General features: G+C 64.2%; 65 protein-coding genes and 1 pseudogene (1 of these 66 cut by a window edge). 28 read left to right on the top strand and 38 right to left on the bottom strand.

The window, feature by feature from the left end; all coding sequences use genetic code 11:
* Positions 1-482: the 5' portion of a response regulator transcription factor gene (locus MTX35_RS15275; protein ID WP_243595800.1), read on the bottom strand. The gene continues 175 nt to the left of window position 1, outside the view; the window shows 482 of its 657 coding nt (coding positions 1-482); it begins with the start codon at positions 480-482; its stop codon lies beyond the left edge, outside the window.
* Entirely contained in the window at positions 473-1,747 is a 1,275-nt protein-coding gene (locus tag MTX35_RS15270; RefSeq protein WP_243595799.1) for a histidine kinase, read from the bottom strand. Before MTX35_RS15270 ends, MTX35_RS15275 begins: the two co-directional genes overlap by 10 nt.
* Before the next feature lie 135 nt (positions 1,748-1,882).
* Between MTX35_RS15270 and MTX35_RS15265 the strand changes: the two genes are divergently transcribed.
* Together MTX35_RS15265 and MTX35_RS15260 are read left to right on the top strand one after the other, a co-directional pair.
* Positions 1,883-2,515, top strand: coding sequence for a hypothetical protein (locus tag MTX35_RS15265; RefSeq protein WP_243595798.1), 633 nt, complete (start codon positions 1,883-1,885; stop codon positions 2,513-2,515).
* A 38-nt stretch (positions 2,516-2,553) separates the two neighbouring features.
* On the top strand, positions 2,554-2,736 hold the full coding sequence (locus MTX35_RS15260) for a hypothetical protein (RefSeq protein WP_032381941.1): 183 nt from the start codon (positions 2,554-2,556) through the stop codon (positions 2,734-2,736).
* On the opposite strand, the gene MTX35_RS15255 is transcribed toward MTX35_RS15260, so the two are convergent.
* The 4 genes from MTX35_RS15255 to MTX35_RS15240 all read right to left on the bottom strand — a co-directional run bounded on the left by MTX35_RS15255 (position 2,724) and on the right by MTX35_RS15240 (position 6,353).
* Positions 2,724-3,554: a MerR family transcriptional regulator gene (locus MTX35_RS15255; protein ID WP_243595797.1), complete on the bottom strand. Its 831-nt coding sequence runs from the start codon at positions 3,552-3,554 to the stop codon at positions 2,724-2,726. The genes MTX35_RS15260 and MTX35_RS15255 overlap by 13 nt on opposite strands.
* Positions 3,555-3,651: 97 nt before the next feature.
* Entirely contained in the window at positions 3,652-4,128 is a 477-nt protein-coding gene (locus MTX35_RS15250) for a GNAT family N-acetyltransferase (protein ID WP_243595796.1), read from the bottom strand.
* A 21-nt stretch (positions 4,129-4,149) separates the two neighbouring features.
* Positions 4,150-5,247 (bottom strand): SMP-30/gluconolactonase/LRE family protein, encoded by a 1,098-nt coding sequence (locus tag MTX35_RS15245; RefSeq protein WP_243595795.1) that lies wholly within the window; start codon positions 5,245-5,247, stop codon positions 4,150-4,152.
* Complete coding sequence (locus tag MTX35_RS15240) at positions 5,244-6,353, bottom strand: hypothetical protein (protein ID WP_243595794.1); 1,110 nt, start codon at positions 6,351-6,353, stop codon at positions 5,244-5,246. The genes MTX35_RS15245 and MTX35_RS15240 overlap by 4 nt, the downstream gene beginning before the upstream one ends.
* Positions 6,354-6,621: 268 nt before the next feature.
* Between MTX35_RS15240 and MTX35_RS15235 the strand changes: the two genes are divergently transcribed.
* Positions 6,622-7,272, top strand: coding sequence for a cutinase family protein (locus MTX35_RS15235; RefSeq protein WP_243595793.1), 651 nt, complete (start codon positions 6,622-6,624; stop codon positions 7,270-7,272).
* A gap of 7 nt (positions 7,273-7,279) precedes the next feature.
* On the opposite strand, the gene MTX35_RS15230 is transcribed toward MTX35_RS15235, so the two are convergent.
* The 5 genes from MTX35_RS15230 to MTX35_RS15210 are packed head-to-tail and all read right to left on the bottom strand — an operon-like array spanning position 7,280 to position 13,539.
* A complete protein-coding gene (locus MTX35_RS15230; protein ID WP_243595792.1) occupies positions 7,280-8,371 on the bottom strand; it encodes an ABC transporter ATP-binding protein in 1,092 nt (363 codons plus the stop codon).
* 21 nt (positions 8,372-8,392) lie between these two features.
* The gene (gene galK, locus MTX35_RS15225; RefSeq protein ID WP_243595791.1) at positions 8,393-9,559 is read right to left on the bottom strand and encodes a galactokinase; all 1,167 of its coding nucleotides are present in this window, start codon (positions 9,557-9,559) and stop codon (positions 8,393-8,395) included.
* The gene (galT, locus tag MTX35_RS15220; RefSeq protein ID WP_243595925.1) at positions 9,556-10,671 is read right to left on the bottom strand and encodes a galactose-1-phosphate uridylyltransferase; all 1,116 of its coding nucleotides are present in this window, start codon (positions 10,669-10,671) and stop codon (positions 9,556-9,558) included. Before galT ends, galK begins: the two co-directional genes overlap by 4 nt.
* Positions 10,672-10,687: 16 nt before the next feature.
* Entirely contained in the window at positions 10,688-11,506 is an 819-nt protein-coding gene (locus tag MTX35_RS15215) for a DeoR/GlpR family DNA-binding transcription regulator (RefSeq protein WP_243595790.1), read from the bottom strand.
* Complete coding sequence (locus MTX35_RS15210) at positions 11,506-13,539, bottom strand: beta-galactosidase (protein WP_243595789.1); 2,034 nt, start codon at positions 13,537-13,539, stop codon at positions 11,506-11,508. The genes MTX35_RS15215 and MTX35_RS15210 overlap by 1 nt, the downstream gene beginning before the upstream one ends.
* A 212-nt stretch (positions 13,540-13,751) precedes the next feature.
* Between MTX35_RS15210 and MTX35_RS15205 the strand changes: the two genes are divergently transcribed.
* Genes MTX35_RS15205 through MTX35_RS15190 form a run of 4 tightly spaced genes read left to right on the top strand, consistent with a single transcriptional unit; the run spans position 13,752 to position 19,060 of the window.
* Positions 13,752-15,050 carry an ABC transporter substrate-binding protein gene (locus MTX35_RS15205; RefSeq protein ID WP_243595788.1) on the top strand — a complete coding sequence of 433 codons (1,299 nt, stop codon included), beginning with the start codon at positions 13,752-13,754 and terminating at the stop codon, positions 15,048-15,050.
* 52 nt (positions 15,051-15,102) lie between these two features.
* Positions 15,103-16,002, top strand: a complete 900-nt coding sequence (locus tag MTX35_RS15200) for a carbohydrate ABC transporter permease (RefSeq protein ID WP_243595787.1) — start codon at positions 15,103-15,105, stop codon at positions 16,000-16,002.
* The gene (locus tag MTX35_RS15195) at positions 16,002-16,931 is read left to right on the top strand and encodes a carbohydrate ABC transporter permease (protein WP_243595786.1); all 930 of its coding nucleotides are present in this window, start codon (positions 16,002-16,004) and stop codon (positions 16,929-16,931) included. Before MTX35_RS15200 ends, MTX35_RS15195 begins: the two co-directional genes overlap by 1 nt.
* On the top strand, positions 16,928-19,060 hold the full coding sequence (locus MTX35_RS15190; RefSeq protein WP_243595785.1) for an alpha-galactosidase: 2,133 nt from the start codon (positions 16,928-16,930) through the stop codon (positions 19,058-19,060). Before MTX35_RS15195 ends, MTX35_RS15190 begins: the two co-directional genes overlap by 4 nt.
* 18 nt (positions 19,061-19,078) lie before the next feature.
* On the opposite strand, the gene MTX35_RS15185 is transcribed toward MTX35_RS15190, so the two are convergent.
* From MTX35_RS15185 to MTX35_RS15175, 3 genes are all read right to left on the bottom strand, one after another.
* The gene (locus MTX35_RS15185) at positions 19,079-19,354 is read right to left on the bottom strand and encodes a YrhK family protein (protein WP_243595784.1); all 276 of its coding nucleotides are present in this window, start codon (positions 19,352-19,354) and stop codon (positions 19,079-19,081) included.
* A gap of 50 nt (positions 19,355-19,404) precedes the next feature.
* Positions 19,405-20,664: a reverse transcriptase family protein gene (locus MTX35_RS15180; RefSeq protein WP_243595783.1), complete on the bottom strand. Its 1,260-nt coding sequence runs from the start codon at positions 20,662-20,664 to the stop codon at positions 19,405-19,407.
* Positions 20,665-20,901: 237 nt separating this feature from the next.
* Positions 20,902-21,480 carry a hypothetical protein gene (locus MTX35_RS15175; RefSeq protein ID WP_243595782.1) on the bottom strand — a complete coding sequence of 193 codons (579 nt, stop codon included), beginning with the start codon at positions 21,478-21,480 and terminating at the stop codon, positions 20,902-20,904.
* 142 nt (positions 21,481-21,622) lie between these two features.
* On the opposite strand from MTX35_RS15175, the gene MTX35_RS15170 reads away from it, so the two are divergent.
* Entirely contained in the window at positions 21,623-22,153 is a 531-nt protein-coding gene (locus MTX35_RS15170; RefSeq protein WP_243595781.1) for a DUF3558 family protein, read from the top strand.
* A gap of 28 nt (positions 22,154-22,181) precedes the next feature.
* On the top strand, positions 22,182-22,568 hold the full coding sequence (locus MTX35_RS15165) for a hypothetical protein (protein ID WP_243595780.1): 387 nt from the start codon (positions 22,182-22,184) through the stop codon (positions 22,566-22,568).
* Positions 22,569-22,677: 109 nt separating this feature from the next.
* Here the strand turns inward: MTX35_RS15165 and MTX35_RS15160 are convergent.
* Positions 22,678-22,870, bottom strand: a pseudogene (locus tag MTX35_RS15160) (ATP-binding cassette domain-containing protein); the annotation flags it as partial.
* 423 nt (positions 22,871-23,293) lie between these two features.
* On the opposite strand from MTX35_RS15160, the gene MTX35_RS15155 reads away from it, so the two are divergent.
* Positions 23,294-23,824 (top strand): DUF3558 family protein, encoded by a 531-nt coding sequence (locus MTX35_RS15155; protein ID WP_243595779.1) that lies wholly within the window; start codon positions 23,294-23,296, stop codon positions 23,822-23,824.
* Between the two features lie 28 nt (positions 23,825-23,852).
* A complete protein-coding gene (locus MTX35_RS15150) occupies positions 23,853-24,239 on the top strand; it encodes a hypothetical protein (RefSeq protein ID WP_243595778.1) in 387 nt (128 codons plus the stop codon).
* A gap of 242 nt (positions 24,240-24,481) precedes the next feature.
* On the opposite strand, the gene MTX35_RS15145 is transcribed toward MTX35_RS15150, so the two are convergent.
* A complete protein-coding gene (locus MTX35_RS15145; protein WP_243595777.1) occupies positions 24,482-25,039 on the bottom strand; it encodes a helix-turn-helix domain-containing protein in 558 nt (185 codons plus the stop codon).
* Positions 25,040-25,105: 66 nt separating this feature from the next.
* Here MTX35_RS15145 and MTX35_RS15140 point away from each other — a divergent pair, with 66 nt between their 5' ends.
* The 3 genes from MTX35_RS15140 (at position 25,106) to MTX35_RS15130 (ending at position 27,677) form a co-directional block, all read left to right on the top strand.
* On the top strand, positions 25,106-25,834 hold the full coding sequence (locus MTX35_RS15140; protein WP_243595776.1) for an AzlC family ABC transporter permease: 729 nt from the start codon (positions 25,106-25,108) through the stop codon (positions 25,832-25,834).
* Positions 25,831-26,142: an AzlD domain-containing protein gene (locus tag MTX35_RS15135; RefSeq protein ID WP_243595775.1), complete on the top strand. Its 312-nt coding sequence runs from the start codon at positions 25,831-25,833 to the stop codon at positions 26,140-26,142. Before MTX35_RS15140 ends, MTX35_RS15135 begins: the two co-directional genes overlap by 4 nt.
* A gap of 515 nt (positions 26,143-26,657) precedes the next feature.
* The gene (locus MTX35_RS15130) at positions 26,658-27,677 is read left to right on the top strand and encodes a DUF5914 domain-containing protein (RefSeq protein ID WP_243595774.1); all 1,020 of its coding nucleotides are present in this window, start codon (positions 26,658-26,660) and stop codon (positions 27,675-27,677) included.
* Position 27,678: 1 nt separating this feature from the next.
* Here the strand turns inward: MTX35_RS15130 and MTX35_RS15125 are convergent, their stop codons facing one another.
* From MTX35_RS15125 to MTX35_RS15115, 3 genes are read right to left on the bottom strand one after another with little or no spacing between them, the layout of a single operon-like run.
* Entirely contained in the window at positions 27,679-28,146 is a 468-nt protein-coding gene (locus tag MTX35_RS15125) for an SRPBCC family protein (protein WP_243595773.1), read from the bottom strand.
* Positions 28,143-28,484 carry a helix-turn-helix transcriptional regulator gene (locus MTX35_RS15120; protein WP_243595772.1) on the bottom strand — a complete coding sequence of 114 codons (342 nt, stop codon included), beginning with the start codon at positions 28,482-28,484 and terminating at the stop codon, positions 28,143-28,145. The genes MTX35_RS15125 and MTX35_RS15120 overlap by 4 nt, the downstream gene beginning before the upstream one ends.
* 1 nt (position 28,485) lies before the next feature.
* Positions 28,486-28,977, bottom strand: a complete 492-nt coding sequence (locus MTX35_RS15115; RefSeq protein ID WP_243595924.1) for an N-acetyltransferase — start codon at positions 28,975-28,977, stop codon at positions 28,486-28,488.
* A 230-nt stretch (positions 28,978-29,207) separates the two neighbouring features.
* Here MTX35_RS15115 and MTX35_RS15110 point away from each other — a divergent pair, with 230 nt between their 5' ends.
* Positions 29,208-29,657: an Hsp20/alpha crystallin family protein gene (locus tag MTX35_RS15110; protein WP_243595771.1), complete on the top strand. Its 450-nt coding sequence runs from the start codon at positions 29,208-29,210 to the stop codon at positions 29,655-29,657.
* Between the two features lie 39 nt (positions 29,658-29,696).
* Positions 29,697-29,870, top strand: a complete 174-nt coding sequence (locus MTX35_RS15105; protein WP_243595770.1) for a hypothetical protein — start codon at positions 29,697-29,699, stop codon at positions 29,868-29,870.
* Between the two features lie 51 nt (positions 29,871-29,921).
* On the opposite strand, the gene MTX35_RS15100 is transcribed toward MTX35_RS15105, so the two are convergent.
* The 7 genes from MTX35_RS15100 to MTX35_RS15070 are packed head-to-tail and all read right to left on the bottom strand — an operon-like array spanning position 29,922 to position 36,520.
* Positions 29,922-30,377 (bottom strand): GNAT family N-acetyltransferase, encoded by a 456-nt coding sequence (locus tag MTX35_RS15100; protein ID WP_243595769.1) that lies wholly within the window; start codon positions 30,375-30,377, stop codon positions 29,922-29,924.
* Positions 30,378-30,385: 8 nt separating this feature from the next.
* Positions 30,386-31,903 (bottom strand): NAD(P)/FAD-dependent oxidoreductase, encoded by a 1,518-nt coding sequence (locus tag MTX35_RS15095; protein WP_243595768.1) that lies wholly within the window; start codon positions 31,901-31,903, stop codon positions 30,386-30,388.
* On the bottom strand, positions 31,900-32,637 hold the full coding sequence (locus MTX35_RS15090) for a class I SAM-dependent methyltransferase (RefSeq protein WP_243595767.1): 738 nt from the start codon (positions 32,635-32,637) through the stop codon (positions 31,900-31,902). The genes MTX35_RS15095 and MTX35_RS15090 overlap by 4 nt, the downstream gene beginning before the upstream one ends.
* On the bottom strand, positions 32,634-32,867 hold the full coding sequence (locus tag MTX35_RS15085; RefSeq protein ID WP_032397061.1) for an RNA-binding S4 domain-containing protein: 234 nt from the start codon (positions 32,865-32,867) through the stop codon (positions 32,634-32,636). The genes MTX35_RS15090 and MTX35_RS15085 overlap by 4 nt, the downstream gene beginning before the upstream one ends.
* 43 nt (positions 32,868-32,910) lie before the next feature.
* A complete protein-coding gene (locus MTX35_RS15080; RefSeq protein WP_243595766.1) occupies positions 32,911-35,097 on the bottom strand; it encodes a cation-translocating P-type ATPase in 2,187 nt (728 codons plus the stop codon).
* Entirely contained in the window at positions 35,094-35,981 is an 888-nt protein-coding gene (locus MTX35_RS15075; RefSeq protein ID WP_243595765.1) for a hypothetical protein, read from the bottom strand. The genes MTX35_RS15080 and MTX35_RS15075 overlap by 4 nt, the downstream gene beginning before the upstream one ends.
* Before the next feature lie 26 nt (positions 35,982-36,007).
* Entirely contained in the window at positions 36,008-36,520 is a 513-nt protein-coding gene (locus MTX35_RS15070) for a GNAT family N-acetyltransferase (protein ID WP_243595764.1), read from the bottom strand.
* 104 nt (positions 36,521-36,624) lie between these two features.
* Between MTX35_RS15070 and MTX35_RS15065 the strand changes: the two genes are divergently transcribed.
* Positions 36,625-38,328: a cutinase family protein gene (locus MTX35_RS15065; RefSeq protein WP_374230303.1), complete on the top strand. Its 1,704-nt coding sequence runs from the start codon at positions 36,625-36,627 to the stop codon at positions 38,326-38,328.
* 102 nt (positions 38,329-38,430) lie between these two features.
* Here MTX35_RS15065 and MTX35_RS15060 read toward each other — a convergent pair whose 3' ends face one another.
* From MTX35_RS15060 to MTX35_RS15050, 3 genes are all read right to left on the bottom strand, one after another.
* The gene (locus MTX35_RS15060; protein ID WP_243595762.1) at positions 38,431-38,862 is read right to left on the bottom strand and encodes a hypothetical protein; all 432 of its coding nucleotides are present in this window, start codon (positions 38,860-38,862) and stop codon (positions 38,431-38,433) included.
* A gap of 68 nt (positions 38,863-38,930) precedes the next feature.
* The gene (locus tag MTX35_RS15055; RefSeq protein ID WP_243595761.1) at positions 38,931-40,157 is read right to left on the bottom strand and encodes a hypothetical protein; all 1,227 of its coding nucleotides are present in this window, start codon (positions 40,155-40,157) and stop codon (positions 38,931-38,933) included.
* Positions 40,158-40,173: 16 nt separating this feature from the next.
* Positions 40,174-41,709, bottom strand: a complete 1,536-nt coding sequence (locus MTX35_RS15050) for an aldehyde dehydrogenase family protein (RefSeq protein ID WP_243595760.1) — start codon at positions 41,707-41,709, stop codon at positions 40,174-40,176.
* 124 nt (positions 41,710-41,833) lie between these two features.
* Here MTX35_RS15050 and lat point away from each other — a divergent pair, with 124 nt between their 5' ends.
* Complete coding sequence (gene lat, locus MTX35_RS15045; RefSeq protein ID WP_243595759.1) at positions 41,834-43,162, top strand: L-lysine 6-transaminase; 1,329 nt, start codon at positions 41,834-41,836, stop codon at positions 43,160-43,162.
* Here lat and MTX35_RS15040 read toward each other — a convergent pair.
* Positions 43,159-43,485, bottom strand: coding sequence for a hypothetical protein (locus MTX35_RS15040; protein ID WP_243595758.1), 327 nt, complete (start codon positions 43,483-43,485; stop codon positions 43,159-43,161). The genes lat and MTX35_RS15040 overlap by 4 nt on opposite strands.
* 67 nt (positions 43,486-43,552) lie before the next feature.
* A complete protein-coding gene (locus tag MTX35_RS15035; protein ID WP_243595757.1) occupies positions 43,553-44,410 on the bottom strand; it encodes a LysR family transcriptional regulator ArgP in 858 nt (285 codons plus the stop codon).
* Positions 44,411-44,482: 72 nt separating this feature from the next.
* Here MTX35_RS15035 and MTX35_RS15030 point away from each other — a divergent pair, with 72 nt between their 5' ends.
* The 3 genes from MTX35_RS15030 to MTX35_RS15020 all read left to right on the top strand — a co-directional run bounded on the left by MTX35_RS15030 (position 44,483) and on the right by MTX35_RS15020 (position 46,182).
* Entirely contained in the window at positions 44,483-45,100 is a 618-nt protein-coding gene (locus MTX35_RS15030; protein ID WP_243595756.1) for a LysE/ArgO family amino acid transporter, read from the top strand.
* Positions 45,101-45,201: 101 nt separating this feature from the next.
* Positions 45,202-45,555 carry a PLD nuclease N-terminal domain-containing protein gene (locus tag MTX35_RS15025; RefSeq protein WP_243595755.1) on the top strand — a complete coding sequence of 118 codons (354 nt, stop codon included), beginning with the start codon at positions 45,202-45,204 and terminating at the stop codon, positions 45,553-45,555.
* Between the two features lie 102 nt (positions 45,556-45,657).
* Complete coding sequence (locus MTX35_RS15020) at positions 45,658-46,182, top strand: DUF664 domain-containing protein (protein ID WP_243595754.1); 525 nt, start codon at positions 45,658-45,660, stop codon at positions 46,180-46,182.
* Positions 46,183-46,186: 4 nt separating this feature from the next.
* Here MTX35_RS15020 and MTX35_RS15015 read toward each other — a convergent pair whose 3' ends face one another.
* The gene (locus tag MTX35_RS15015) at positions 46,187-46,612 is read right to left on the bottom strand and encodes a VOC family protein (protein ID WP_279395978.1); all 426 of its coding nucleotides are present in this window, start codon (positions 46,610-46,612) and stop codon (positions 46,187-46,189) included.
* Positions 46,593-46,970: a VOC family protein gene (locus MTX35_RS15010; RefSeq protein WP_243595752.1), complete on the bottom strand. Its 378-nt coding sequence runs from the start codon at positions 46,968-46,970 to the stop codon at positions 46,593-46,595. Before MTX35_RS15010 ends, MTX35_RS15015 begins: the two co-directional genes overlap by 20 nt.
* Positions 46,971-47,020: 50 nt before the next feature.
* Here MTX35_RS15010 and MTX35_RS15005 point away from each other — a divergent pair, with 50 nt between their 5' ends.
* The 3 genes from MTX35_RS15005 to MTX35_RS14995 all read left to right on the top strand — a co-directional run bounded on the left by MTX35_RS15005 (position 47,021) and on the right by MTX35_RS14995 (position 49,260).
* A complete protein-coding gene (locus tag MTX35_RS15005) occupies positions 47,021-47,845 on the top strand; it encodes a helix-turn-helix transcriptional regulator (protein WP_243595751.1) in 825 nt (274 codons plus the stop codon).
* A gap of 115 nt (positions 47,846-47,960) precedes the next feature.
* The gene (mraY, locus tag MTX35_RS15000; protein WP_243595750.1) at positions 47,961-49,031 is read left to right on the top strand and encodes a phospho-N-acetylmuramoyl-pentapeptide-transferase; all 1,071 of its coding nucleotides are present in this window, start codon (positions 47,961-47,963) and stop codon (positions 49,029-49,031) included.
* Between the two features lie 16 nt (positions 49,032-49,047).
* Positions 49,048-49,260, top strand: coding sequence for an oxidoreductase (locus MTX35_RS14995; protein WP_243595749.1), 213 nt, complete (start codon positions 49,048-49,050; stop codon positions 49,258-49,260).
* Between the two features lie 8 nt (positions 49,261-49,268).
* On the opposite strand, the gene MTX35_RS14990 is transcribed toward MTX35_RS14995, so the two are convergent.
* Complete coding sequence (locus tag MTX35_RS14990; protein WP_243595748.1) at positions 49,269-49,703, bottom strand: hypothetical protein; 435 nt, start codon at positions 49,701-49,703, stop codon at positions 49,269-49,271.
* Positions 49,704-49,757: 54 nt separating this feature from the next.
* Between MTX35_RS14990 and MTX35_RS14985 the strand changes: the two genes are divergently transcribed.
* The gene (locus tag MTX35_RS14985; RefSeq protein WP_243595747.1) at positions 49,758-50,207 is read left to right on the top strand and encodes a MarR family winged helix-turn-helix transcriptional regulator; all 450 of its coding nucleotides are present in this window, start codon (positions 49,758-49,760) and stop codon (positions 50,205-50,207) included.
* Positions 50,208-50,366: 159 nt separating this feature from the next.
* Here the strand turns inward: MTX35_RS14985 and MTX35_RS14980 are convergent, their stop codons facing one another.
* The 3 genes from MTX35_RS14980 to MTX35_RS14970 form a co-directional block, all read right to left on the bottom strand.
* A complete protein-coding gene (locus MTX35_RS14980) occupies positions 50,367-50,609 on the bottom strand; it encodes a hypothetical protein (RefSeq protein ID WP_243595746.1) in 243 nt (80 codons plus the stop codon).
* A complete protein-coding gene (locus tag MTX35_RS14975) occupies positions 50,602-50,769 on the bottom strand; it encodes a hypothetical protein (protein ID WP_243595745.1) in 168 nt (55 codons plus the stop codon). The genes MTX35_RS14980 and MTX35_RS14975 overlap by 8 nt, the downstream gene beginning before the upstream one ends.
* Positions 50,770-50,838: 69 nt before the next feature.
* Entirely contained in the window at positions 50,839-51,327 is a 489-nt protein-coding gene (locus MTX35_RS14970; RefSeq protein WP_243595744.1) for an HAD hydrolase-like protein, read from the bottom strand.
* A gap of 312 nt (positions 51,328-51,639) precedes the next feature.
* Between MTX35_RS14970 and MTX35_RS14965 the strand changes: the two genes are divergently transcribed.
* Together MTX35_RS14965 and MTX35_RS14960 are read left to right on the top strand one after the other, a co-directional pair.
* Positions 51,640-51,963: a cupin domain-containing protein gene (locus MTX35_RS14965; protein WP_243595923.1), complete on the top strand. Its 324-nt coding sequence runs from the start codon at positions 51,640-51,642 to the stop codon at positions 51,961-51,963.
* On the top strand, positions 51,960-52,439 hold the full coding sequence (locus tag MTX35_RS14960) for a GNAT family N-acetyltransferase (RefSeq protein WP_243595743.1): 480 nt from the start codon (positions 51,960-51,962) through the stop codon (positions 52,437-52,439). Before MTX35_RS14965 ends, MTX35_RS14960 begins: the two co-directional genes overlap by 4 nt.
* Positions 52,440-52,496: 57 nt before the next feature.
* On the opposite strand, the gene MTX35_RS14955 is transcribed toward MTX35_RS14960, so the two are convergent.
* A complete protein-coding gene (locus MTX35_RS14955) occupies positions 52,497-52,907 on the bottom strand; it encodes an aldo/keto reductase (protein ID WP_243595742.1) in 411 nt (136 codons plus the stop codon).
* Positions 52,908-53,133: 226 nt separating this feature from the next.
* Here MTX35_RS14955 and MTX35_RS14950 point away from each other — a divergent pair, with 226 nt between their 5' ends.
* Positions 53,134-54,003 carry a helix-turn-helix domain-containing protein gene (locus MTX35_RS14950; protein WP_243595741.1) on the top strand — a complete coding sequence of 290 codons (870 nt, stop codon included), beginning with the start codon at positions 53,134-53,136 and terminating at the stop codon, positions 54,001-54,003.
* The last annotated feature ends 175 nt before the right edge of the window (positions 54,004-54,178 follow it).

Raw genomic sequence — 54,178 nt, 5'->3', positions numbered from 1 at the left:
AGCACTTCTCGCTCCCGCGGGGTCAACGAATCGAGTGGATCCGACCGCGGAGCACGGGCCAGAATCTGCTGCACCACTTCGGGATCGATGACGGTTCCACCGGTGGCAACGGTCCGCACGGCATCGGCGAACTCGTCCACGTCGGCCACCCGGTCCTTCAACAGGTATCCGACGCCGTCCGTGCTCTGCCGGATGAGCTCGGCTGCGTACCGCTCCTCCACGTACTGAGAGAGCACGAGAACACCGACGGCGGGCCACCGTTGGCGAATGACCAGAGCCGCGCGCAGGCCTTCGTCCAGGAAGGTCGGCGGCATGCGTACGTCGATCACGCAGACATCCGGAAGCGGATCGGCAGCGGACATGGCCGCGAGCAGCTCCGACGCGTCGCCCACTTTGCCTGTCACGTCCGCTCCACCGTCGATCAGCAGTCGAGCGACGCCCTCTCGCAACAGAACCGAGTCGTCGGCGATGATCACTCGCACGGGATGCTCACCTCGAGCCGCGTCGGGCCGCCGGACGGCGACGTGATGGACAAGGTTCCGTCGATCCCGCTCAGCCTGTCCCCGAGCCCGGCCAAGCCACCGCCCGGGGCGGAATATGCTCCGCCGCAACCATCGTCGACCACCGTCACCCGCACAGCCGAATCGGCTCTCGAGACAGCGACTCGGACGGTGTCGGCCTTCGCGTGCTTGCTCACGTTGGTCAGAGCCTCGGAGACGACGAAGTAGACGGTCGACTCGACGGTGGCGTCCGGGCGCCGATCACCGGAGAGGTCCGGGTCGATGTCGATGGTCACCGGAATCGCACACAGCGCCGCGACGGACGAGAGTGCGGCATCGAGACCGCGGTCGGTCAGGATCGGCGGATGGAGACCACGGGTGAGGGTGCGGATCTCACCGATTGCGTTCTTGGCCTCCCGATGGGCGTCGTCGAGCAGTTCCTTCAGTACCGCATCGTCGGTCGCCGCGACGCGTGACTTCGCCTGTCCCAGTGACATTGCCACCGAGACCAACCGCTGCTGGGCCCCGTCGTGCAGATCGCGTTCGATGCGACGGCGTTCGGCGTCGGCAGCGTCGACGACGCGAGCTCGACTCACCGTCAGCTCGTCCACTCTTCTACTGGATTCGGATCGGCCGAGAAGGGCTGTAGCACTCCACCAGTCGAGTCTTGCCAAGGCGGTGAGCAGCAGCGGCACCCCGGCAACAAAAGTGACCAGGGAGGCGAAGCCGACCAACGCGACGAACGGATAGCCCACCCGTTCGCCTATTTCGAGCCCATTGGCGACCGGGTTCGTCACGATCCACGCGACCGGTGCCGCCGCGAGAACCGGTAGGGCCACGAACAGCGCCGGCAGCAGGAAGAGCAGCACGGCCGATACCGGGATGCGAACGAGCCAGTAGCACAGCGACTTCCACAGCCCGATGTCGCGGAGGCACCAGACGAACGTGCGCCAACTGGTGGGGTACACGGTCACTTCGGGACCCTCGATGAGAAGTCCACCGGTGAAACCGATTCCGGCGCGCGCTGCACGGTCCATCCATCGAAGCGCCACTATCGTCAGCGCGAAGACGAGCACGCCGCTGAGCGCAAACGGCAATGCGCACACCGCCAGTACCAGCAGTCCCAGGATCATCCAGCCGCCCAGCCCGGCAAGAGTCGACGCCAGCAACGACGCCACCGCCAGCCACCACTGCGGCGATATCCATGCCCTGAGCGGATTCAGGGGAATCGGTAGTGCCTCGTTCATGCGGATCAGCCTAAGTGCGCCGTAGTGGACCTGTCCCCACGGTGAACCCACCGTTGTGGGTAGGGCCAGCCCTACCGTCGATCCGTGGGTCGATCGTGGTGTTTTCCGCGGTACGGACGACCAGATTCGTCAGGTATGAACCTCAACATCCTCGACGTGGACCGGTTGCCGTCCGTTCCCGTGTGGGTCGTCTTCACGATCGTGTTCGTACTGCTGGCATTCGAGTCCGCAACGCTGCTCGGTCTCTTCACGCCGGGCAACAGCGTCCCGATCACCCTCGGGGTACTGACCTCTATCGGCGTCGTGCCGTGGCTACCTGCCGTCGTCACTGCGGCGGTGGCGTCGAGCATGGGTGCGCAGTGGGCGTTCTGGCACAGTCGCCGCACAGCCACGGTGTCGGGTCTCGGACGAGTGGAGTCCGCGCTGCCGGCCGCGGTGATGAGGGTCGTCCTCGGGCTGACCACTCAGGCGCGATCGCGGCCACGCGCTGTCGCCACTGCCGGACACCTCATCGGGGGTATCCGCACTGTCACTCCCCGACTCGTAGCGACCTCCTCACTGCGGCACCGCGAATACGCGCTGCTCAGCCTGCTGGCTGCAGTCGTGTGGGCGGCTGTCTTGGTATCGGCCGGAGCATGGCTGGGCGACCGAACGATCATCAGAACCGCCCTGGGATACGCCTGGATTCCGGCTCTGACGGTGATGGCTGTTACCCAGCTCAGGCGTCGAACACGCTCGTCTTCTCCCGAACTTGTCGGAGCCCGGTGATATCAAGGATGTAGAGGAAACGACAGAAAGGGATTCGCATGTCCGCACGCTTCGATACCTGCAACGGCACACTCGTGATCCACGCGGTCGGCGGTGCGGAGTGCACGGAGCCGGACTGCGTGGACCTCGAGTACGTGCGCCACTTCCTGGTGCTCGAGTGCGAAGAGGTCACCGGCGGCTGCCAGTGCACCGCACTCGTCGAGCTCGCTCAGGCGTCCTGACGTCGAACCACCGGCTGCTGCAGTTCGGTCACCCAATTCTCCTGCGGCTGCGGCTCCGATACCAGGTAGTACTCGCGGCATATCCCGGAGAGCTCGTAGCCGTTGGCCTCGATCCACGCCGTGAACTGTTCCCAGGTCTCACCGATCGTTGCCATCGAACCGTGGTGAACGGTGGTCACCGCCAGCTCGACGGGCGGAAGCTCACGAACCTCGTACCCCTCACCGGACACGACCTCCGGCCCCACCTCGAATGCGGCATGCACGGTGATGCCGGTGCCGTCCCCGTCGTCGACGGCCTCGTACATGGCAATGGACGACGGCCCGAACGCCACGCCGTGCCCGGCGAGGGTCTGCGCGAGTCGGGCATACATCGGGCCGATGACCGGGCCGATGTTCTGGGGCCCGAACCCGGCAGCGGTCTCGGTGACGACGGCAATGCGGGTGCTCGGCAATGCGTTGGTGTCCACGGTGATCATCGAAATCCCTTCGGTGTCGGAGAGCCGCGCATCGATGCGACGCAAGCGAGCGGCGTCGAGATCGAGTCGACGAGCGACGTCATCGCGCTTGGCGGCGAGCATCTCGCGTAGCCGGTCGACGCCGACCTGGCCGTGCACGATCTGCGTCACCTCGTCGAGCCTGAACCCGAGGTCCTTGAACATGAGAATCCGTCCCAGAACCTCGAACTGCGAACCGTCGTACGAGCGATAGCCCGTGAACGGATCCACCCGTGCCGGCGTCAACAACCCGATCTCGTCGTAGTGCCGAAGCATACGAACCGAGACCCGGCCGATCGATGCGAACTCTCCAATGCTGAACATGACCCTCCGAGAATCTCGTCTCACACAGTGTGAGGGTCAAGCGCGCACAATCGGGTGCACTGGACCGCGCTGAGCGCGGTCAGTTGCACCCGATTCTTCACGGCACAGGAATCCAGACGCGAACCACCGACCCCCGGCGGCCGACTTGCTTGCCTCCGGCACGCTCCAGGGTCGCGATCGAAGCCGCGTTGTCCACCGCGCATACCGCTGTAATCCGGGTCATGCCCAGGTCTGCGGCGAGCATCAGCATCTCGCGCACTGCCCACGTGGCAACTCCCCGACCTCGTTCGGACGGGCGAACGCCGTAGCCGATGTGACCGCGGCGGCCCACAGATTTGTTGCTGTCGTGTCTGAGTGCGATCCCGCCCAATACTCGTTCGTCCTCCGCGATCCAGCGGTACGTGCACTCGGCGTCGACCCGAAGCCGCTCGACCCAGTCCGAAAAGCCCTGCGCGGACTCGACTTCGTCGTCGGCCGTCAACCCGAAACCGTCCTCGTGGAACCCAGGGCCCCATTCGGCGTGAGCCTTCCGCCACGCAGCGGCGAGATCATCCGAGGGAACGACGAGGTCCACCGGCAGACGGTAGCACCGGCCTCAGGCCAGACCTTTCGGATAGTGCAGCGGTAGTCCCGTCTCTCCTACACCGAGTTCCAGGATTGCCCATTGATGTGGATCGATGGCCAGCAGTCCGTGGTTGGAGACGATCAGCGACGTCCCGCGAAATGCGACAGACGCGGGTGTCGAGTACGGGATGGACCGAGTGATGCTCTCGACGGGTGTGGGCAACGACGCCACTACCGTGCGGGTGTCGGGATCGACCACCTCGACGGCGTTGTACAGCGGATTAGCAATCGGCAGGTAGATGCGCCCGCTGGATCCGATGGTCAAGCCGTCACCCTGGCTCGCGACCGCCACTGTCTCGAGAGCACCTGGCATACCGTCGGGCATCATCGAAAGTCGATGGACGACACCGCGCCCGAACGATTCGACACGCGGCACCAGCGACACCGTCACGACGAAGTTCAGCCGACCGGCAGCGTCGAACTGCATGCCGTTGACGCCGTAGATAGAGGCGAAATCGGAGTTCTGATACCAGATTTCGGCGTTGCCGCCGCCCGCGGGCACCTTCCAGATGGTGGCCTGATTCAGGTCGCTGACGTACATGGTTCCGTCGGGCGCGAACGTGGCCCAGTTCGGCCAGGCAGGGCGGTCGATGGGCGACGGCTCGCACGCGATGTCCGCCGCGCCGGAACAGGTCGGCAGATTCGCAAAGGTCGCGTAGACCGATTGCGAACCGGTCGCTGGATCGATCCGCACTGCTCGCGCCCCCGAATAGTCGAGGGCATACACCCGACCGTCGCCGTCCAACACAATGCCGTTGACGCCGTGTTCGGCGGGTACGCGATTCGCCAAAGAGTACGTCGTCAGCAGACGACCGTCGGCGTCCCAATGCCACACGTCCGCAGACGAATTGGGCCGGTTCGAGCCCGACCAGATGCTGCCGTCCTCAGGATCGACTGCTATTCCCTCGGGCTGGCCGGGCAACGGCACCACGGCGATGTCCCTGGTCTGCCCGTAGTCGAGGGAACCGGCCAGCGGTTCGGCCGCTACCCCGGGCGCGGTCACGACCGCTCCCGAGATGCAGCTTGCCATCACCGTCAGAACGAGAACCCCGATCCGACGTCCGTTCATCGAGGGGTGATGGAACCGAGGAACGAGGTGGTCCAGATTGCCGAATTGGCAGATCCTGCAGCGTCGTTCGTCGGAACGAGACCGTTGAGCGTCACCTGGCCACCGGTCAGACCGAGAGCGGGCTGCGGCGGCAGGGTGAACCCGCAGGACTGCTGCACGGTGCCCGGCCCGATCGGCAGATCGGTACGACGGCACTGCCCGGTGGAGGTGGCAGTCAGCGCAGGCGTGACGCCGTAACTCGTGATGCTCAGCGATGCACCGAAGTCCGGGGACGACGGATTCTGGTAACAGATCGACGCCGTGGCTGCGACGTCCGCGGAGGGCTCGGTCGAAGCCGCACCGGTAGCGGCGTCCACGGATACGGCATGGATCTCGGTCGTGCGGACTCCACCAGGGCATGAGGGCGTCGAGCCCGTCGAAAACGAGTTGACCTCGCGTCCGACGCTGTACTTGACCGAACCGGTCGGTTGCGGGGTGCCTGCCACTGGCTCCGGCACGGGAGCAGTGCCGTCACCGAGGGTGTACAGGGTCCACAGGGAGCCGGTCCGACCGTCCGGCAGGCGAAGAGGGTTGGCGATCGAGTTGCTGGTTGCGACACCGTCGGTGACCCCGGAATCGTTGGGGTTCACTCGCAGAACACAATCGACGGCGGCGCGTCCGGGCGAACCGATCATGAACTCCAATCCGCACGGCCCGTACATCGAGAGCTCACCGAGGCCAGGAGCCGTGAGCGCACCCCACTGGTCGAGGAACGCCTGACCGTCCACGATCGGTCCGTCGCAGACGTAGATCGGCCCGACGTTCTGGGCGGTGGGGTTCTGCAGGAAGCCCGTCGATGGGTCGTTGGTGAAGGTGTACATCCGCGCGTCGAGCCGCTCGACCACCGTCAGCGAGCGCGGAGAGCCGAAGTAGTCGTTGCACGCGGCATTGTCTGCGTCGGTGGGGCGCTGGCCGCTGTCGACCGTGCGGTAGACGCTGAAGCTACCGGGGCCGTCGTCGATCGAACCGAGCATCGTCGCCGGAGCCGGTGTGGGGCCGGGCGCGGCGTTCGCCGAGATCGTCGGACACATGGCCACGATCGCCGCCGCCATGACAGCGACCTTCACTCCACGACTCTTCACTTCGTATCCCCCGAATAATTCGAACCAGGCCCTGCGCCCGGTCTCCGGCAACCCCAGCGGTCACCGTAGCGCAACAGGCGTTGAGAAACCACCCATGAATTCGCTATCGATCGGATTGCGGGGCACTCACCCGAGGCGGCCGGAATATCCGCCCGAGTGCCGGTAATCAAATTTTCGACGACCCTATCGACGAATAGTTACAGCAGCTATCGTTCGGTGCTGTACTCCCTCCCCAACCCCAGAAGGGCACGTCATGACCAGACGTTGGCTGGCATATTCCATTGCGACACTGGCGCTTTCCGCATCTGCGGTAGCACTTCCCGCAGGTGTGGCCTCCGCTGCACCATGTTCGGACGTCGATGTCTCCTTCGCCCGCGGCACCGGCGAGTTGCCCGGACTGGGCATCACCGGCACTCCGTTCGTCAACAGCCTGAAATCTCAGCTGTCCGACCGCTCGGTGAGCACGTACGCCGTCGACTACGCCGCAGACTTCACCCAGGCAAGCGCAGGACCCGGGTCCCGCGACCTCGTCGGCCACCTGAATTCCGTTGCGGCATCGTGCCCTTCGACGACATTCGTGATCGCGGGATATTCGCAGGGAGCCACCGTCGTGACCAACGCCCTCGGCCTGCGCACCCCCAGCAGTTTCACCGGTGCCGTCATTCCGGCCGCCATCGCCGACCGGGTCGAGGCCGTTGTGGTGTTCGGTAACCCGCTCGGGCTCCGCGGCAGCAAGATCGAGACGGCCAGCGCCACGTACGGGCCGCGCACCCGGAGCTTTTGCAACTTCGGTGATCCGGTGTGCCAGATCGGCGGCTTCAACGCCTTCGCGCACCTTCAGTACGGTACGAACGGCTCCACCACTCAGGGCGCACAGTTCGCCGCCGCACAAGTTCGTAGCTGACCGAGAGTCAGGGACGCAGATTCAATCCCGTCTTCGTCGAGAAGTAGTGCACCGTCTCGGCCCGCGGGGCGATTCGGATGACATCGCCCTGCGACGGGGCCGCGATGTCCGGGATGCGGGCGACGATCTGCGCCCCGACGGTTCCGAGATTCGACGCGTCCTCGGCGGTGCGGCCGTAGATGTAGGAGTCCGCACCGAGTTCCTCGACGACGTCGACGACGATGTCGGTACCGGAATCCGAGAGCGTCCACGCTTCCGGTCGGACGCCCATCGTGACCCGGCTGCCGTCGATCCGGTCCGCGATGGTGCGCTCGATGGGCACCGACAGCGAGCCGAGCTTCGCAGCGCCGGCGACGACGTCCACGTCGAACAGGTTCATGGCCGGTGATCCGATGAACCCGGCGACGAAGGCGTTGACCGGCCGCTCGTAGAGCTCCTTGGGGCTCGCACACTGTTGCAGCACACCGGCTTTCATGATCGCCACGCGATCACCCATCGTCATCGCCTCCACCTGGTCGTGGGTGACGTAGACGGTGGTGGTGCCGAGCCTGCGCTGAAGCAGCGAGATCTGCGTCCGAGTCTGCACGCGGAGTTTGGCGTCGAGGTTGGACAGCGGCTCGTCCATGAGGAACACCTGCGGGTTCCGGACGATGGCGCGTCCCATCGCCACGCGCTGACGCTGACCTCCGGAGAGCGCCTTGGGTTTACGGCCCAGGTAGTCGGTGAGATCGAGGATCTTCGCGGCTTCCTCGACGCGTCGGCCCACCTCGGCCTTGTCCATACCGGCGATCTGCAGCGCGAAGCCCATGTTCTTGGCGACGGTCATGTGCGGGTACAGCGCATAGTTCTGGAACACCATCGCGATGTCGCGTTCCTTGGGTGCCAGCGACGTGACGTCTCGGTCACCGATCTTGATGGTGCCGTAGTCGACGTCCTCGAGACCGGCGAGCATGCGCAGGGAGGTGGACTTTCCGCAACCGGAAGGCCCGACGAGAACAAGGAATTCACCGTCCTCGATGGCGAGGTCCAACGACTCGACCGCTGCGACATCCGATCCCGGGTAGAGCTTGGTCGCTCCTTCGTACGTGACCTGTGCCATGGGAATGCTCCTTTGTAGAGGTTAGAAGAATCGATGAGCGGAGCCGGCGGGCTCCGCGGTGAGAAACGTGGGTGGTGGCAGTTCGTATCGTGCTGCGCTGGAGACGATCTCGTCTGCCACGGCCCGGACCAGATTCGAGGGAACCAGGGCGATGGCGGAGCCGCCGAAACCACCGCCGGTCATCCGAGCTCCGTATGCGCCTGCGCGCCTCGCCGCGTCGACGGCGCTGTCGAGCTCGGGTGAACTGACCTCGTAGTCGTCCCGCAGGGACACGTGCGAGGCCGTCATCAGCTCACCGAGCTCAGCTCCTGCGGCACCGCGGTCGAGAAGCTCTGCCGCCTGCTCCACTCGGCCGATCTCACTGACCACGTGGCGAACTCGGCGGATCAAAGTGTCGTCGACGAGGCCCGAGACGGCCGTGTCGAGATCCAACCCGCGCAGTGTCGTGACACCCAATTCGGCATACGCGATGTCGAGCGCCTCCCGACGCGCGCCGTACTGACCGTCGACCAGGCGGTGCGGCGCATTGGTGTCGATCACCAGCAACCGCGAGCCGGACCCGGCCAGATCGAGAGGAATCTGACGCGTCGAACCGTCGAGGCAGTCCAGCAGAAGTGCGTGTCCTGCTTCGGCCGACATCGCGATGTTCTGATCCATGCCGCCCGTCGACGCGCCTGCGATCGCGTTCTCGGCGCGAATACTGGCCTCGATCAGCAGCTTTCGGTCGAGCCGAAGATCGAACAGGTCGTCGAGCGCGAGGGCGAACGAGCATTCGAGGGCGGCCGAGCTCGACAGCCCCGAACCCACCGGCACCGAAGAGTGCACGGCCAGGTCGACTCCGCCGACGCCGTGCTGCTGAAGTGCCCAGGACACCCCGGCCACGTAGGCAGCCCAGCCCGACGGATTCCCCGGGCCGATCTCGCCGAGCTCACCGGTCCACGTCTTGTTCGTGTGCGTCGATACGGCCCGCATTGTCGTGTCCTCGCGGCGGCGCACGGCCACCGCAGTGGCGTACGGCAGCGCGAACGGCAACACCAGTCCGCCTGCGTAATCGATATGCTCACCGATGAGATTGACGCGGCCCGGGGCGATCCAGACGCCGTCGGGATCACCGCCGAATGCGTTGCGGAACAGCGCGGCCGCACCGTCGGCGAGATCCTCCTCGGCGATCACATCGAGCCAGTTCACGCCAGTACCTCACGCAGCCGGTCTGCGATCCGCTCAGGAGTGGTGTCGTTGATCCAGGCTCCCATCGCAGATTCGGAACCGGCGAGGAACTTCATCCGGCCGGGTGAGCGCATCATCGAGAACAGTTGCAGGTGCAGACGTCCCAGTTCACGATCGACTCCGACGGGCGCCTGATGCCAGGCAGCGATGTACGGCACCTCGTCGACGCCCTCGAAGAACGCGTCGACCGCGCGCAACAGATCCCGGTATACACCGGCCAGTTCGTCCCGCTCGGGACCGCTCAACTCGGCGAGATCTGCAACGTCGCGACGCGGCGCGAGGTGCACCTCGACAGGCCAGCGCGATGCTGCAGGCACGTACGCTACCCAGTGCTCGGCGTCGACGACCACGCGTCGACCCGATCGCAGCTCGGCCGCGAGCACATCGGCCAACAACACCCGGCCCGTTCGCTCGACGTGTTTGCGAGACTGCCGTATCAGAGCATCGGTACGCGGCGGGAGGTAGGGGTAGGCGTAGATCTGACCGTGCGGGTGGGTCAGGGTGACGCCGATTTCCTTGCCCCGGTTCTCGAAACAGAAAACCTGTTGAACTCCGGGGATCGCCGAGAGAGCAGTGGTGCGGTCGGCCCAGACGTCGATGATGGTGCGCACGCGGGAGAGTTCCAGCGACACGAAAGACGCATCGGGGTCACTGGCGAAGCAGATCACCTCGCACCGCCCGGTGCCGGGTGCAAGCGGCCACAGTGCCTCGCCGTCCACCTCGCTCGGAAGTGATTGCTGCGCCGCAGTTTCGGACAGAGACGGAAAGCGGTTCTCGAACACCACCACGTCGTAGTCGGCTGCCGGAATCTCGGTGGCCGGGCGGTCCGGTCGGCTCGGTGCCAGCGGCGACGCGTCGGCCGGCGGCAGGAACGTGCGATCCATCCGCTGTGCGGCGATGACGATCCATTCACCGGTGAGGACGTCGAATCGCATCTGCGACTCCGACATCGACGGAGACAGGGCTCGTGTGTCGACCAGATCGCGAGTGGCGTCGCCGGAAACATAGGGCTCGGTGTCGTCGTAGTAGATCAGCTCACGACCGTCGGCCAGCGTGGTCGACGTCTTGCGCATCGAGTGCGTGGTGGCGTCATGCGCGGTCATCGAGTACTCGTTCCTCGTTCGTGTCGGGGGATTGCTCTCCGGCGATCACCACGTCGTCGACCGTCTCGGACAACGCGTCGTGAACGCCGGGGTCGAGTCCGGCATCGGTGACGAACACGTCGACGCGCGAGAGCGGGATGGTGTTGGCGAGCGCGCGGACACCCCACTTGGTGTGGTCGGCGAGCACGATGACGCGTCGAGACGACGCGACAAGTGCCTGATTGGTCTGTGCTTCCATCAGATTGGGGCAGGTCAGTCCGGATTCGATGTCGACACCGTGTGTCCCGAGGAACAGCATGTCCAAGTGGATACTCTGCAGTGCACTGACCGTCAGCGGTCCGACGAGCGCGTAGGACGGCGTCCGCTGCCCGCCGGTGAGCAACACGGTCTGATCCGTCCGGCCACCGGTGTGGAAGACCTCCGCAACCGGCAGTGAGTTCGTCACGACGGTGATGTCCGGAACATCGAGTAGTTCCTGTGCCAGGGCGTGCGTCGTGGTGCCACCGGAGATGCCGATGGAGGTCCCTGGTCGCACGAATCGCGCAGCGGCGCGGGCGATGGCAGCCTTGGCATCTCGATCGAGTTCGGACTTGGCCGAGAAGCCGGGCTCGAACACGCTGGCCGACCGCGGCAACGTCACACCGCCGTGGACGCGCTCGACCAGACCTCGGGCGACGAGTTCGTTGACGTCGCGTCGAATGGTCATGTCCGACACCGACAGTGCGGCTCCCAGATCCGCGACCTTGACAGCGCCCTGGGCCGTCACCTGGTCCAGGATCTTCTGCTGACGCTGGTGGGCAAGCATCAGCGTGCTTCGGCAATCACGGCGCTCGCACCGGCAGCCAGGATCAGTTCGCCGTCGATCTGCGCGCCGCTGACCAGATCGGTACCCGAGGCAGGCACGCTGACCTTGTCGGTTCCGTGGTTGAGGACGAACAGCCAGGACTGCTCCCCTGCCGACCGTCGAACGATCTCCACATCCGATCCGAGATCGCGTCGGGTCTCGATTTCAGCTGCAGCGCAGAGCTTGTCGGCCAGCGTGGCCCAGCCCGCCGCGTCGGGAACGGTGGCCGCGTACCAGGCGGCGCCGTTGCCGGCGGTGCGCTTGGTCAGTGCGGGGACGCCCCGCAGATGTCCCTCGGTGTGCCGCGCCAGCACATCGACGTCCTCCGACGCGGTGAGATATTCGCTCCAGATCTCGCCGACGGTCTCGTCTTCGAGGACGAGGGATTCCCCGTCGGCGAGCGGGAAGAACTCTTCGACGCGCACGCCGAGCAGCTCGCGGAATGCGCCCGGGTAGCCGCCGAGGCGCACGTGGTCGTCCTCGTCGGCGATTCCCGAGAATGCGGTGACGAGTACCTGCGCACCGCCATCGGCCGCGTCGGCTATCCGCGCGGCAGTCTCGTCGCTGCACAGATACAGGGCAGGTACGACGACGATGTCGTAGTCACTCAGGTCCGTCGACGATGGGACGACATCGCAGGTCACGCCCGCGGAGGTGAATCCGTGATGTGCGCGTCGAGCAATCTCCATGGGCTGCATGGCCATCGACGGATGACCCTCCTGCTCGCACGCCCATTGTGAGGCCCAGTCGAAGAGCACGGCCACGCGAGCGTCGACGGTGCTACCTGCCACCGGAGCCATGCGACGCAGAGCCGCGCCGAGCTCGACGACCTCACGCCAGCGGGCGGAGTCCTCGCCTGCGTGCGGTACCAGTGCGGAATGGAACTTCTCCGCCCCTGCCTTGGACGCACGGAACTGGAAGTAGGCGATGCCGTCTGCTCCACGGGCCATGTGTGCCAGCGAGTTTCGCATCATTTCGCCGGGGACCTTGGCGCGGTTGATGTGCTGCCAATTGACGGCGCTGGTGGAATGCTCCATCAACAACCAGGGTCGACGGCCGGCAACGCCGCGGGTGAGGTCGGCCGAGAACGAGAGCTTGTGATGCGCTGCGCCGTCGCCGGTCTCGGGGCCGACAAGGTAGTGGTCGGTGGAGACGATGTCCTGTTCCGGGGCCCAGGAGGCGTAGTCCATGTTGCCGGCGAGCGCGGGGCCCTGGCCCATGCCCACCATGAAGTTCGTGGTGACCGGCACGTCCGGGGTGATCCGGTTCAGCACGGCCTTCTCGGCGCGGTACTGCTCGAGGAGGGCGTCGGAGCAGAAGCGGCGCCAGTCGAGCTGGTGCGTCGGGTTGCCGAACGTGGTGCTCACCGACGGCGGAACGATCTCGTCCCAGTCGCTGTAGCGCTGGCTCCAGAAGTCGGTGCCCCAGGCAGTATTGAGGGTCTCGAGGTCGATGTATCTGGCGCTGAGCCATTCTCGGAACGCGTGCGCGCTGTCGTCGGAATAGCACAGCGCATTGTGGCAGCCGAGTTCGTTGGAGACGTGCCACATCGCCAGCGCAGGGTGCTCGCCGTAGCGGTGCGCCATCTTCTCGACCAGCGCGAGTGAATGTTCGCGGTACACAGCGGAACTCGGGCTCCACGTCTGACGGCTGCCGATCGCGTACCGGTAGCCGCGATCGTCGACCGGGCGCATCTGCGGGTACGCAGTGGCCAACCACGGCGGGGGCGACGCGGTCGCCGTGGCCAGGTCGACGCGAATGTCGCCCTCGTGCATCAGATCCATGACGCGGTCGAGCCATTCGAAGTCCCACGTCGACGCGGTCGGCTGCAGGCGCGCCCAGGAGAAGACACCGACGGTCACGAAGTCGACGCCTGCCTCGTGCATCAGCTCGACGTCGCGCCGCCAGACGTCCTCGGGCCACTGCTCGGGGTTGTAGTCGCCGCCGAAGGAGATTCCCTGGGTCGGCCAGGTGCTGCGTCGCGCTGTGTCCATGCTCACAATATGAACGAGGCGTTCTCAGATGTCAACATGAATGAACATTTTCTTACTGACGCAGGTGAGCGGGCTATCTAAGGCTTGACAGACGCCCAGCCGTCGTGTTTCTGTAACCTGCATCACCCCGAATGGTCGGATGAACACCTCGGAACGCACAGCTGCGATGTTCACTTCTGATCGTTATCGATACTTTTCGTCGAAGGACTTCCATGAACCCACACGAGTGGCCGCGTACGTGGCAGCCGTCCCGACGCGACTTCCTGCGGTCCGCACTCGTCGCTGCGGGTGCGATCACCGCCGGTGGCGCGCTGTCGGCATGCTCGAACAGCGTCGACCCGAACGTCACCACGCTCGGGTCACGCCTGTCCGACCCCAACTCCAAGCTGGGTGTCGAGGACTTCGTCGCGATGTACCGACAGCAGACCGGGCGCGAGTTGGCCGTCAACACCGTCGACTCGACGTCCTTCCAGGAGAACGTCAACAACTACCTCCAGGGCACCCCCGACGACGTCATCACCTGGATGGGTGGGTACCGGGTGAAGTACTTCGCCGAGAAGGGTCTGGTGGAGGACCTGTCGCCGATCTGGGCCAACCACGGCGGCGGCTTCAACGAGAGCTTCCGCGACAACTCGACCGGTATGGACGGCAAGCAGTACCTGATCCCGTTCTTCTACTACCCGTGGGCGGTGTTCTACCGGCCGAGCCTGTGGGCCGAGCGAGGGTACGAGCCCCCGGCGACCTACGACCAGTGGGTGGCGCTGAGCAAGCAGATGCAGGCCGACGGCCTCACCCCACTCGGCTTCGGTGCCCGCGACGGGTGGCCGCCGTTCGGAACGTTCGACTACCTGAACCTGCGACTCAACGGCGTCGAGTTCCACCGAACCCTGCTCGCCGGTGACGTGAGCTGGACGGACAATCGCGTGCGCTCCGTGTTCGACACCTGGCGTGAACTGTTGCCGTTCCACCAGCCACAGCCACTGGGCCGCAAGATCGCCGATGCGCAGATGGCACTGCTGAACAAGAGCGTCGGCTCCCTGGTCGCCGGCATGTTCGTCGCGCAGAGCTTCCCCGCCGGTGCCGAACGCGACGATCTGGACTTCTTCACCTTCCCCGAACTCGACTCCGCCGTCGGAACATCCACGGTCGAGGCACCGATGGACGGGTTCATGATGCGCACCGACCCACGCAACCGCCCGGGGGCCGAGGACTTCCTCACCTACATGACCGGACCCGACCCTGCCGTCGCCTACGCGAAGCAGGATCCGCAGGCCATTCCCGCTCACCGAGATGCCGACCTGTCGAGTTTCCCTGCGCTGGTTCGCAAATCGGCGGACCTCGTGCAGAACGCGGAGGAGATCACCCAGTTCTTCGACCGCGATACCCGTCCCGATTTCGCATCCATCGTCATGATCCCGGCCCTGCAGCAGTTCATCGGCAACCCCAACGATGTCGACGGCCTGGTCCGCAGTATCGAACGCCAGAAGTCGGCGGTGTTCGGAACGACATGAGCCGCAACGACGTCACTCTCCCATCCCGCCGACCTCGAGATCAGGTACAGCCATGACCACCACCGAACGGGTTGCGTCCCCGAAGGTTCGGCGCAGTGTCCGCGAGAAGTGGACCATCGCTCTCATGCTCGGGCTTCCCGCGCTGATCGTCATCGGCCTCGTCTGGATTCCGACGATCTTCACGGTGATCCTGTCCTTCGCCCGTTGGGACGGCATCGGCGGCACGTCGAGCATCGAGTGGATCGGCACTCAGAACTATGTCGACGCGGTGCAGGCCTACCCCCCGTTCCAGCAGGCTCTGCACAACAACGTGCTCTGGCTCGTGTTCCTGTTCCTGGTTCCCACCGTCATCGGCATTCTGCTGGCGATCCTGCTGGACAAGAACCTCAAGGGATCTCGGCTCTACCAGAGCATCTTCTACATTCCCGTGGTGCTGTCGATGGCCCTCATCGGCTTCATCTGGCAGCTCATCTACTCCACCGAAGGCGGCGTCCTCAACAGCCTGCTGGGCACCGACGTCGACTGGCTCGGAGACCCGGACATCAACATCTGGGCCGTGATGGTCGCGGCCGGGTGGCGTCATACCGGCTACATCATGCTGTTGTACTTGGCCGGCCTCAAGGCCATCGATCCGTCCGTCCGCGAAGCTGCGGTGATGGACGGCGCGGGGCCGATCCGCACGTTCTTCAGCGTCATCTTCCCGCTGATGAAGAACACCAATCTGCTCATCGTCGTCATCACCGTCATCGAGGCGCTGCGTGCCTTCGACCTGGTCTGGGTGATCAACAGGGGCAGAAACGGATTGGAACTGATATCGGCGTTGGTCACGGCCAACGTCGTCGGTGAAGCAGGCCGCATCGGCTTCGGCTCGGCCCTCGCGACCGTCATGCTTCTCATCTCTCTCGTCTTCATCGCCCTGTACCTCGCCATCGTTCTTCGGAGCAAAGACTGATGACCACTTCACTCACCCGCACAGCGCCTCCCGAGCGTGATCCGCTGACCCGCAACCGCGCCGCCGTCGCCAACCGTCGGCGCGCAGGCACCGCCCAGATCGCGATGTACGTGCTGCTGACCGTCATGGCGATCGTCTGGCTCTTTCCGCTCGTGTGGGCGGTGTACAACTCGTTCCGCGATTACGACTACGTACTGCTCAACGGCTATCTCTCCGTGGGTGGTTACACGCTGAGCAACTACATAGATTCGTGGCAGATCGGCGGGATCCCGCACTACTTCTTCAACTCGCTGATCATCACCGTGCCGTCGGTGTTGCTCATCCTGTTCTTCGGCTCGATGGCGGCGTTCATCCTGGCGCGCTTCAGTTGGAAGTTCAACATCTTCATGCTCGCGGTGTTCATCGCCGGTAACCTGCTGCCCCAGCAGACACTGCTCACGCCACTGTTCCGTCTGTACAACGCAATTCCCGTTCCGTACTGGATGAGCTCCTCCGGTTCGCTGTACGACAGCTACTGGGGCCTGATCATCGTGCACGTCGCCTTCCAGACCGGATTCTGCGTGTTCGTGCTGAGCAACTACATGAAAACCGTTCCGCACGAACTGCTCGAGGCCGCCACCGTCGACGGAGCGAGCCTGTTCCGCCAGTACTGGCAGGTGGTGATGCCGCTGTGCCGGCCTGCCCTCGCCGCCCTTGCCACGCTGATGGTGACGTGGATCTACAACGACTTCTTCTGGGCACTGGCTCTGATGGTCAGCGGAGACAAGCTCCCGGTGACGACGGCGCTGCAGAACCTGCAGGGTAGCTTCTTCACCGACACCAACTTGCTCGCCGCCGGCTCTGTCATGGTGGCTCTGCCGACAGTGTTGGTATTCGTTGCGCTGCAACGCCATTTCGTGTCCGGTCTGACGATGGGTGCCAACAAGTGAGTTTTTCCGTCCTTCGCCGTGACGGTGTCATGGTGATCCTCGGGCCGTCGTCCACCGCCGTTCCGGCCGTGTTGCACTGGGGTTCCGATCTGGGCGAGCTGTCCGAGAACGACCTCACCGAGCTGCGCAGGGCCGCGATCCCCGCTGTCCCGCATTCGAGCGTGGACGTGCCACGGTGGCTCACCCTCGCGCCCGGTGGCGACGACGCCTGGCAGGGAACACCGGCTCTGGCATTGCACCGCTCCGGCACCGTGCAGTACCCACGCTGGGCGGACGTGCAGATTGCCGCTACCGAATTCGGTTGTGTTGTGGACGCTTCCGATGACAAGTTGGGAATCTCGTGGTCGATCGAGTTGTCGCTCGAGGTCGGTGGATCACTGCGAGTTCGGCAGAGTGTCCGGAACGTCTCCGGTGGGCCCTTGACCGTCGACGGCGTCGTGACCCTGATGCCGTTGCCGGACACTGCAACCGAACTTCTCGACCTGACGGGACGGCACTGCCGTGAGCGCACCCCTCAGCGTCGACGGTTCGACCACGGCTCGACCGTGCGCGCGTCGCGTCGCGGAAGAACCGGGCACGACGCCACCCTGGTCCTCACCGCCGGCAGCGAAGGCTTCGGCTTTCGCAGCGGCGAGGTGTGGGGTGCTCACGTCGCGTGGAGCGGCGATCACCTGCATCTGGCCGAGCGCCTGCCAGAACGTGCCGGCCAGGCCTCCGGCGTGCTCGGTGGCGGAGAGCTGCTCGCTCCCGGCGAGGTCGTGCTGCCGAGCGGTGACACCTACACGACGCCGTGGGTGCACTTCGTGTATTCCGCTGCCGGGCTCGATGGTTCGGCGCATTCGCTGCACCGATGGATGCGGTCCCGACCCGCGCATCCCACCTCGCCGCGACCGGTGGTGTTGAACGTGTGGGAAGGCGTCTACTTCGATCACGATCTCGCCCGGCTCCGCAGGATCGCCGACGTCGCCGCGCACGTGGGCGTCGAACGATTCGTGCTCGACGACGGTTGGTTCCGGCACCGACGTGACGACCGGGCCGGACTGGGTGATTGGCAGGTGGACGAGGGAGTCTGGCCCGACGGGCTGGCACCCCTCTTCGATCACGTCCGCGGGCTCGGTATGAGTCCAGGGCTGTGGTTCGAACCCGAGATGGTGAACCTCGACTCCGATATTGCTCGGGCGCATCCGGATTGGCTGCTCACGGCACCCGGGCGGATCCCACTCGAATGGCGTCACCAGCACGTGCTCGACCTGACTCGCGACGAGGTGTTCGACTACCTGCTCTCGTCGATCGATTCGGTGCTGACGACCGAGCGGCCGGACTACGTGAAGTGGGATCACAACCGGGACCTGATGCTGGCCGTCGATTCCGACGGACGGGCCGCGGTGCATGCTCAGACCTCGGCGTTCTACCGGTTGCTGGACGAGCTTCGGTCCCGACATCCGAACGTCGAGTTCGAATCCTGCGCTTCCGGTGGTGCGCGCATCGACCTCGAGGTACTCGAACACACCGACCGGGTCTGGGCGTCGGACACCAACGATCCGCTCGAACGTCAACGCTTGCAACGGTGGACGACGCAGTTGCTGCCGCCGGAGCTGATCGGCTCGCACGTCGGGCCCCAGATAGCGCACACGTCCGGTCGATGGTCGACTCTTCAGTTCCGTTGCTTGACATCGCTGTTCGGCCATGCCGGGCTGGAGATGGATGTCACCGAGCTCTCGTCCGAGGATCACGAGTACCTGAGGTCGTGGACTGCGCTGTACAAGGACCTACGCGGGCTGTTGCACGCCGGCGACGTGGTACGCGCAGACCATCCCGACCCGAGTGTGTGGGTGCACGGCGTCGTAGCAGCGGACTTCTCGGAGGCTGCGTATGCGGTTGTGCGGATGGACACCTCGCCCGAGGATCGCACCGATCGGGTTCGGCTTCCCGGTCTCGATCCCTCCGTCAGGTACCGGGTCGAATTCGTGCGTGAGCTCAGCGACCTGGGCAACGGCATCGAACTACCGCCATGGATCGCCGACGGTGGCGTCGTCGAACTGACGGGTTCGATGCTGGCGCGGGCAGGCGTGGCACTACCGGTGCTGTTCCCGCAGACGGGGGTGTTGCTGCGAGTCACTGCACCGTGAGCCGGGTCGGGCCACCGGTCAGTAGTCCTCGTCGCTGTCCGAGGCCGACCGGCCGCGCCCGATCCTCGTCAGGTGCACGCGTCGGGCGAGGCGAATCAGCGGCCGTATGAGCAGTTCGATACTTCCGAGGAGGAACAACCACGTGCCGGCCACAGTGGTGCTCTCGTGGAAGAACAGGATGCTGCCGATGATGAACCAGACGGCAACGAGAATGTCGTTGATGATGCTGACGACTTCCCATCGCTGCCGGATCACCAGTTCCTCGTGTCCGATGGTGAAGGTCAGGTCGTTCATAGCGGCTCCTGGGGAAGATGAGTATGTTGAATTCGCCTACCCCAATTCAGCTACTCGAACCACTGGACCTGCGTTGCCATGTTCAGCAGCTTCGCCCGACGGGTCTCGTTCGTCTCGCCGATTCGGGCAATTCGCCCGTAGACATGCGCTCGAAAGTCGTTGCGATCCTGGAGATTCTGCTCGACGGGACCGGTGGTGATGCAGTTGTGCAGCAGGGCCCTGAGATCGTCGTATTCCTGTCGGGGTACTGCCGGCCACGAGTTGACGACGAGTCCGGTGAGCTGTTGCCGCTGATGTGCGCGCCTGACCCGGGTCTTGTCGGGGTGAATCGTGAAGCCTTCGTCGTGGGCGATCTGGGAAATCAGCCACAGCAGTCGGTCGACATCGATGTCTGCACCACCGGAGAACGCCAGATCGTCGGCGTATCGGCTGTAGCGGGCACCGACGGACCGGGCCAAGCCCGTTGCTCGGATATCGAGTTGTCGCGCAGCCAGATTCGCCAGGGCAGGTGATGTGGGCGCGCCCTGCGGCAGATGTGTGGCACGAAGCCTCGCTGCGGTGGGACGGTCCATCCCGATCAACTCGCCCGCCGGGGTGACCGTCGTGCACAGTGCCGCGAGTGTGGCTGCGACCGTTCGCGGGTAGCCCACGGCCTCGAAGATTGCGACCACTCGATCGAACCCGATGGACGGGAAGAAGCGTCGAAGATCCACCGAGATCACCACGTCGCGTTCGGAATGTGGCATTGCGAAGGTACGCGGACTGCGCGCCTTGCGAAAGCCGTGCGCGGCCGGGTGGGCGGGAATTCGATCGAGTATGCGGCGCAGTATCTTTCGTTGAATCTCACGCAGACGCGGTTTCGGCACCTCCAGCAAGCGGACGCCCTGACGCTTGTCGAGTCGCGCAGATCGATAGTGCTGCAACGGGAACGGTGCGGTGCGCAGCCTGCCCTGCAGATCGGCGAACCATTCGATTTCCGAGATCGTCAGATCCAGCGATCGCGCGAGCTGGCCGGTGGTCTCGTACCGCGGTACCTCGAATCGCCAGGGCTTGTCACTGTTGCGAGTCGGTCTCTGTGACGATACCGACGGCTCCGGAATGAACGGAAGGTCGCGCAGCAGAACGAAAATCGACGCCTCGTCGAACGGCGGACTCGGATACAGATTGACGACCCGATCCGCCAACCACGACGCCTTGGCCGGGACGAGTGGCTCGAACGCCTCCTCGAGTCCGGACCGTGTCCATTCGGCATCGGCAGCCAGGCGCGCCAGTGTCGCTGCTGCTCGCGGGGTGAATTCCCGCTCGGTCACGGATGTCTACCGATCGGGTGCAGTGCTGTGACATGCAACGGCGCGGGGCGACCGAAATCTTTCGTCCTCGGAGCTGCCAAGCACGCGGAGCGTGCGGACCAGCTTCGGACGCAGTGCTCGATTTTCATGATGTACCCAGGGGTTACCCCTGAGACCGGTCTCGTGGACCAACTCTCGCCCACGCGCCGCTGCATACCTCCACCATGCCAAAGGGAGGTAGATCTGTCAGCGGGACCGTCAGGGAAAAATCGATTCGACTGCGCCCATGACAATCGTCGTCAACGACAGTCCGCCGGTTCCGAATGCCGCAGCCACGACGATGCCGATCAGAGCATCCTCACGGGACGGTGTCGGCGGTTCGATCGTCCTGTTCACCATCGTGAACGGAAGCGACCACAGTACTTCGACACCTCCGCCGTGGACGCGCGTCAACACCCCGAACTCGTTGTCGCCCCGATCCGACGACCCGTCCAGCAGCACGCTGTCTTCGAGGTTCTTCGCGCCCAACGTCAGAGTGCGCCCGCCGTACTGGATACCGACGCGGTAGGACCGTTTGAACAGCCTCGCGCGCCCGGGGGCGAGAAGGATATCTCGGCCATCGATATCGGCCCGCAGGTTCGCGGCGGTGCGCGTCCCGATCGGCACCTTGTCCGAGGTCCGAGGCCCCGTTCGAGAAATCGTGACGGTCACGGGTACCCCCTCGCGATACGAACCGGAAATTTCTTCGTCCCGATACGTCAGTTCGGCTTCCCCGTAGATGCCCGTCTCGACCACTACAACAACGGAGTCCGAGGAGTCATCGTCGCGATCCTGCATCTGCGCCACCCTGTCATAGATCCTGATCGTCTGGAATCGGGCCAGGTTCGGGAACCGACAGGCGTCGCGCTGCGTCCAAGGACGTAGACGTTCGTGAGAAATTGGTGAGGCAATGCTTTGGGCACGACGATGGATGCCGGCGATGGCAGTACTTCTGCTGCTGTCGGGATGCGCGAACACCACCGATGGTGATGCCCGTGCCGACGCGACATCGAGTGCGGCGGCTATTACGACCGCCTCCGCGCCGACGCCATGGGACCCATGCACCATCCCCGACGAGGCCATCGAGCGGGCGGGACTGAACGTGGAGACGAAGGAATCGGGGGTGTTCGGAAGAGATCAGAACGGATTCAAGATCTGTGGATGGGAGGACCGCCCGCCGAACAACAAGTACTACGTGCGCATCTTTGCCGGGCTCGAAGGCATCGACTACATCGATGACCCAGGGTACTTCGACCGGCTTCAGCCTGTTCGGATCGGCTTTCGCGACGCCATCCAGTATCAGCAAATCGCTGCGGACGCGACTCTGCACTGCGGCGTTGCCTTCTCCGCCGGAGCTGAACTGATAATGGCGACGCTCAACACAGATTCGCTGGTCCGCACCCCGCCGTACGACCCGTGTACCGAACTGAACTCGGTGGTCGCAGCACTTGATTCCGAACTTCCCGCCTAAGAATTATCGCCCGAAGGATGCATCAACCATGACCGATGCCCAGCCGAACCTCATCGCACACTGGCAAGACCTGAACGCCCAAGCTGACGCCGGCACCATCACCATTCCAGCTGGCGTCGCCAAACAATGCGACGCAGCGTGCGCGACCTACATCGAACACCTCGAACAGATGAAGCGCGACGCACTTGCATTGAAAACGACAAAATCGTGGGGCGACCTCAAGTCTGCCCAGGATTTGCAAGCCAAGTTCCTCGCGAAAGCCACCGGCACCGATCGCTCTCTCGACATCATTCTTCAGCAGCACATCGATGTCATCGAATCGATGCGGATGCTGTTTCGTCGCTACTTCGACGAGACCATGGCTGCCGACGACCAGACAGCTGCGAACATCACCGCGCTCACTCCGAAGAACTGAGAGACCGCCGCTGTCGCCGGACCCCCGCTATCCCGCCCGCACCTAAGCACCCATCGAGTCACAGCCACGGTGGCCACCAGCGCGAGAGCCGAACACCCCGCGACCACCCATCGGGGTGGGTAATCAGTGCGCGCGCAAGGGCGATCCGTTGCTGCTGACCGCCCGACATCTCAGCAGGACGATGCGCCGCACGATCCCCGAGCCCGACATCGGCCAAGGCTGCCGGCAAATCGCACGCGGAGTTCGACGTTCTGCGCCGCGGTCAGTGAGCCCACCAGATTGAACGCCTGAAACACTCCCCCGCTCGAAGTCCATTGTCACCCCGTCGAGAGCCGTCACCGCACGCGAGCCCTCACCATGCACCTTCCGAACATCGTGGAGCCGAACCGCAACTACATCCTGTCGAATCATGAAGTCATTGAATCTGTTTCATGGACACGGCACAGCGACGCACGCACTACACAATATTCGGGTGCCAGCCATACCAACTGCGGCGTGCGCTGTGTCTACGATGGCCGACCCCTCGATCCACGCCCTGGATCGTCAAGTACACCCCGTCGAGGAGGTGTCGATCCCCACGACCGGCGTGAATCCAGCGCAAGGCACGTAAGCGGGCACCTGACCCGTCCCGGGAACCGTTGCCCGCCGGCGTGCGTCCAAGCACTTAGGTGTTCTCCGAGGAACGGACAAGCAAAATGAGCAGGGCACAACGATGGACGCCGGCGATGGCAGCACTTCTGCTGCTCGCGGGCTGCGCGAACACCACCGACGGTGACGCCCTCGCCACAGCGACATCGAGTGCGGCGGCTAGTACGACCGCCTCCACGCCGACACCCTGGGACCCATGCACCATCCCCGACGAGGCCATCGAGCGAGCAGGATTGAACGTCGACACCAAGGAGTCAGGCATCTTCGGACGGGATCAATACGGATTCAAGATCTGCGGATGGGAAGATCAACCGCCGAACAACAAGTACTACTTCTCGATATTCGTCGGACTCGAAGGCATCGACTACATCGACGATCCCGCTACCTTCGATCGTCTTCAGCCCGTGCGAGTGGGTACCCGCGACTCAACCCAGTATCAACAGGTCGGAGCCGACGCTTCTCTGAACTGCGGCGTTGCTTTCACCCAGGGCGTCCAATTGATCAGGGCAACAATTATCACTGATGCTACGGTCCGCAACCCTCCTTACGATCCGTGTACTGAGCTCAACACAGTGGTCGCCTCCCTGGATTCCGAGCTTCCGCGCTAGTCATTACCGCCCGAAGGGTGCCGAATTCGTGACAGGTCCACAGCCGAACCTCATCGCACACTGGCAAGAACTCAACGCCCAAGCCGACGCCGGCACAATCACTATTCCCGCCGAAGTCGCTGCCAAGTGCGATGCAGCCTGCGTTGCCTACATCGCACATCTCAACGACATGAAACGCAAGGCTATTCGGCTGGGCGAATTCCAAGACTGGGGAGACTTGAAGTCCGCCCAGGACCTGCGCGACAGATTCCTCAAGAAGGCCACCGGCACCGATCGGTCGCTCGACGTGATCCTTCAGCAGCACATCGACGTCATCGAATCGATGCGGATGCTCTTTCGTCGCTACTTCGACGAGACGGAGGCTACCGACAACCAGACGTCTGCGAATATCACCGCACTCACTCCGGGAAACTGAGTTTGCATTCAACGCCTCGCGACGCGCTTTTCACACCCTCCGCACGCAGAAAGGGCTGGTTTCACAGCACCTGAGCGTTCGTGAGCGCTCAGTTCCACGAAAAATAAGGGACGACGTCCGCTGCAAACGCCTCTCGGCGAGTGGTCGCTCGAAGCGACAAATGGGGTGAGGCCCGGGGCTTGCCAAGCGAACGCCGTCGAAAGAGTCCAACGAGGCATCTCCTCCGACTATTCCCACCCACGTCAGCTGTGTTCGGTGATCATCACTGCCATGGTGTTCGGCTCGAGCGCCTCGAAGATGTGCGGCCCATCGCCGGGATAGGCGACGTAGTCACCCGGAGCCAGTTCGACGGCCTCACCCATCGGCCCCACCATCGCCCGACCGGCACTGAGCACAACATGTTCGACAACTCCCGGCGAATGCGGGTCCGAGCGCCTCGGTTCACCGACGTTCGCGCTGATCAGATAGATGTCCCGTCGAGCGTTCGGTGGAGACGACGCCAGCAGCGTCGCCGAGTAGTCCGCCCTGTCCGACGCGAATCTCGGCCCCTCCCCCGCACGGATCAGACGGACAGACTGCTTCGCGGGTTCGACCAGTCTTGAGAACGGAACGTCCAGAGTGACGCTGAGCGCCCAGAGGGTCTCGAGACTCGGGTTTCCGGTACCCGATTCCAGTTGTGACAGAGTCGATTTGGCAATACCTGCTCGACGAGCCACTTCCGCGAGAGACAGGCCGACCCGTCGTCGTTCCTGCTGGAGAGCGGCAGCAATGGCCGCAATCGGTGGTCCGGTGTCCGCCATTCGTTCACTCCATCGGTACGCGCGTTTGATTTGACGAACAGCCTAACATCGTCCACTATAACGACCATGCGTTCGACATGGCGAACCCCAGGCGGTTCGAGAAACTGGCTCACGAGCTTCGGCGGGGTCAACATCCGCGACATAGCGCTCGTTTGTCTGGCCGACGCGCTCGTCGGAGCATCGTTCGGTGCCATCTCGGTGGCCGCTGGCCTGCCCCTGTGGCTGCCGGTCGTGATGTCGCTGGTGGTCTTCGCGGGCTCCTCCCAGTTCATTTTCGTCGGCATTCTGGCGGCAGGCGGCAATCCCGTTGCCGCCGTCGCGAGCGCGTTGCTCGCCAACACCCGACTGGTTCCGCTCGGCTTCTCCATCGGCGAGGTCTTCCAGAACCTGTCGCCGATCAAGCGGCTGCTCGGAACTCACCTCATCACGGACGAGGCGGTGGCCTTCAGTGCGTCCGAAAAGGACGAGGGCAGTCGTCGAACAGCGTTCTGGCTGTGCGGCATCGGTCTGTTCGTCACCTGGAACATCGGCGTCGTGATCGGCACCCTCGGCGGAGGAGCGATCACAGACACTGCCGCACTCGGTCTCGATGCCGCATTCCCGGCGATTCTGCTGGGACTGATCATGCCTGCCCTGCGAGACAAGGCCACCCGCACTGCAGCCCTTCTCGGAGCGGGTGTCGCTCTCGTCGCGTCGATGTTCTTGCCGAGCGGGCTGCCCGTGCTCCTGGCACTGGTCGCTGTCGTCCCGGCCATGCTGTCCTCTGCTCCTGTTGCACCGAAGGAATCCGCATGAACCTCACGATTCCCCTGATCGCGCTGATCATCGGCACCTATGCGCTCCGCATCGCAGGACCGGCACTCCGAACCCGAGTCACCATCTCGCCTCGCATCGACAAGGTGATGACCACTGCCGTCGCCGTCATCTTCGTGGCACTGATCGCCACATCGACCCTCCTCGTGGATCGGGACTTCGCGGGATTCGCACTCCCTGCAGGCGTCGCCGTTGCCGCCGTACTGGCCTGGCGCAAAGCGCCCTTCGTCGTCATCGTGATCGCGGCGGCAGCGACCACTGCCGTCCTCCGCTGGATCGGCGTCGACTGACTCCGCAGCGGTCAGTTGGTCCACTCGATGTGACATTGACCCCCGAAAAGGCCACCAGATGTCACATTGAGTACCAAGGCACGGGAGCAATGACAACCCCGCCGCCGGACCCTTCGCGCACTACCGACACGGCAATCGCCCGATTCGCCGTACTGGCGATCTCGGCTCGCAAATCCATCGACACGCGGCATCCCGGGAGATCGATACCCGAACCTACTCAACTGAGCGTCCACTATTGCTCTGCAACCACCGAATCCCGCTCCTCGAGCCAAATTGTGGACACTGACAGCAGTCGATTCGAGCAGCCCCGAGACCGCCGACGCATGCGCGGACCCACCCGTCCCATGCGGTCACCATCTCCGTACCGTCCCCTCCCTCCCCGCTCACTGACTCCCCAAGTCCACTCGATGTGACATTGACCCCCGAAAAGGCCACCAGATGTCACATTGAGTACCTGGGAACGGGAACAATGGGGAAGGAACACGGGAAATCGACTGTCGACTTTGGGAGCAGCAATGACCGCGCTGGATGCAGTACGACGACGGTGGCCGAAGACGATGCCGTTGCAGCCGTTGCCGTCGGAGTCGTGGGCCAAGCAGGAGCCCACCTGGAAGGGTGCGAATCCGCAGGTCATCGAGTCCGCATTGAAGCGTGCGAAGACTCGGACCTCCGGTAATTGGTTCGTGTTCGCCGCCAGTCGCGACATCAAGGCCGACAAGCCGTTCGGTCGCTATGTCGGCACCACCGAACTCGTGGCCTGGCGTGACTCCGCAGGCAAGGTGCACATCGGCCCCGGCGCATGTCCGCATCTCGGTGCGGCGCTGGATACCGCGAAGATCGAGTGCGACACGTTGGTCTGTCGCTGGCACGGTCTTGCGCTCGGGCCGAAGGGCAAGCCCGGTTGGCGTCCTGTTCCGGCATTCGACGACGGGGTTCTGGTGTGGGTGCGGCTCGACGAGCTCGGCGGTGAGGAGCCGACGCCCGTCCCCGTGGTTCCGATCCGTCCGCCGTCCTCGACTGCCATCGCCGGGGTGGTGACTCTCGTCGGCAAGTGCGAGCCCGACGACATCATCGCCAATCGTCTCGACCCCTGGCACGGCGCGTGGTTTCACCCATATTCGTTCGCACGGCTGAAGGTGGTCAGTGCGCCGACCGAGATCGACGTACCCGAGGAAGACGATCGCTTCCTCGTCGACGTGACCTTCCGCGTCAGCCGGGGCATCGGCGTTCCGGTGCGGGCCGAGTTCGTCTGCCCAGGTCCTCGTACCATCGTGATGCGCATCCTCGACGGTGAAGGAGCGGGAAGCGTCGTCGAAACGCACGCGACGCCACTTGCCCCCGCAGCCGACGGCACCCCGCGCACCGCCGTCATCGAGGCCACGATCGCCAGCTCGGATCGTCCGGGATTCCAGATGGCGCGAAAGGCAGCGGGGCTCCTGCGTCCGGCGATGAACTTCACCGCTGCACGGTTGTGGAAGGACGATCTCGACTACGCCGAGCGACGCTACGAGTTGCGTTCGCAGGGCCGGGCCTGACCTAGCCTTCGACGAACTCGGCGAGTTGTGCGATGACGGTCCCCCAGCCGTCGTGGAAGCCGTACTCCTCGTGCATCTTTCGGTCCTCTTCGTTGCGGTGCATCACGTGGGCGTGGTAGTTGGTTCCGTCGGGGTGGTCGGAGAGGGTGATCACCGCGGTCATGAACAGCTGCGGTGCCGGCCGCCACCCTTCGACGAGCGAGTTGGTGAACACGATGCGCTCACCGTCGTCGACGGCCAGGAAGCAACCGTCGATGTGCGGCGCGAAGTCGCCACCGGATTCGCTGATCAGCGTTCGGAAGGCACCACCGGGCTGAGGATCCCAGGCGTCGACGCGGCACAACGCGGGCGCGGGGATCCACCACTTCTCGAATTTCGACGGGTCCGTCCACGCACTCCAGACTGCAGCGCGTGGCGCCTTGATGACGCGGGAGATGGTCAGGTCCAATGCAGAATCAATGAACGTCATCGCGCTTCACTTTCTTTCGAGGAGCCGGTGACGAACTGTTCGAGGCGATCCGTCCGGGATTCCCAGACGGCCCGTTGGTCTTCCAGCCAGTGTCCGGCCACGTCCAAGTTGGCTCGCTCGATCGAGCACGCACGGACGCGGCCGACCTTGCGCGTACCGATCCAGCCACTGCGTTCGAGCAGACGAATGTGCTTCATGAACGACGGCAACGTCATATCGAACGGTTCGGCGAGCTTCCCCACAGTTGCCGGTCCCGACCCGAGCCGACCCAGAACCGCGCGCCGCGTCGGATCGGCCAAGGCCTGGAAAACGTCGTCGAGAACTTCCGACCCGACCACGCTACGTACCGTCGGCAAGATCCTTGAAGTACCGAGCAACAGGCCATCGCTGAAAACCGTTCGCCTCATAGGCTGCTCGCGCTGGCGCGTGGCCGGGATCATCACCGGTCTCTACCATGATCATCCGCAGTCCGGCTGCCTTCACCCTTTCGAACGATCCATTCATGAGCGCTCGTCCGATGCCGTCTCGTTGCCGGGCTGGATCGACCACGAGGACATACACCTCACCCATGTTGTCGTCGGGGTGCAGTCGGGTGCAGACCCAGCCGATCGGACTGTCACCGTCCAGAGCAACGTCCACGTTCTCGGGTTCGTCGTCGACGACGGCCGCCAGATCGTCGTACTGACGCGCTCTCCACCCCGCCGGATAGAAACAGTCGTACACGAACGGAGGGACGGACTCCTGCACGAGCGGAAACACCGGTTCCCATGCGCGAAGTGACAGCGCAAGCACCTCGGCTCGGTACTGCTCGTCGTACGGCACGATGGTCATCACCAGCGTGAGTGTAAGCGGTGATGGAGCCCGCGACCGATCATTGTCAGCCAGTCGGGCCGCGAGCCCGACCCCTGCTGCGCCGCAGCACTATTGGTGCTGAAAATTTTCTGAGAAAGTAGCAGAACACTCTTGGCACTCACCACAGGAGAGTGCTAATTTTTGTTCTGCACAGTTCAGGAGCGACTCACCACAGGGGTGAGCGCATCTGCGTACAGGAGGTGGTTGCTGTGCTTCGATTCGATCCGTTCCGTGACGTCGATTCACTGGCCTCGGCGATGCTGGGTGTCTCTTCCGGTTCGGACCGCGCGCCACGTTTCATGCCGATGGATCTGTACAAGGTCGATGATCACTACGTACTCAGCGCCGATCTGCCCGGCATCGACCCGGGATCCATCGACGTCGACGTCGATCGCGGCACCTTGACGCTCACCGCGCATCGTTCGGCACCGGAAAGCTCGGGTGTGCAGTGGATTTCCTCGGAGCGCTTCGCCGGAACCTATCGTCGCCAGGTCTCACTCGGTGACGGTGTCGACACCGAACGCATCGCTGCGTCCTACGACAACGGCGTTCTGTCGGTGACGATTCCACTCGCCGAGCGTGCGAAACCTCGAAAGATCGACATCACTCGCGCCGAGTCGCCCAGCGAGCAGAAGTCCATCGAACACGAGCCGGCCTGAACCGAACCGACCACGACACGGCAATGGGGGTGATGCACTATGCAATCCGAGGCAGTGGTGTGGACGGAATCGACCGACCGTGAGCAGTGGTGGCGCACGGTGGTAGGTGTCGAGACGGGCTTGCGCGAGTGCTCGACGGCGGATCTGCTCGATCAATGTCGAGTAGAACCTCTCGACGACGATCTCTATCCGCATTCACAGCAGGCAGCCTGACGAGAAGGGCCGGCACCGAACACTCGGTGCCGGCCCTTCTCATCGGAACATCTACAGGGACAACGAAAAGAACGCACTCGATGGATCCACCACGTAGTCCGCGAACGGCGGGCACTCGGCGAATCCATGCCGCGCATACAACCTGCGGGCGGCGGCGAAATAGTCCTGAGTTCCCGTCTCCAGGCTCACCCGCCCGTACCCGCGTCGGCGCGCGTCGTCGAGAACATGAACGAGCAGACTCGACGCCACACCGCGGCCCCGCGCCGCCCCCGTAGTCCGCATCGACTTCAGCTCACCGTGATCGGGTGAAAGCTCCTTCAAAGCAACGATTCCCAGCAGTACGTCCGCCTCCCAAGCAGTCCACACAATGACGTCCGATCCGCGCAGACCCGACAGATCGAGGGCGTGCACACTCTCGGCAGGCGAGGTGGCGTGCATGTCCGCGAGATGCTCGGTGAGCAGCGCATGCACGTGCGGACGCGACAGATCGTCGATCTCGATCCGCATGCCGGAACTCACCTGTTCATGAGCCTCTCGATGGCGTCGAACATCTTGAATCGTCCACTCGTGGGCACTGTTTCGATGTCGTGACCGGTGATACCCCAACTCGCCAGAAGCGTGTTGGCAGCGTGCAGACCGGTGGTGGCCGCACGTTCCATCAGTGCCACCGGCAGGTCGATGCGGATGCCGTCACCCGCGAGTACCAGTGCGGGTTCGGGGGTGCGGACGGTCGGGCGTTCGGCGAACGCGCCGAGGCCGAACATGGGGCAGTCGTCGCGCCACTCGGATCGCTCTGCGACGACCTCTGCAGCAGCGGTTTCCGGATAGATCTCGTGCATCCGATCCATCAGCTGCTGCCGGGTGACCTCCTCGGATTCCTCGGCGGCGTAGGCGTGCAGTTCGACGACGGAGCCGCCGGTGCGGGCAGCCCACTGCGCCGCCTCGTTCTCGAATCGTTCGAGCACACTGATGTTGTCGATCGGGGGCATACCACCGGTGCCGATGAAGGCGGGACGATCAGCGTTGACGGCCTTGCTCAACCAGACTCGGTGCACCAGGAACGGCGGCGTGTTCTGCAGGGCCGCAATCTGTTCGCGCCACTCCGGCGTCCCGAGCTCCGTGGACTGCTCGAGCACTCGCTGCAGTCCGGCGATGTCGGTGGCGAGTACCACCGCGTCGGCGTCGATGATGCCGCCTGCGTCGACGCGAAACTTGCGCAAACCGCCGCGGGTGATCTCGCCGCACGGTGTGGAGGTTCTGATGTCGACGCCCAGACCGGTGAGGTAGTCCCCCAACGGGTTCCACAGCGCCTGCGGGTACGGGTCACGGGGAACGTCGAAGATCAACCCCTCGGAGGAGCCGAGGAAGTAGATGTGGAACATCATCGCCAGCTCGGCGGCGGACATCTTCTCGGGGTCGGCGAAGAAGCTTCGGGAGAACACTCCGAACGCCAGGTGCCGTGCTGCCTCGGGGAAGTTGATGTTGCGCAGAAATTCTGCGGCAGGAGTGGTGTCCAGCTCGTCGAAGGTCTTGGGCACACTCACCGTCATCAGCGGCAGCGCGGCAATGCCGTTGAGGTCGGTGAGATCCTTCCACCGGAACGTCGGACTGCGCTTGACGAACGCGAAGGCGTTGAGCGGCGGCGTCTCCGGCAGCCCCTTGAATCCGTCGATTCGGCCGTCGCCATCGATCAGCGGGTAGTCGTCGACCGGACGCAACCGGGCCAGCCCCGGATCGGTGCGCCGCAGCAGGTTTCTGAGGTTGTAGTACTGCCGGAAGAACGCATGGAAGCCGCGGCTCATCGTCGCGGGCGAGCCGTCGTCGAGCGTCGTATCCCACCCGCCGACGCGACCACCGAGGTAGCTCTCGCGCTCGACCACGTGCACTTTCACCCCGCGCTCGGCCAGTGCGGTCGCAGCACTCAAACCTGCGATACCACCACCGACCACCACCACGTGCGGTATGTCCGCCAATTGACCGGCACTGGAATAGCCCTGCGCGGCAGCATGGGTGACCTTTTTCGAATCGGTCAACGCTCTTCCTCCGCGGGACGAGAACCGAGGAACGTGTGCACCACATCGTTCTGCCAACCGGTCATGGTTTCTCTGGCGACACCGGTGTAGCCGGCACGCTGCATCCGCCGCATGAAGGCCGATGCGCCGTCGAAGGTCACCACGCTGCGCCACAGATGCCGGTACAGGGTCGCATCACGCGTCGCCAGCCAGCCGAGCGGAATGATGATGCCCCAGCTCACCACGTTCCAGGAGATCCTGGCCCGCAGCGAATCATGCACGGAGTACTCGTGGAATGCGATGGTCGAGCCCGGACGCAGCAGCGACAGAAGCGATTTCAGCTCCGTGTCCGGATCGTCGACGTTCCTGATGAGGTACGCAGCGAGAATGGCGTCGAACGGGCCGTCGACCCCGTTCATCGCCAGATCCTCGACGCGTGAGTGCACGAACGTCACGTTCGACGGCCACTCCTTGCTCCGCGCGACGTCGAGCATCTCGGCCGACGCGTCGGCGGCGACGATCTCCGCATGCGGCGCGGCTTCGAGCAGCGCTGCGGTGGATGCGCCGGTGCCACAACCGATGTCGAGCAGACGGAGGCCTGCCCCCAGGTTCGGGATCCGCAGCCGCTTGGCCGACTTGAGCAGGTGTTCGTGGTAACCGGGGTTCGCTCCGACGAGTCGGTCGTACGCCTTCGCTCCAACGTCGAATGCCCCGGGAACTTCGTTGCGCGGCAGTCCGCTCTTACCGACCTTCACAGTGCCTCTTCCTTGCTCACGCGGGCAGAGGGCCCACCCTGGACCGATACGACATCACCGTGCTGCAACTGCCGTCCGCGCCGCACGTCCACATCCCCGTTGACGCTGACCAAACCGTCGGCGATCACACCCTTCGCCTCGGCACCGGATTCGATGAGGTTGGCGAGCTTGAGGAACTGACCCAGTCTGATCGATTCGTCGCGGATGGGGACATCGTGTGCGTCGGACATGGCTCCATCCTGTACTAGCAAGCCGTTCGCTGCTACCAACCGGTCACATCGAGGAGCGGAAGCGGCGCAACCGCAGGCTGTTGCTCACCACGAACACCGAGGACAGCGCCATCGCAGCGCCCGCGAGCATCGGGTTGAGCAGGCCCGCCGCGGCCAGCGGGATCGCCGCGACGTTGTAGGCGAAGGCCCAGAACAGGTTGCCCTTGATGGTGCTCAGCGTGCGCCGGGAGAGCCTGATGGCGTCGCCGACGGCCCGGAGATCACCACGCACCAACGTCAGGTCGCTGGCCTCGATCGCCACATCGGTACCGGTACCCATCGCGAGACCCAGGTCGGCCGTGGCCAGCGCGGCCGCGTCGTTGATGCCGTCGCCCACCATCGCCACGACCTTGCCCGACGCCTGCAGGTCGGTGACGGCATCGACCTTGCCCGTCGGCAGGACACCGGCGATGACCTGGTCGATTCCCACCTCGGCGGCGATCGTGCGCGCGGCGGCCTCGTTGTCGCCGGTCAGCATGACAGGAGTCAGGCCGAGTGCGCGGAGTTCCGCGACGGCCTGCTTCGAGGTCGGCTTCACCGCATCCGAGACCACCAGCACGCCGCGGGCCCTTCCGTCCCAGCCGAGGGCGACGGCGGTGCGGCCCTCGTTTTCGGCCGTCTCGAAGGCGTCGGCCAATTCCGCCGGTAGAGGCATCGACCAGTCGGCCAACAACGAGCGGCGCCCGATGACCGCGGCCCGGCCATCGACGACGCCCTGCACCCCGAGGCCGTCGAGGTTCGTGAATTCCTCGACGGTCATGGCCTGGGTCGAATCCGCGATGGCGCGGGCGATGGGGTGCTCCGAACCCGATTCCAACGCCGCTGCCACGGCACGGACCACGTTCTCGTCCTCGCCGTCGGCCACATGCACCGACTGCAGTGTCATCTCACCGGTGGTGACGGTTCCTGTCTTGTCGAGCACGACAGTATCGATGCGTCGCGTGGATTCGAGAATTTCCGGACCCTTGATCAGGATGCCGAGTTGCGCCGCCCGACCGGTGCCGACCATCAGTGCCGTGGGTGTGGCCAGTCCGAGCGCGCACGGGCACGCGATGATGAGCACTGCAACCGCAGCGGTGAACGCACCGGCTGCGGAACTGCCTGCGCCGAGCCAGAATCCGAGCGTCGCGACAGAGATCGCGATGACGATCGGTACGAAGATCCCGGAGATGCGATCGGCCAATCGCTGCGCCTGCGCCTTGCCGGTCTGCGCGTCCTCGACGGCCTTCGCCATCTGGGCGAGTTGAGTATCGGAACCGATTCGCTGCGCCCGCACGGTGATTCGGCCACCCACGTTCAGCGTCGCGCCGACCACGGTGTCGCCGACGCCGACTTCCACGGGCACGGATTCGCCCGTCAGCATCGATCGGTCGACGGCCGAGGATCCGCTCTCGACGGTGCCGTCGGTGGCTACCTTCTCGCCCGGACGAACGACGAACAGGTCGCCGACGGCCAACTGCTCGATCGGAATCTGTTGTTCCCTATCGTCTTTCAGTACGGCAACCGTCTTTGCACCGAGGTCCATGAGGGCACGCAGCGCCGCCCCGGCCTGACGCTTGGACCGGCTCTCGAACCATCGCCCGGCCAGGATGAAGGTGGTCACACCCGCCGCGGCCTCGAGGTAGATGTTGCTCGCCCCATCCGTCCGCGCGATCGTGAACTCGAACGGATGCGTCATGCCTGGTGTGCCTGCGGTGCCGAAGAACAGTGCGTAGAGCGACCACCCCAACGCCGCGAGGGTGCCCATGCTGACGAGGGTGTCCATGGTCGAGGTGCCGTGCCGAAGGTTGGTCCATGCCGCGCGGTGAAACGGCAGTGCGCCCCACACGACCACGGGCGCGGCGAGAGTCAACGACAACCACTGCCAGTTGGTGAACTGCAACGCCGGAATCATCGCCATCGCGATCACCGGCACGCTGAGCACCGCCGAGACGATCAGGCGCTGCTTCAGCGGATCGGTGGGGAGTTCGTCGGCTGGTTCGGCCGCGGGAAGAGTGGCGGTGTAGCCGGCGGCTTCGACGGCCGCGATCAGCTCGTCGGTGGCCACGCCGTCACTGGTGACGCGCGCCTTCTCGGTGGCGTAGTTGACCGTCGCCGATACTCCGTCGAGCTTGTTGAGCTTGCGTTCGATGCGGTTGGCGCACGACGCACAGGTCATGCCACCCAGAATCAGTTCGGTTTCCGTACTCATCCCTGATTCCCTTCTACTTCGATGACGAATTCGGCGGTGTGCACGACTCCCCGGTGCTGGAAGTCCAGATAGAGCGCATATGTTCCCGCGGTCGGTGCGTCGACGGCGAAGTCGACCGTCGGCCCCGGCGGCCCGTCCTCCGGATGTACGTGCAGGTAGGCGAGGTCGTCGGCGCGCAGGGCCACCAGGTGTCCGTACGCGCCGAGGTACGGCTCCAGGTCGGTGACCTCACGGCCGTTCTGATCGATGGTCAATGCAATCGTGGATTCCTCCCCCGCGACCACCGCGCCGGCGAGCGTCACGTCGTAACCGTCGACACTCGATGTCACATTCGGTGTACTCGGGGGCTCCGGCCGATAGTCACCGGGAACGGTCAGCTCCGTTCCCAGGGTGATGTTCTCCCCGCCGGCCGGAGTGAAGTCGGCGAACAGCCGGTACGGCCCGGGTCGGGTGAGATCGAGAGCCGTCGACCATGTTCCCGACGCGTCACGCGTCGGATGTACGTGCTGGAAGTCCGTCAGATCGCGCCGCACGGCGACGAGGTGCAGTTCCTTGGTGTGCACGACGTCGTAGTCGGTCAGAGCAGCCGCGTCCGGTCCGCTGATCGTGAAGGCGAGCGGTACGTCGGGGCCGGACTCGACCACGACCCGATCGAGCGACAGTGTGTAGCCGTCCTGGGTCGCCTGCAGCCCGGCAGGCACTGCGGCCGAGGGAGTGGTCTCGTCGTGCGCGCCGTGGTCGGGGTGCGGCGTTGCTGCCGTCGCCTGCACGTCGGGTCCGATCTTGTCGCCGACGAACAGGGCCGCCAAGAACAGGAACGCAATCCCGACGACAAAGCCGACGAGCCTGGTGGGTGCGTCGAGTTCCTGCCGTCCTGAGTTCACATCGCTACCCTACCCCCCCAGGGTATCTAAACGGTAGGTTCGAGGTGCATCTTGTAGCCGACATGGGAATCGACGAAGCCCAGGCTTCTGTAGAAGCGATGGGCGTCCGTTCGGCTGGCGTCGGAGGTCAACTGCACCAGAGCGCACCCACGCCGCTCGGCCTCAGCGATCGCCCACCTGATCAGCGCACCGCCGAGTCCCCGGCCGCGCCACCGCGCGTCCACCCGAACGGCTTCGATCTGCGCTCGCAGCGCTCCCCCTCGCGCAAGCCCGGGAATGGCGGTCAACTGCAGCGTTGCCACCACCGCATCACCGTGCACCACGACCACCTGCAGGTTCCGTGGGTCCGAAGCAATGTCCTCGAATGCACTCCGATACCTGCTCATGTCTTCGGCGGACTCACGCGTCGCACCCAGCGGGTCGTCGACCAGCAATGCCACGATCGATTCGAGGTCCGACGCCACCGCCTCACGCAGAACACAGTGGGTGCCGTCGGGCAGGTCGAATTCCGTCGATGTCATTCGAGGGTGAAAAGCCATGCGTACGACGGTAAATGATGCGCTTTGTAACGCAAACGACCCGACCGACGAAATCCCGGGTAACCCACTGGCAACTGCAGTCGGGATCGGTTCGGGCGGACGTGATGGGGATCGAAAACATGAATGTTGGCAAGTCGAAGCGTGTGCGCGTTGCGCTGAGCGCGTTCGCGATCGGAGCACTCGGTGCCGGAGTAGTAGTGGCCGCACCGTGGTCGGCTCCGTCCGCGACCACCGAAGCATCCATCGAACTGGTGTCGACGGCAACGTGCTACGACATGGTCAGCATCGCCATCGGCGGACGCAGCGACACACCCCGCGAGGGCGTCAAGTGGCTCACGACTCCCGATGGCACGCGACTTCCCGCAGCAATGTCGGGCGACTACACCAGTGACTGGATCGACCAGGCGGTGCGTGCGCCGATCGGGAAGGTCGATGCCGATTCGTACGCCGCCGTCTACGTGGAATACCCCGCCGACATGGCGAGCTACGAGAACGCCGTGCAGACCGGCGTCACCAACTCGCAGACCATCATGAAGTCCATCTCGGCGTCCTGCCCGCAGACACGTTTCGCCATCGTGGGCTACAGCGAGGGCGCGGACGTCGCCCGTCGCACCGCAATGGAGATCGGAAACCAGACCGTTCCTCAGGACGGCAAGTACGGCATCATCGACCCCTCGCAGGTCGTCGGAGTCGTCATTCTCGCCGATGCAGGTCGCGTCGCTGGCGAGGGTCCGTTCCCCGGTGCCGACAACCCGTTCAGCAACCCGGACGGCTTCGACACCAAATACCAGAACGGCAACAGCGCAATTCCCGGCCAGGGTGCACTGCCCGGCACTTCCGGCGGATTCGGCGCGCTCGACGGCCGAGTGGCGTCCTTCTGCTCCGACGGCGACCTCACCTGCGCACTGCCGGAGAACACGTCACTGATTCACCTGGCCGCCAACGTCGGTCGTCAGGTCAATGCCGACGCACTGCAGAACGAGCAGCTCACCCCCGCCACCGGTGCAGATCTGGCACTGGCACTGGGACGCATCGCAGTCAACGCCTTCAACGACATCGCCTCGCAGCCCAACTGGATGCAGAGCGACGAGACGTTCCTCGACGTGTTGATCAAGGTGTCCGAGCCCAACTACAAGCCCGGCGCAGTCACCACCCCCGTCTCGGCCACGGTCGACGGCGAGCAGGAGCCGATCGAAACCGGTCAGATGGTGGACCTCGTGTACTTGCCGCAGAAGATCTTCCGCGAGATCACTGGCTTCATCTCCTCCAACCAGAACACCGTTCCGGTGATCATGAACGACCCGTACGGCCTCACCCTTGCACCCGGATCGGGACACCACTTCGATTACTGGCGTGACGCCGATGCTGCCAACGGCAAGCCGCTGACCTCGGTGCAGTACGCCGCGGCGTGGTTGACCCAGCTGGCCGAGCAGGCCAACAGGGGCGAGCCGGTGAAGACCAAAGAGGTGCAGGAGAAGGCCGGACGTGCAGCGGTCGAGACGATCGTGGCCCCGAAGACCACCTCGGCCACGGCAACCCCGAAGGCCACGACGACCGCGCCGGCAACCTCGACGCCCGTCGTGACCACCACGGTTCCGGTTGTGCCTGCACCCGCGGCAGAAGCACCGGCACCGTCACCGGCACCGGCATCCGAGCCGGTCGCAACCCCCGAGTGCACCGTCCCCGTCGAGGGTGAGACCCCCGTCGAGGGCGCACCGCCGCTCTGTGTCACCGCGACCGAGTCGGCTGCCGAAACAGCAACCGAGACCGCGGTTCCGACGACCACCGAGGTTGCACCCACGCCGTAGTCCATTGCTCGCAGATCGCTCACGAGCCCGTCCACCGCAATCATCGGGTGGGCGGGCTCGTGTGTTTTCACGTCGAGAGTGGCGCAGTCGAATTGACTGGAATCAGGCCGTGCCGCGTAGCTTCCCTCGGACCACGATGCCCACGATCAGCAGCGCCACCGCCACGAACACCACCATCGACGGACCGCCACGGTCGAGACCGGTCAACGTCGGAAGCGGCGCGAGCAGTGCGAGCGCCAGCGGCGGCAGAGTCAGTGCGCCGACGCCGCCGCCGTACCAGAACCCCTTGATTCGTTCCCAGTCGGAACGGCTCTGGATCCGATCTTCCACATGCACCATGACTGTCGCCAGCGGTATCGCCACGAACAGCCACAATAACGGGGACAGCGGCAGTCCTACTCGGCCCAGCAACGCGTCGGTGATGAGTGTCGCGCCGAAATACGAAGGCAAGAACACCGCAACGGCGAGGAAGAACCCCAGTGTCACGTCGGAGGCGTCGTCGGGCAGATCTGTGTTCCCGCTGTGATCGGACATCACCTGCAGGCTACGGCCACGGTGCCCAGACCGGTCGGGCGTTTCGGGAGTCGTGTTCGACCGTTCGCTCAGCTATCGCCGCTCTCGACGGCGGGCCGACGCATCAGCACCGCGCAGGCAACCGTCACCACTGCAACGACCGCCAGCCCGGCGACCGACAACACCAGGTGGTCGGGCTCGATCGTGCGCGTGGCGACTGCGCGGTCGTAGGTAGAGGCGATCTGCGAGCTTGCGGCGTACACCGTCACCGGCAGGGTCATGGTGAACAGCGCAGGCAACGCGACGGCCAATGAACCCGGCGCAGCAGACAGCACGGACACCAGTGCGTACGCGACGACGAACGGCAGGGCGAACTGCGACACCGACGGCAGATCGAGGTAGCCCTCGACCAGGGATGCGCCTGCAACGACGAACAGCCCGCCCAGTCCGACGTAAATCTGCGGCCACCGGTAGCCGATCCCCGCTCCGACGACCAGCAACGCGGCACTTGAGGCCAATTGCAGCGAATCCTCGACGGCGAATCCCATCGAACCGACCGTCGCCGACGCGAACAGCACCAACAGCACGCGCCCGTCCCGACCCGGAAACACGAACGACGCCAACAGCGCAATGGCCGTCATACCGGCGAGTGCACCGAGCCACACGGCTTCCCCACTGTCGTGACCGTCGGCGAACCAGTTCAGAACACCGGCAACCACAGGCAACGGAAGACCGACCAGCAGAATTCTTCGGGTCTCGTGCGACTGCAAAGCCACGTCGCGGTGTGCCACGTACAGCGAGATCGCCGCACCCAGAGCCGCAAGCACCATGATGATCGCCCGCTCCGGAACCACCGCGTCCTCGGCACCGACGACATCCCACACGAACACGGGGCCGTCGTCGGCTTGCAGCAAGGCATCCAGCGCTCTACCGAGAAGACCGGCTCCGACAGCGGCGACCGCCAGCGATGCCTGTGCTCCGCGATGTCGCCCCGCCAGCACGGCGGACGCGCCGAGCAGGGCGCCTGCTCCCACAGCGCCGGCCCAGTCGCCGACCAATCCGGTCACCATGCCGACTGTCCGGAACACGACGACGAATACAGCTCCTATCGCCAACACGAGCACACCCCGTGCATTCCAACGCGCCAGCGCGACGCTGGTCAGGCACGCGGTCAGCGCGAGGACGGTGAGCCCGTTGACGATCGTTGCCGGTGAACCGAATTCGGCCGTGCTGCTCAGCAGGGAGTAGGACGGTCGGATATCACTGATCGCATAGCCGACGACGAAGCCGGCGAGGATCATCGACAGTACTTTCATACTGCCGATCATGCCGTCAGCCGAATTTCACTCCCTGCGCCAGGGGCAGTTCGTTGGAGTAGTTGACCGTGTTCGTCGCTCGACGCATGTAGGCCTTCCACGCGTCCGAACCGGATTCGCGGCCGCCGCCGGTCTCCTTCTCGCCGCCGAAGGCACCGCCGATTTCCGCGCCGGAGGGTCCGATGTTGACGTTGGCGATACCGCAGTCAGAGCCGGCAGCGGACAGGAAGCGCTCCGCCTCACGGAGGTCCGTGGTGAAGATCGACGACGAAAGACCCTGCGGCACATCGTTGTGCAGTGCGATGGCCTCGTCGAGCGTGTCGTACGTCAGCACGTACATGATGGGCGCGAACGTCTCGTGCTTGACGATGTCGGTCTGCGCGGGCATCGTCACGATCGCAGGCTGGACGTAGAACGAGTACTCGTCGACCACATTCACCCGCTCACCGCCGACGACCACTGTTCCGCCGTCGGACACCGCAGCCTCCAGCGCCTTCTGATACCCCGCGAACGCACCGGCGTCGATGAGCGGGCCCACCAGAGTGTCACTGGCCAAGGGAGATCCGATCGACAGCGTCTCGTAAGCCGCGACCAGCTTGCCGACCAGTTCGTCCGCGACGGAGGCATGCACGATGACGCGTCGCAGCGAGGTACAGCGCTGACCGGCCGTACCCGCCGCCGAGAACACCAGCCCACGCGTGGTCAGATCGAGATCGGCCGACGGCGTCACGATCGCGGCGTTGTTGCCACCGAGTTCGAGCAACACCCGGCCGAATCGCTCGGCGACGCGAGGCGCGACGGCCCGGCCCATCCTCGTCGAACCGGTTGCCGAGACCAACGCCACCCGCGAATCATCCACCAGCGCTTCGCCGGACGCGCGATCACCGATCACCAGCTGCGCGATCTTGGGGTCGACTCCGGCCGCGGCCGCAGCGCGCTCGAAGAGTGCCTGCACTCCGACGGCGGTCAGCGGAGTCTTCTCCGACGGCTTCCAGATGACGGTATCGCCTGCGACGAGCGCAAGAGCGGTGTTCCAACTCCACACCGCGACAGGGAAATTGAAGGCTGTGATGACGCCGACGACCCCGAGCGGATGCCACTGCTCCATCATGCGATGCCCGGGCCGCTCGGTGGCAATCGTGTTGCCGTAGAGCTGACGCGAGAGTCCGACGGCGAAGTCGCAGATGTCGATCATCTCCTGCACCTCACCGAGTCCCTCGGAGACGATCTTCCCGGCCTCGATGGACACCAGCGCGCCCAGATCCTCCTTGTGTACGCGCAGCAGTTCACCGAGTTCCCTGATCACCTGACCACGCACGGGGGCCGGCACCTGCGACCACGACACGAACGCGGTGCGCGCGTCGGCGACAACGGTCTCGACATCGGACGCAGAGGCCGACGCCAGCGACGCCAGATTCCCACCGGTGATCGGCGACCGCGCGATGATCGAGTCGGGTCCCGCGGGGGCGTCGAGCGCGATCGTGGCACCCAGCCGGTCGAGGATGGCGCGAGTGCGCACACTCAACTCGTCGTGGGTGATGGATGCAGACATGCGCGTACACCTTCCGTCAAGAGAACCGAACCGTCGGAGATCAGCCTACCGATGACGGTCACAACCGTATAATTTCCTGTCATATGGACTTGCTTACGCAATTTTAACGCGTATCTTCGACCTCATGACGCAAGTATTACAGCGCACCGGAGTGACCATCGACGCCGCCAACGTCCGCGACGTGATCGGTGAACACCTTCTGGCCGATGGTTTCGAGCTGGTTCTCGACCTCGATGCCTCGACCGGGTCCACCCTGGTCGACGCCAGGGACGGCACCCGCTACCTGGACCTGTTCACGTTCTTCGCGTCCAACGCCCTCGGCATGAACCACCCCGCTCTGATCGACGACCCGGACTTTCGGGCGGATCTCATGCAGGCGGCGATGAACAAGCCCAGCAATTCCGATATCTACACCGTCCCCATGGCACGGTTCGTGGACACGTTCGCGCGGGTCCTCGGTGACGATCGACTGCCCCACCTGTTCTTCGTCGAAGGCGGCGCCTTGGCGGTGGAGAACGCGCTGAAGGTCGCCTTCGACTGGAAGTCACGCTGGAACGAGCGCAACGGCATCGATCCATCCCTGGGCTCACAGGTGATGCACTTCGAGCACGCGTTCCACGGCCGCTCCGGGTACACGATGTCTTTGACCAACACCGACCCCAACAAGGTCGCACGATTCCCGAAGTTCGATTGGCCGAGAATTCCGTCCCCGTTCATCAGATCCGACGCGAACATGGACGAACTCGAGGACGCATCGTTGGCAGCAGCGCGGGCGGCGTTCGAGGCCAGTCCGCACGACATCGCCTGCGCCATCATCGAACCCATCCAGGGCGAGGGTGGGGACCATCATTTCCGGCCTCGATTCCTGCAGAAATTGCGCACGCTCTGCCATGAGTTCGATGCACTGTTCGTCATGGACGAAGTGCAGACCGGAGCCGGAATGACCGGCACCGCATGGGCGTTCCAACAGCTCGACGTCGTCCCGGACGTCGTCGCCTTCGGCAAGAAGGTCCAGGTGTGCGGCGTGATGGCCGGCGGTCGCGTCGACGACATCGAAGACAACGTCTTCGCCGTCAGCTCACGCATCAATTCGACGTGGGGCGGCAACCTCACCGACATGGTGCGGTCGCGTCGAATCCTGGAAGTCGTCGAATCCGACAAGCTCATCTCTCGTGCCGGTCAGCTCGGAGACGTATTGCTGACGATGCTGCAGGAGTTGGCAACTCGACACTCAGTTGTATCCGAGGTCCGCGGACGCGGTCTGATGTGCGCCTTCTCCCTGCCCGACGCCTCCACCCGCGACCGAGTGATCGAACTGTTGCGTACCGAGGAACATGTCCTGGCGCTCGGCTGCGGCGACGCGGCAGTGCGATTCCGCCCTGCACTGACGATCACCGAAGCCGAACTGACACAGGCAGTCGAGTCCATCGACCGGGTGCTGAGCATGCTCTAGCGCTCGGGCTCGATGTCCTTCTGCACCAATCGAATCTGTGACGTCGGAATGGCACCTGGACGGAAGTAGAAGTTCTCCGGCGACTGCCGCAGATCACCGTCTTCGACGCCGCTGACCTCCCAGACATCGACCGGACCTCCGGTGTTGTTCATGCCAACGAACCAATCACGTTCCCACGCATCGGCTGCCAGAAAGCAACCTTCCTGCTCGGGCTGGTGGCTACCGGCAATACCGCGAGCAGCACCCATGCGACGCCAGTCGAGTCCGTGCTGCCGAATCGACTCACGGTTGAGCACCGAGGTCACGTGATAGCGAATGGTCATCGGCACAAGATAGCGACGGAAACTCTGCGGGTACAGCGATTATCGGGCGGCGGCAGATCGCAAACGCCTACAACAGCATTCGTGCTGCGCCCTCTGCCACGGCGTCGGCCGTCCGCTGAAGTGCCGCAGACGACAGCGACCATTGCTGCCAGTACAGCGTCACGTCGTCGATTCCGTTGTCGTCGAAGCACTTCAGCGAGTCGCGAGCCTGCAGATCGGGAATCATGCCCCAGCCGAAGCCCAGATCGACGGCTTGCGCGTAGTCCGCAGAGGCCGGCACCAGGTGGCGGGGCGGCTCGTCGTGGTCGATACCGAAGCGGCGTAAGTAGGTGTCCTGCAACCGGTCGTCGGCATCGAACACGACCACCGGGGCGACGCGCAACGCGGCGGCCGTCACACCTGTAGGGAACCACCGTTCGATGAATTCAGGCGTGGCCGACGGCCGGTAGCGCATCGCACCGAGGCGTCGAACAGTGCAGCCACGAACCGGACTGGCCACGGACGTTATTGCGGCGGAGACGATCCCGTCGTGCAGCAGTTGAGCGGTACGATCCTGATCTTGCCGATGCAGGTCGAAGGTCGTCTGGGACGCCAGTGGCGCGAGTGCCGGCAACACCCAGGTCGCCATCGAATCCGCATTGACGGCAAGGGAAATCGGAGCAGCCATGCCGTCGTCGTTCAATTCCGCCCGAGTCTGGTCGGTCAACGTATCGATCTGGCGCGCCAGACGCAGCACCGCAATGCCGGATTGGGTGGCCACCACCGGTTTGCTTCGTTGCACCAAGGTCCGGCCCAACGACTGCTCGAGGGACTTGATTCGCTGACTCACTGCCGACGGTGTCACGTACAGCGCGCGAGCCGCGGCCTCGAACGTTCCGCCGTCGACCACAGCCTTCAGAGCCCTGAGCTGCTCGATCTCCACCAAATGAAGATACGCTAATCATTCCTGAAATACATTCGCTGGACCTAATCGGTGTGCCCTCCTAGCGTTGGAGTCATGACATCGCTTGCCGCCGCACAATCGACCCTCACCGGGTTGGGCGTCGGACTCTCCCTCATCGTCGCGATCGGAGCCCAGAACGCATTCGTCCTGCGCAAGGGCTTGCAACGCACCCATGTGTTGCCGGTGGTGGCGGTATGCGCCCTGTCCGACGCCGTGCTCATCCTGGCCGGGGTGGCAGGAATCGGAGTACTCGTCGACCGGTTCCCCGTAGCTCTGCGCGTCGTGACCGTCCTCGGTGCGCTGTTCCTGCTCATCTACGGATTGCTGGCACTGAACCGGGCCCGCACGCCATCGTCGATGACGGCGGAGGTGCACGGTGGCGGTTCACTGATCGCCGCACTCGCCACCTGCCTGGCTCTGACCTGGCTGAACCCGCACGTCTATCTCGACACCGTGGTGTTTCTCGGCTCGATCGGGAACCGTCAGCCGGGAGACCTGCGGTGGTGGTTCGCAGTCGGCGCGATGCTGGGCAGCATTCTGTGGTTCACCGCGCTCGGCTACGGCTCACGAGTGCTCAGTCCGCTGTTCGCTAGGCCGGCGGCGTGGCGGATTCTCGACCTCGGGATCGGCATCATGATGCTGACGCTGGCTGCGCTGCTCGTTTTCGGCTGAGTCACGACACCTGACGTCCCAGCACTTGATCCGCGGTACAACGAGTGATCTGATAGTCGCGAAAGACCGACCGCATGGTCTGACAACTCTGGAGGATTTCCGTGCCGTACCTCGGCTTGCTGATCATGCTGCTGTCCATCTTCTGCTTGATCGACGTCATCACCGCCGACGACTCCGGCATCCGCCACCTTCCGAAAATCGTGTGGCTGCTGCTCGTGATCGTTCTGCCGCTCGCCGGGTCTCTTGCGTGGCTCCTCGTCGGCAGGCCCGAGAACGGCGGCATCTGGGGTGGTAGCGGCGCATCCCGGACCGCGTCGGCCTTCCCCGAGTACGACGCCAGACCCGGACGCGCCGTTGCCCAGTCGCAGGAAAGCGACGAGGACTTCCTGCGCCGTTGCCGCGCCCGCGCCGAAGAACAGCGCCGCATCGCCCGCGAGCAGCGCTCGAGCGAATAAGCCAACAACGCTCAGTGTCCACAATTTTCGTCTGCGGACGGTTTTCCGCCCGCCGAACCGAATTGTGGACACTCAGCCCACTACCCGACGACCAGAGAAGCCATGGCCAAGCTGACGACGTTTCCCGAACCGAACTCCGACCTCTCCGATCCCGCCGACCTGTTTCGCGAGTACCTGCGCTTCTATCGCGGCGAGTTGGTTCGGCGAATCACGGACCTGAGCGGCGATTCGTTGACCACCACAGCGGTGCCCTCGAAATGGACCCCGCTGCAGATGCTGACCCATCTGGTGCACATGGAGCAGCGCTGGTTCGTCTGGGGATTTCTCGGCAGAGCAGTCGATGCACCGTGGGGAGACCAGAAGGACGGTTCGTGGCACGTGCCGGCAGAGGTGGACGCCGAAGCGCTGCTGCAGAGGCTCGACGACGGCGCCCGGCTCACCGACGAGGTACTGAGCTCACATCGAATGGACGAAGTGGCCTCTCTGGGTGGACGATTCACCGACGAGCAGCCGACGCTGATCTGGATCTGCTTCCACGTACTTCAGGAATATGCGCGCCACCTCGGACATCTCGATATCGCCGTCGAACTGGCAGGCGGACCGACCGGCGAAGAACCCGAAAGCTGACGCCTCAGACGTTCGCGTACAGATCGACGGTGCTGCCGTCGGGGTCGTGCAGGACGGCATAACGCTGCCCCCAGAACGCATCCCACGGCTGCAGGTGACCGGTGTACCCCGCCGCGGTGACCGCTTCCCACACTGCGTCGACCCCGTCGGGTGTCCCGCAGTCGAAAGCGAGCGCAACGCGGTGACCCCCGCTGGGCGGCGTCCACGTCGGATCGAACGAGGTGATGGTCGACGGCAGGTCGAACAACAGGCGCACCCCGCCGAGGTCCACCTCGACGTGTTGCTCGGCATCGGCGTCGGCCGGAATATCCAGTCCCAGAAGACGATAGAACGCCAGAGACGCGGCCATATCGGCGACGACGATTTCGATTCCTGCCAGACGTGGTGTCACGACCACAAGGCTAGCCGCGTCAGCCCCAGTTCGCGGCATTCGTCAGACAGAACGGATGCCCCGACGGGTCGAACAACACCCTCCAGGTCTCGCCCGGCTGATCCTCGGGCAGTGTCGCGCCCAGCTCCACTGCCGCACTCGCTGCAGCGTCGAGATCCTCGACCGCGAGATCGAAGTGAAACTGCTTGCTGCCGTTGGCATTGGGCCACGCGGGAGACCGATAGTCGTCGATGCGACCGAATCCGAGCGCGCTGCTCGGCCCCTGCAGCATCGCGTAGTCCTTCTCCGCATGGACGACGCTCCAGCCCAACAGCGACGACCAGAACGCGGCGCTGACCTCGGGATCCGAGCAGTCCAGGGTGACCATCTTCAGGGTGGCAACGGGTGTCTCGGTCATGGTGTTCCTCCTCCACAGCGGTGTCGGACCAGACTCCTACACTGACGCGCGTGCCGGATAGGAAAAACGCGACAACCACCCAGGCCGGTGTGCTGCGACCGGATCAGCTGGCGCAATACGTCGACCTCGTTCGGCTGCCGTGTGCCCCATCCTTGGAGCCGTGGGTCGAGAACTACTGGCGGCTGCAATGGAATCTGCCGTCCGGCACGTCCTATCGCAGCTCGACGCTCCCGCACCCGGCCTGCACGCTCAGCGTCGAGCACGGTTGGACCCGCGAGGGCGTCGTCGAGCCGGTGGTCGTGACGGGGGTGCTCACGCACCGCTTCGACGTCGTCCTCGCCGAGTCGGGGTGGGTCTTCGGCGTCAAGTTCCGGCCCGGCGGTTACGCCAGCTTCACCGACACCGTGGCGCGAACCCTGCGCGACGTCCCGGTGGCGTCACCGACCCCGTTCCGGGCCGAGACCGTCGCTGCACTGGCCGAGCTGGGTGGGCATCTGGAAGTCGACCACTGCCGAACCGTCGTCGACGCGGCTCTCGCGCCCTACACCCGTGACGTGGAGCCGGAGTACGAGACCGTCCTGGATGTCATCGGCACGATGCTCGGTGATCGAACGCTGATACGCGTCGGCCAGGTGGAGGACAGATGCGGCATCGGAACCCGTCGGCTGCAGCGGTTGTTCGAGCGCTATGTCGGTGCGACGCCCAAGTGGGTCCTGGGTCGGTATCGGATTCACGACGCCGTCCGTGACCTCGACGACGGCTACACCGGGTCGCTGGCAGAGTTGGCAGCGCGGTACGGCTGGTTCGACCAGGCGCATTTCACCCGCGAGTTCACCGAACTGGTCGGTGTGTCCCCGGGTACGTATCAACTGTGAGTAACACCTTCGTCACGCAATGCGACTTTTGCCGATTCGTTTGGCACAGTATCCCGCGGTGCTCGGTAGCACCCGGTGGGCAACCGCAGCACAGAGGAAGAGTGGGCTTCAACGCATGATCAACATTCTCGTCGCCGGTGGAATCGCATTGGCGGTCTCGATTCTGTTGACGCCATTTCTCATCGCTCTGTTCACCCGGCAGGGCTTCGGCCAGGAGATCCGCGTCGAAGGTCCGGCAAGCCACCACGCCAAACGCGGGACGCCGACCATGGGCGGCGTCGCGATCATCGTCGGTCTGTGGGCCGGCTACCTCGGCTCGCACCTCGTGGCCATGGGTGGGGACGGGCCGTCGGCGTCCGCCCTGCTGATTCTCGGTCTCGCGACGGCACTCGGCATCGTCGGATTTCTCGACGACTACATCAAGCTCCGCATGAAGCGCAGCCTCGGACTCAAGGCGACCGGCAAGTACGTCGGGCAGATCAGTGCCGCAGTGATCTTCGCCGTGCTGGCGCTGCAGTTCCGCAACGGCAACGGGCTGACGCCGGGCAACGTCGAACTGTCACTGGTACGCCAATCCACGTTCTTCACCATGGCACCGATCATCTTCGTACTGTTCTGCGTCTTCCTCGTCGTCGCGTGGTCCAATGCGGTCAACCTCACCGACGGGCTCGACGGTTTGGCGGCCGGGTCGATGACCCTCGTCCTCGGTGCGTACACGGTGATGACGTTCTGGCAGTACCGGCAATCCTGCGCGACCAACTCCGTTGCCGGGTGCTACCAGGTGCGCGATCCGCTCGACCTCGCCGTCGTCTGCGCCGCGGCCGCAGGTGCCTGCATCGGATTCCTCTGGTGGAACGCGGCCCCGGCCAAGATCTTCATGGGAGACACCGGCTCCCTCGCCCTCGGCGGGCTGCTCGCCGGACTGTCGATCGTGAGCAAGACCGAGCTGATCGCCATCGTCTTCGGAGCCCTGTTCGTCGCCGAGAGTGCCTCCGTCGTCATTCAGGTCGCCTCGTTCAAGAGCACCGGAAAGCGGCCGTTCCGAATGGCACCGATTCACCACCACTTCGAACTGGCCGGCTGGGCGGAAACGACGGTCATCATCCGACTGTGGCTGTTCGCGGCCATCGCGTCGGCGCTGGGACTCGGGTTGTTCTACAGCGAGTTCCTCGCTGCCGTGGGGTGAGCACTACGATTCTGGGGTGACGAACGAACTCTCCCCGGTTGCCAAGGTCGACGCACTCGCGGCCGAACTCGAACATCTCGATGCTCGACGCGTTGCCATCGGGGTAGAACTCGTCAACCTGCAATTCGGTCTCGACGGCGACGCCAAAATCCGGGCGACGGAGGTCTTCCACAGCAACTATCTGGGACGGCTGTTCAACTTGGTCGACGAACTTCGTACGGACGAATAGAGCCTCGCTCAGGGCGCGACGATGCACCCCGGTCCGAGCGGAGTGGCCGGGTTGACGGTGACGGTGCGAATCGGGCCGCCCGCTGACGTTTCGTAGGCCATCAACGAATGTTCGCCCGGTGCGGTCGGGGTCCACAGCGTGAACTTGTGGCCGAGAACTACCGGCGTGCTGAAGTACGGATCGACATTCCACGCCAGTTCCTCGGGGAACATCACCGACTCGTTCGTGTAGTCCTGGATATCGACCCGCGGGCCGCTCGGTGTGTCGGTCCGAGCCATGACGAGATAGAGCGACACCGGAAACCAACTCGGCCGGACGTCGGTCACGCCCAGTTCCTGCGGATCGGGCATGACGACATGCCAAACCACCGCTGCCGCAGCGCCTGTCGAGGCACCGACTGCGGCGAGCACCGCGACCAGCTTCTTCCCTGATGGGCTGTCCACGGTCGGGACGCTACCCTTGACCTAAAGTATGGTTCAGGTTTTAGAGTTCCACTCATGACAACGAACAGACCGATGCAACCGCCAGAGCGTCAGCCCATCGGGTTCTGGACCGCGCGCGCCGGAGAGGCGATTCGAGCACGGACCCGAGGAGCACTCCACGATATCGGCATCACGCAACCCGAATGGTGGCTCCTACACCAGATCTCACTACATCCCGCCGGGGCCGATCGTGGCGAGACGATCGAGAAGATCGGGCACAACGACACTCCGGACGCAATTGTCGAGGCCATCGACTCCGCGCGGTCCAAGGGGTGGATCGTGGAATCGAATTCGAGCCTGAAGTTCACCCCGGACGGTCGCGACACGTTCCGGAGCGCAGCCGATCTTCAGAACATGCTGCAGGACGAGAGAATGAACGGCATCAGTGAGGCCGACTTCGTCACCACCATCGAAGTCCTGCAACGAACAATCCAGAACGTCGGAGGCGACGCCTGGCATTGGTGACGTGTGTGAGACTGTCGGCCATGCGAGCACTCGTTGGTATCTCGACCATCTCGGTCGTCTGATCGGCCTCGATTGCCTTGTATGCCACTGTGCGGCTGGCATACATCGGGGTCATCGCCATTCGCGCTCGAATATCGTTCGCGGACAATAACGCTGAAGTCAGGTTCTCCGTCGAGCTCTCGAAATCAGCACGCCTACAACGAAGCCGAGCACTGCGCCGAGAACAGGCACACCGACGACGAGGACGGCGAGCTGCCCAGGCATACCCAGGAACTCCGAGTACTGCGGATGGCCTGCGACGAACGCGTAATTCACTCGACGCGGCGCACCGGTCCACAGGACGATACCGATCGACGCGATGAGCCCGAGGGAGAAGCCGATCAGTGTGGAGACCTTACGCATCCGAGCGGGCCTCGTGGGCCGCCGCTGCGAATGCGGCCATGCTCGGGAACGTCATGTCGACACTGTATTCCTCGGACGGCTCCGGCGTTGCTCCCCATCCTGGACGATCGTGTCGACGATCGATCCACACCGAGGCGATGCCGTGCCGTTTCGCCGGCACGTGATCGTGGAACAGGCTCTGCGCAACATGGAGTAGTCGTGATCGGGGGACACCCAGCGTCTCGAGGACTCAGTCGAGCGCGTCGAAGTGGTTGTCGGCCGGCTTGTAGGCCTTGACGTCCTCGGCAGTCACGATGGCATCGAACTGCACGCCGAGCCGACGGCTGCTCCCCGCGAAGCCGTCGCGATGCACATTGGACAGGATGACGAGCTTGTAGCTCTCGCCGAGAGACGACAACGCGTCGGCCGAGTCCTCGAATGCCGGCCATTCCGGAACGGAAGCACCGAGCTTGTTCGCCCACTCGGCCGAGACAGGTATTCCCAACGTACCGCCGGTCCGCGCGAAGGCGTCCGCCAGTATCCGGGGGTACAGCGCAGTGGGCGAATCGCGCTGCGCCTGAGCTTCGTTGACGGCGTAGACGGCAAGAAGCTCGTCGTCGGACAACCGCGAACCGGCCTGCTGCGCCCATGGTCTGAGCACTTCGAGGATGCCGACTTCCCAATCGATCAGCGTTCCGTAGCAATCGAAGCTCAGGACGTCGTAATCGGCGAGATTCATGTGGCCGGGCCTCCTTGCGAGAGTTCTATGGCGGCGGATTGTTCGTGTCGATACCGTCTTCAGGTCATGAGCAGCCTACTGCCCTTTGTCTGCCCGCGACCGTCCGACTCTCGCTGCAACCAGTGGACCGTCACTGACCGACAGAAGTCAAACTTCCTGCGCAACATAGTGTGTCGAGCTGTTCACCAAGGCGGGAAGCGACCTGGGTAGAATTCCACCCAGTCGACTCGACAGACGACGAAGGGCAGCCCCATGAGCATCGACAGCGGCGGCACCGACGGTGACGTGCGTAATGTCTCCGACGCGATAAACATGATCGAGCAGCCTTGGCAACCTCACCGACTCGTCAGCATCAACGACCACGATGTCAAAGTGGTGAAGCTACTCGGGGAATTCGTCTGGCACACACACCCTGACACCGACGAGATGTTCTTCGTCCACAGCGGAGAACTGACCATTCAGCTTCGCGACCGTGATGTCGTTCTCGGTCCCGGTGACGTTTTCGTCGTTCCAGCAGGAGTCGAACACTGCCCCAAGGCCGTCGAGGAAGTGTCCGCTCTGCTGTTCGAGAGAGCAGGCACCGTCAACACCGGGGATGCGGGCGGGGACCTAACTTCGCAGGTCCGAGAGATGTGACGCGAATTCTGTTGCGGCCCGCTGTTCCGACCGATGCAGATTTCCTGTTCTCGATGGCATCGGACGTCGAGGTCGTTCGATGGATCGGAGACGGAGCGGCTTGGAACAGAGCCTATTTCGACCGTCGGTTCGCGCGGCCGTTGAGCGCTGGGGACACCCGGATGCCGGACGTGCCGAGGTGGTTCATCGGCATGAACGAAGAGCAACGTCCCGTCGGCTTGCTCAGTCTGATTCGACGATCGGACCACATCGAGGTCGGATACTGGGTGGATCCGGCCCAATGGGGTCGTGGCTACGCCGGCGAACTGCTCGACCTTGCGCAGGATCACACCGATGGTCTTGCGATGGTCGCGCAGGTGTATCGGGCAAACAGTGCCTCGCGTCGGGTGCTCGAGCGTGCCGGGTTCGAGCTCGTCGACGACGGAGATCCCATGATCTTTCGCGCTCCGCCGAGTCAGACGATCACCAGGCCCTGATGGGGCGGGGTCGAACCGTGGTGCGGCCGGTGGTGACGCCCCGGACCATGGGTCTCATCAGGAACTCGTGCGGGAACCCGAGGTCGATATCGCTGGCTGCGTGCAGTGTGTGAAGGTGGGATTCGTCGAAGGTGATACGAGGGCAGAGATGTTCTGCTGCAACTGTTCCGGAGTTCGCGCGCCGATCAGGGAGCTGACGACGGACGGATGCCGAAGCGTCCACGCCAGAGCCACCTGAGCAGAAGTCACGCCGAGTTGGCGCGCGACGTCGACGACGGCGTCCGCGATTGCGAGCCCCCGCGTCGTCAGCGTTCCGTTCGCCTTCGCATGATCGCGTCGAGTTCCGGCCGGCGCATCGGAACCCGGGGTCGCGAGGTCCGCGGTGGTGTATTTTCCGGTCAGCACTCCGCCGCCCAGCGGTGCCCAGGGAACCACGCCGAGTCCCAGATCTGCAGCCGTGGGCAGCAATTGACATTCAATGGTTCTTCGGCGACCCGGATCTACGGCTGATCGTATATCGGCCTACCGATGCCGAATCTCGCTGCGCACCCGATGAACTCATCCGCTCACGTTCTCGCCGGAAACAGCGGCACCTACACACGATCTGAATCCGACCTTCCGCGGCACGGAAAGTCGAGACTCCATCGGTTCAGTGCTCCTATCGTTCGAGTCGGAACGAAGGAAGGTCAACAACATGCTCGACACGTGGAACGCGGCGCTCGACTACATCGAGGACCATCTCGACCGCGAGATCGACCCGACCGAGCTCGCTCGGATCACCCTCACATCGGAGTATCACTTTCGGCGCGTGTTCTCGGCGCTCGCCGGACTATCGCTGTCGCTGTACATCCGTGAACGCAGAATGACGGTGGCAGCAGCTGATCTGCTCGACGGCATGGGTGTGCTCGACGTGGCCTCCAAGTACGGCTACACCAACGACGCTTTCACTCGCGCATTCCGAGACATGCACGGCCTCACACCATCTCGAGCGCGTCGACCGGGAGCCATCCTTCGTTCCAGACCAGCGGTGACATTTCACCTGACCATCGAAGGACGGAGCACCATGCGATACCGCATCACCGAACTGCCGCCATTCCACATCGTCGGCAAAGCCACCCGAATCCCACTTCGGTATCGCGGAGAGAACACCGCCATGACCGAGTTCCATCGAAGCCTCGACCCCGGAACCGGCGAAAGATTACGCGCCCTCGCCGACCTCCCCGAACTCCCGGACATCCTCTTCGTCAGCGACGGCTTCGAGCCCGACCGCGAAGACGGCAGTCTCTTCGACTACTACTTCGCCGTCGCCAGCACTGCGCCCGCACCACCCGAGTGGAACACCCTGGACGTACCCGCATCGACCTGGGCTGTATTCCAGACGAGCAGCGACACAGCCTTGGCCCCCGCACTCCAACAACTGTGGGCCGACGCCTTCGGCGAATGGTTCCCCTCCAACCCCTACGAAGTGATCCCGGGACCGGAAATCCTGACCGTCACCGAGGCCTCCCCCAACTGGTCCTCGGGAGCGGGAGAACTGTGGATTCCAATTCAACGAAGTCGATAGTCGCCTCCGTCCTTCCCCTCCCCACCTCCCGTCGCGGCCTGTCATGGTCACTCAATGTGACTGTGAGTATGAATGTGTCCGGTGATACTGGATATCTGCGGTGGGTTGGGGCCTGACTCTCAATGTGACCGACGCCCGGTGGGCTGTCCTTCGAACGATGTGTCGGTACCCGACC

Source organism: Rhodococcus sp. ARC_M12, assembly GCF_022810385.1.
GTDB lineage: Bacteria > Actinomycetota > Actinomycetes > Mycobacteriales > Mycobacteriaceae > Rhodococcoides > Rhodococcoides navarretei.
The sequence above is the reverse complement of the archived record's forward strand: the minus strand, read 5'-3'. Positions and strand labels throughout refer to the sequence as shown.

Excerpts from the sequence above, each read along its gene's own strand:
- MTX35_RS15200 (WP_243595787.1), top strand. The coding sequence starts at position 15,103 with ATGACCACCACCGAACGGGTTGCGTCCCCGAAGGTTCGGCGCAGTGTC.
- MTX35_RS15255 (WP_243595797.1), bottom strand. The coding sequence starts at position 3,554 with ATGTTCAGCATTGGAGAGTTCGCATCGATCGGCCGGGTCTCGGTTCGT.
- MTX35_RS15135 (WP_243595775.1), top strand. The coding sequence starts at position 25,831 with ATGAACCTCACGATTCCCCTGATCGCGCTGATCATCGGCACCTATGCG.
- MTX35_RS14950 (WP_243595741.1), top strand. The coding sequence starts at position 53,134 with ATGCTCGACACGTGGAACGCGGCGCTCGACTACATCGAGGACCATCTC.
- MTX35_RS15130 (WP_243595774.1), top strand. The coding sequence starts at position 26,658 with ATGACCGCGCTGGATGCAGTACGACGACGGTGGCCGAAGACGATGCCG.
- MTX35_RS14965 (WP_243595923.1), top strand. The coding sequence starts at position 51,640 with ATGATCGAGCAGCCTTGGCAACCTCACCGACTCGTCAGCATCAACGAC.
- MTX35_RS15270 (WP_243595799.1), bottom strand. The coding sequence starts at position 1,747 with ATGAACGAGGCACTACCGATTCCCCTGAATCCGCTCAGGGCATGGATA.
- MTX35_RS14980 (WP_243595746.1), bottom strand. The coding sequence starts at position 50,609 with ATGCGTAAGGTCTCCACACTGATCGGCTTCTCCCTCGGGCTCATCGCG.
- galT (WP_243595925.1), bottom strand. The coding sequence starts at position 10,671 with ATGCGCAAGACGTCGACCACGCTGGCCGACGGTCGTGAGCTGATCTAC.
- MTX35_RS15175 (WP_243595782.1), bottom strand. The coding sequence starts at position 21,480 with ATGCAGGATCGCGACGATGACTCCTCGGACTCCGTTGTTGTAGTGGTC.
- MTX35_RS15105 (WP_243595770.1), top strand. The coding sequence starts at position 29,697 with ATGCAATCCGAGGCAGTGGTGTGGACGGAATCGACCGACCGTGAGCAG.
- MTX35_RS15265 (WP_243595798.1), top strand. The coding sequence starts at position 1,883 with ATGAACCTCAACATCCTCGACGTGGACCGGTTGCCGTCCGTTCCCGTG.
- lat (WP_243595759.1), top strand. The coding sequence starts at position 41,834 with ATGACGCAAGTATTACAGCGCACCGGAGTGACCATCGACGCCGCCAAC.
- MTX35_RS15260 (WP_032381941.1), top strand. The coding sequence starts at position 2,554 with ATGTCCGCACGCTTCGATACCTGCAACGGCACACTCGTGATCCACGCG.
- MTX35_RS15030 (WP_243595756.1), top strand. The coding sequence starts at position 44,483 with ATGACATCGCTTGCCGCCGCACAATCGACCCTCACCGGGTTGGGCGTC.
- MTX35_RS15170 (WP_243595781.1), top strand. The coding sequence starts at position 21,623 with ATGGCAGTACTTCTGCTGCTGTCGGGATGCGCGAACACCACCGATGGT.
- MTX35_RS15145 (WP_243595777.1), bottom strand. The coding sequence starts at position 25,039 with ATGGCGGACACCGGACCACCGATTGCGGCCATTGCTGCCGCTCTCCAG.
- MTX35_RS15065 (WP_374230303.1), top strand. The coding sequence starts at position 36,625 with ATGGGGATCGAAAACATGAATGTTGGCAAGTCGAAGCGTGTGCGCGTT.
- MTX35_RS15100 (WP_243595769.1), bottom strand. The coding sequence starts at position 30,377 with ATGCGGATCGAGATCGACGATCTGTCGCGTCCGCACGTGCATGCGCTG.
- MTX35_RS15060 (WP_243595762.1), bottom strand. The coding sequence starts at position 38,862 with ATGTCCGATCACAGCGGGAACACAGATCTGCCCGACGACGCCTCCGAC.
- MTX35_RS15165 (WP_243595780.1), top strand. The coding sequence starts at position 22,182 with ATGACCGATGCCCAGCCGAACCTCATCGCACACTGGCAAGACCTGAAC.
- mraY (WP_243595750.1), top strand. The coding sequence starts at position 47,961 with ATGATCAACATTCTCGTCGCCGGTGGAATCGCATTGGCGGTCTCGATT.
- MTX35_RS15155 (WP_243595779.1), top strand. The coding sequence starts at position 23,294 with ATGGCAGCACTTCTGCTGCTCGCGGGCTGCGCGAACACCACCGACGGT.
- MTX35_RS15125 (WP_243595773.1), bottom strand. The coding sequence starts at position 28,146 with ATGACGTTCATTGATTCTGCATTGGACCTGACCATCTCCCGCGTCATC.
- MTX35_RS15010 (WP_243595752.1), bottom strand. The coding sequence starts at position 46,970 with ATGACCGAGACACCCGTTGCCACCCTGAAGATGGTCACCCTGGACTGC.
- MTX35_RS15080 (WP_243595766.1), bottom strand. The coding sequence starts at position 35,097 with ATGAGTACGGAAACCGAACTGATTCTGGGTGGCATGACCTGTGCGTCG.
- MTX35_RS15040 (WP_243595758.1), bottom strand. The coding sequence starts at position 43,485 with ATGACCATTCGCTATCACGTGACCTCGGTGCTCAACCGTGAGTCGATT.
- MTX35_RS15215 (WP_243595790.1), bottom strand. The coding sequence starts at position 11,506 with ATGCTTGCCCACCAGCGTCAGCAGAAGATCCTGGACCAGGTGACGGCC.
- MTX35_RS15140 (WP_243595776.1), top strand. The coding sequence starts at position 25,106 with ATGCGTTCGACATGGCGAACCCCAGGCGGTTCGAGAAACTGGCTCACG.
- MTX35_RS15085 (WP_032397061.1), bottom strand. The coding sequence starts at position 32,867 with ATGTCCGACGCACACGATGTCCCCATCCGCGACGAATCGATCAGACTG.
- MTX35_RS15210 (WP_243595789.1), bottom strand. The coding sequence starts at position 13,539 with ATGGACACAGCGCGACGCAGCACCTGGCCGACCCAGGGAATCTCCTTC.
- MTX35_RS15070 (WP_243595764.1), bottom strand. The coding sequence starts at position 36,520 with ATGGCTTTTCACCCTCGAATGACATCGACGGAATTCGACCTGCCCGAC.
- MTX35_RS15055 (WP_243595761.1), bottom strand. The coding sequence starts at position 40,157 with ATGAAAGTACTGTCGATGATCCTCGCCGGCTTCGTCGTCGGCTATGCG.
- MTX35_RS15115 (WP_243595924.1), bottom strand. The coding sequence starts at position 28,977 with ATGACCATCGTGCCGTACGACGAGCAGTACCGAGCCGAGGTGCTTGCG.
- MTX35_RS15020 (WP_243595754.1), top strand. The coding sequence starts at position 45,658 with ATGGCCAAGCTGACGACGTTTCCCGAACCGAACTCCGACCTCTCCGAT.
- MTX35_RS14985 (WP_243595747.1), top strand. The coding sequence starts at position 49,758 with ATGACAACGAACAGACCGATGCAACCGCCAGAGCGTCAGCCCATCGGG.
- MTX35_RS15230 (WP_243595792.1), bottom strand. The coding sequence starts at position 8,371 with ATGGCACAGGTCACGTACGAAGGAGCGACCAAGCTCTACCCGGGATCG.
- MTX35_RS15050 (WP_243595760.1), bottom strand. The coding sequence starts at position 41,709 with ATGTCTGCATCCATCACCCACGACGAGTTGAGTGTGCGCACTCGCGCC.
- MTX35_RS15015 (WP_279395978.1), bottom strand. The coding sequence starts at position 46,612 with ATGCCGCGAACTGGGGCTGACGCGGCTAGCCTTGTGGTCGTGACACCA.
- MTX35_RS14970 (WP_243595744.1), bottom strand. The coding sequence starts at position 51,327 with ATGAATCTCGCCGATTACGACGTCCTGAGCTTCGATTGCTACGGAACG.
- MTX35_RS15235 (WP_243595793.1), top strand. The coding sequence starts at position 6,622 with ATGACCAGACGTTGGCTGGCATATTCCATTGCGACACTGGCGCTTTCC.
- MTX35_RS15195 (WP_243595786.1), top strand. The coding sequence starts at position 16,002 with ATGACCACTTCACTCACCCGCACAGCGCCTCCCGAGCGTGATCCGCTG.
- MTX35_RS15245 (WP_243595795.1), bottom strand. The coding sequence starts at position 5,247 with ATGAACGGACGTCGGATCGGGGTTCTCGTTCTGACGGTGATGGCAAGC.
- MTX35_RS15185 (WP_243595784.1), bottom strand. The coding sequence starts at position 19,354 with ATGAACGACCTGACCTTCACCATCGGACACGAGGAACTGGTGATCCGG.
- MTX35_RS15205 (WP_243595788.1), top strand. The coding sequence starts at position 13,752 with ATGAACCCACACGAGTGGCCGCGTACGTGGCAGCCGTCCCGACGCGAC.